This is a genomic window from Psychrobacter sp. FME6 (genome assembly GCF_014861365.1).
Lineage (GTDB): Bacteria > Pseudomonadota > Gammaproteobacteria > Pseudomonadales > Moraxellaceae > Psychrobacter.
Map to the genome: position 1 here is coordinate 1 of NZ_RRYW01000009.1, position 56,085 is coordinate 56,085.

Annotated in this window: 45 protein-coding genes and 1 tRNA gene; 28 read left to right on the top strand and 18 right to left on the bottom strand. The window is 42.8% G+C overall.

Translation table 11 applies throughout. The features are described 5' to 3' along the window. Positions 1-153: 153 nt before the first annotated feature. The 3 genes from EI162_RS02350 to EI162_RS02360 all read right to left on the bottom strand — a co-directional run bounded on the left by EI162_RS02350 (position 154) and on the right by EI162_RS02360 (position 2,874). Complete coding sequence (locus EI162_RS02350) at positions 154-1,059, bottom strand: rhomboid family intramembrane serine protease (protein WP_192522829.1); 906 nt, start codon at positions 1,057-1,059, stop codon at positions 154-156. Positions 1,060-1,231: 172 nt separating this feature from the next. Continuing rightward, the gene (locus EI162_RS02355; RefSeq protein ID WP_192522830.1) at positions 1,232-2,461 is read right to left on the bottom strand and encodes an alpha-hydroxy acid oxidase; all 1,230 of its coding nucleotides are present in this window, start codon (positions 2,459-2,461) and stop codon (positions 1,232-1,234) included. Positions 2,462-2,535: 74 nt separating this feature from the next. Continuing rightward, complete coding sequence (locus EI162_RS02360) at positions 2,536-2,874, bottom strand: glutaredoxin family protein (protein WP_192522831.1); 339 nt, start codon at positions 2,872-2,874, stop codon at positions 2,536-2,538. 294 nt (positions 2,875-3,168) lie between these two features. Here EI162_RS02360 and mtgA point away from each other — a divergent pair, with 294 nt between their 5' ends. The 6 genes from mtgA (at position 3,169) to EI162_RS02390 (ending at position 8,116) form a co-directional block, all read left to right on the top strand. Continuing rightward, positions 3,169-3,855: a monofunctional biosynthetic peptidoglycan transglycosylase gene (gene mtgA / locus EI162_RS02365; RefSeq protein WP_192522832.1), complete on the top strand. Its 687-nt coding sequence runs from the start codon at positions 3,169-3,171 to the stop codon at positions 3,853-3,855. Positions 3,856-4,079: 224 nt separating this feature from the next. Further along, complete coding sequence (gene ppk1, locus EI162_RS02370) at positions 4,080-6,272, top strand: polyphosphate kinase 1 (RefSeq protein WP_225736890.1); 2,193 nt, start codon at positions 4,080-4,082, stop codon at positions 6,270-6,272. 397 nt (positions 6,273-6,669) lie between these two features. Next, entirely contained in the window at positions 6,670-6,840 is a 171-nt protein-coding gene (locus EI162_RS02375) for a hypothetical protein (protein WP_192522834.1), read from the top strand. A gap of 57 nt (positions 6,841-6,897) precedes the next feature. Next, positions 6,898-7,146: a hypothetical protein gene (locus EI162_RS02380; protein WP_192522835.1), complete on the top strand. Its 249-nt coding sequence runs from the start codon at positions 6,898-6,900 to the stop codon at positions 7,144-7,146. Positions 7,147-7,285: 139 nt separating this feature from the next. Then, on the top strand, positions 7,286-7,837 hold the full coding sequence (locus tag EI162_RS02385) for a hypothetical protein (protein ID WP_225736889.1): 552 nt from the start codon (positions 7,286-7,288) through the stop codon (positions 7,835-7,837). Positions 7,838-7,927: 90 nt separating this feature from the next. Next, positions 7,928-8,116 carry a hypothetical protein gene (locus tag EI162_RS02390; protein ID WP_192522836.1) on the top strand — a complete coding sequence of 63 codons (189 nt, stop codon included), beginning with the start codon at positions 7,928-7,930 and terminating at the stop codon, positions 8,114-8,116. Positions 8,117-8,370: 254 nt separating this feature from the next. On the opposite strand, the gene EI162_RS02395 is transcribed toward EI162_RS02390, so the two are convergent. Then, positions 8,371-9,072 carry a tRNA-(ms[2]io[6]A)-hydroxylase gene (locus tag EI162_RS02395; RefSeq protein WP_192522837.1) on the bottom strand — a complete coding sequence of 234 codons (702 nt, stop codon included), beginning with the start codon at positions 9,070-9,072 and terminating at the stop codon, positions 8,371-8,373. Positions 9,073-9,690: 618 nt separating this feature from the next. Here EI162_RS02395 and EI162_RS02400 point away from each other — a divergent pair. The 11 genes from EI162_RS02400 to EI162_RS02450 all read left to right on the top strand — a co-directional run bounded on the left by EI162_RS02400 (position 9,691) and on the right by EI162_RS02450 (position 24,434). Continuing rightward, positions 9,691-11,889: a malate synthase G gene (locus tag EI162_RS02400; RefSeq protein WP_192522838.1), complete on the top strand. Its 2,199-nt coding sequence runs from the start codon at positions 9,691-9,693 to the stop codon at positions 11,887-11,889. A 557-nt stretch (positions 11,890-12,446) separates the two neighbouring features. After that, positions 12,447-13,475, top strand: coding sequence for a porin (locus EI162_RS02405; RefSeq protein WP_192522839.1), 1,029 nt, complete (start codon positions 12,447-12,449; stop codon positions 13,473-13,475). A 213-nt stretch (positions 13,476-13,688) separates the two neighbouring features. Continuing rightward, entirely contained in the window at positions 13,689-15,323 is a 1,635-nt protein-coding gene (locus EI162_RS02410) for a CTP synthase (protein WP_192522840.1), read from the top strand. Between the two features lie 543 nt (positions 15,324-15,866). Beyond that, positions 15,867-16,742, top strand: coding sequence for a 3-deoxy-8-phosphooctulonate synthase (kdsA, locus tag EI162_RS02415; RefSeq protein ID WP_192522841.1), 876 nt, complete (start codon positions 15,867-15,869; stop codon positions 16,740-16,742). Positions 16,743-16,769: 27 nt separating this feature from the next. Then, a complete protein-coding gene (locus EI162_RS02420) occupies positions 16,770-17,024 on the top strand; it encodes a cation transporter (RefSeq protein WP_192522842.1) in 255 nt (84 codons plus the stop codon). A gap of 344 nt (positions 17,025-17,368) precedes the next feature. Further along, positions 17,369-17,593, top strand: coding sequence for a heavy-metal-associated domain-containing protein (locus EI162_RS02425; protein ID WP_192522843.1), 225 nt, complete (start codon positions 17,369-17,371; stop codon positions 17,591-17,593). Between the two features lie 195 nt (positions 17,594-17,788). Next, positions 17,789-20,155 carry a heavy metal translocating P-type ATPase gene (locus EI162_RS02430; protein ID WP_192522844.1) on the top strand — a complete coding sequence of 789 codons (2,367 nt, stop codon included), beginning with the start codon at positions 17,789-17,791 and terminating at the stop codon, positions 20,153-20,155. A 496-nt stretch (positions 20,156-20,651) separates the two neighbouring features. Further along, entirely contained in the window at positions 20,652-21,968 is a 1,317-nt protein-coding gene (gene eno / locus EI162_RS02435; RefSeq protein WP_192522845.1) for a phosphopyruvate hydratase, read from the top strand. Between the two features lie 108 nt (positions 21,969-22,076). Beyond that, positions 22,077-22,385, top strand: a complete 309-nt coding sequence (locus EI162_RS02440; RefSeq protein ID WP_192522846.1) for an FtsB family cell division protein — start codon at positions 22,077-22,079, stop codon at positions 22,383-22,385. A 291-nt stretch (positions 22,386-22,676) separates the two neighbouring features. Next, complete coding sequence (gene ispD / locus EI162_RS02445) at positions 22,677-23,435, top strand: 2-C-methyl-D-erythritol 4-phosphate cytidylyltransferase (RefSeq protein ID WP_192522847.1); 759 nt, start codon at positions 22,677-22,679, stop codon at positions 23,433-23,435. Positions 23,436-23,810: 375 nt separating this feature from the next. Beyond that, a complete protein-coding gene (locus EI162_RS02450) occupies positions 23,811-24,434 on the top strand; it encodes a BLUF domain-containing protein (RefSeq protein ID WP_192522848.1) in 624 nt (207 codons plus the stop codon). Positions 24,435-24,626: 192 nt separating this feature from the next. Here EI162_RS02450 and EI162_RS02455 read toward each other — a convergent pair. The 3 genes from EI162_RS02455 to pyrC form a co-directional block, all read right to left on the bottom strand. Further along, positions 24,627-24,702, bottom strand: a tRNA-Glu gene (locus EI162_RS02455). 552 nt (positions 24,703-25,254) lie between these two features. Further along, positions 25,255-25,917, bottom strand: a complete 663-nt coding sequence (gene rnt, locus EI162_RS02460; RefSeq protein WP_413038366.1) for a ribonuclease T — start codon at positions 25,915-25,917, stop codon at positions 25,255-25,257. A 266-nt stretch (positions 25,918-26,183) separates the two neighbouring features. Further along, positions 26,184-27,254, bottom strand: a complete 1,071-nt coding sequence (gene pyrC, locus EI162_RS02465) for a dihydroorotase (RefSeq protein ID WP_192522850.1) — start codon at positions 27,252-27,254, stop codon at positions 26,184-26,186. 327 nt (positions 27,255-27,581) lie between these two features. Here pyrC and EI162_RS02470 point away from each other — a divergent pair, with 327 nt between their 5' ends. Beyond that, complete coding sequence (locus tag EI162_RS02470) at positions 27,582-28,820, top strand: argininosuccinate synthase (RefSeq protein ID WP_192522851.1); 1,239 nt, start codon at positions 27,582-27,584, stop codon at positions 28,818-28,820. A 192-nt stretch (positions 28,821-29,012) separates the two neighbouring features. Here the strand turns inward: EI162_RS02470 and EI162_RS02475 are convergent, their stop codons facing one another. Further along, positions 29,013-30,308, bottom strand: coding sequence for a hypothetical protein (locus tag EI162_RS02475; RefSeq protein ID WP_192522852.1), 1,296 nt, complete (start codon positions 30,306-30,308; stop codon positions 29,013-29,015). Between the two features lie 230 nt (positions 30,309-30,538). Here EI162_RS02475 and EI162_RS02480 point away from each other — a divergent pair, with 230 nt between their 5' ends. Continuing rightward, the gene (locus EI162_RS02480; protein WP_192522853.1) at positions 30,539-31,081 is read left to right on the top strand and encodes a L,D-transpeptidase; all 543 of its coding nucleotides are present in this window, start codon (positions 30,539-30,541) and stop codon (positions 31,079-31,081) included. A 276-nt stretch (positions 31,082-31,357) separates the two neighbouring features. Continuing rightward, entirely contained in the window at positions 31,358-31,978 is a 621-nt protein-coding gene (locus EI162_RS02485; RefSeq protein WP_192522854.1) for a nitroreductase family protein, read from the top strand. Positions 31,979-32,094: 116 nt separating this feature from the next. On the opposite strand, the gene EI162_RS02490 is transcribed toward EI162_RS02485, so the two are convergent. Then, positions 32,095-33,717 (bottom strand): CYTH and CHAD domain-containing protein, encoded by a 1,623-nt coding sequence (locus tag EI162_RS02490; RefSeq protein ID WP_192522855.1) that lies wholly within the window; start codon positions 33,715-33,717, stop codon positions 32,095-32,097. Positions 33,718-33,909: 192 nt separating this feature from the next. On the opposite strand from EI162_RS02490, the gene EI162_RS02495 reads away from it, so the two are divergent. Beyond that, positions 33,910-35,196: a DUF4349 domain-containing protein gene (locus tag EI162_RS02495; RefSeq protein WP_192522856.1), complete on the top strand. Its 1,287-nt coding sequence runs from the start codon at positions 33,910-33,912 to the stop codon at positions 35,194-35,196. Between the two features lie 267 nt (positions 35,197-35,463). Here the strand turns inward: EI162_RS02495 and EI162_RS02500 are convergent, their stop codons facing one another. Next, positions 35,464-37,047, bottom strand: coding sequence for an isocitrate lyase (locus EI162_RS02500; protein ID WP_192522857.1), 1,584 nt, complete (start codon positions 37,045-37,047; stop codon positions 35,464-35,466). A gap of 796 nt (positions 37,048-37,843) precedes the next feature. Between EI162_RS02500 and EI162_RS02505 the strand changes: the two genes are divergently transcribed. Then, positions 37,844-38,833 (top strand): LysR family transcriptional regulator, encoded by a 990-nt coding sequence (locus EI162_RS02505; protein WP_192522858.1) that lies wholly within the window; start codon positions 37,844-37,846, stop codon positions 38,831-38,833. A gap of 634 nt (positions 38,834-39,467) precedes the next feature. Further along, complete coding sequence (locus EI162_RS02510; RefSeq protein WP_192522859.1) at positions 39,468-40,856, top strand: NAD-dependent succinate-semialdehyde dehydrogenase; 1,389 nt, start codon at positions 39,468-39,470, stop codon at positions 40,854-40,856. A 189-nt stretch (positions 40,857-41,045) separates the two neighbouring features. Here the strand turns inward: EI162_RS02510 and purN are convergent, their stop codons facing one another. Next, a complete protein-coding gene (gene purN, locus EI162_RS02515) occupies positions 41,046-41,744 on the bottom strand; it encodes a phosphoribosylglycinamide formyltransferase (RefSeq protein ID WP_192522860.1) in 699 nt (232 codons plus the stop codon). Then, on the bottom strand, positions 41,744-42,793 hold the full coding sequence (gene purM / locus EI162_RS02520; protein WP_192522861.1) for a phosphoribosylformylglycinamidine cyclo-ligase: 1,050 nt from the start codon (positions 42,791-42,793) through the stop codon (positions 41,744-41,746). The genes purN and purM overlap by 1 nt, the downstream gene beginning before the upstream one ends. A 351-nt stretch (positions 42,794-43,144) precedes the next feature. Between purM and EI162_RS02525 the strand changes: the two genes are divergently transcribed. The 3 genes from EI162_RS02525 (at position 43,145) to EI162_RS02535 (ending at position 46,116) form a co-directional block, all read left to right on the top strand. After that, positions 43,145-44,251, top strand: coding sequence for an AI-2E family transporter (locus EI162_RS02525; RefSeq protein WP_192522862.1), 1,107 nt, complete (start codon positions 43,145-43,147; stop codon positions 44,249-44,251). A 291-nt stretch (positions 44,252-44,542) separates the two neighbouring features. Next, entirely contained in the window at positions 44,543-45,355 is an 813-nt protein-coding gene (gene hda, locus EI162_RS02530) for a DnaA regulatory inactivator Hda (protein ID WP_192522863.1), read from the top strand. Between the two features lie 56 nt (positions 45,356-45,411). Beyond that, positions 45,412-46,116 carry a DUF2057 family protein gene (locus EI162_RS02535; protein ID WP_192522864.1) on the top strand — a complete coding sequence of 235 codons (705 nt, stop codon included), beginning with the start codon at positions 45,412-45,414 and terminating at the stop codon, positions 46,114-46,116. A 246-nt stretch (positions 46,117-46,362) separates the two neighbouring features. On the opposite strand, the gene EI162_RS02540 is transcribed toward EI162_RS02535, so the two are convergent. Both EI162_RS02540 and EI162_RS02545 read right to left on the bottom strand, forming a co-directional pair. Continuing rightward, the gene (locus tag EI162_RS02540; RefSeq protein WP_192522865.1) at positions 46,363-46,848 is read right to left on the bottom strand and encodes a Dps family protein; all 486 of its coding nucleotides are present in this window, start codon (positions 46,846-46,848) and stop codon (positions 46,363-46,365) included. A gap of 381 nt (positions 46,849-47,229) precedes the next feature. Then, entirely contained in the window at positions 47,230-47,889 is a 660-nt protein-coding gene (locus EI162_RS02545; RefSeq protein ID WP_192522866.1) for a YcxB family protein, read from the bottom strand. Positions 47,890-48,416: 527 nt separating this feature from the next. On the opposite strand from EI162_RS02545, the gene serS reads away from it, so the two are divergent. Beyond that, positions 48,417-49,703 carry a serine--tRNA ligase gene (serS, locus tag EI162_RS02550; RefSeq protein WP_192522867.1) on the top strand — a complete coding sequence of 429 codons (1,287 nt, stop codon included), beginning with the start codon at positions 48,417-48,419 and terminating at the stop codon, positions 49,701-49,703. Between the two features lie 282 nt (positions 49,704-49,985). Continuing rightward, complete coding sequence (tkt, locus tag EI162_RS02555; protein ID WP_192522868.1) at positions 49,986-51,983, top strand: transketolase; 1,998 nt, start codon at positions 49,986-49,988, stop codon at positions 51,981-51,983. An 83-nt stretch (positions 51,984-52,066) separates the two neighbouring features. On the opposite strand, the gene EI162_RS02560 is transcribed toward tkt, so the two are convergent. The 4 genes from EI162_RS02560 to EI162_RS02575 form a co-directional block, all read right to left on the bottom strand. Then, positions 52,067-52,672, bottom strand: coding sequence for a YceI family protein (locus EI162_RS02560; RefSeq protein ID WP_192522869.1), 606 nt, complete (start codon positions 52,670-52,672; stop codon positions 52,067-52,069). 283 nt (positions 52,673-52,955) lie between these two features. Further along, entirely contained in the window at positions 52,956-54,599 is a 1,644-nt protein-coding gene (locus tag EI162_RS02565) for a GMC family oxidoreductase (protein ID WP_192522870.1), read from the bottom strand. Between the two features lie 367 nt (positions 54,600-54,966). Next, complete coding sequence (locus EI162_RS02570) at positions 54,967-55,293, bottom strand: DUF779 domain-containing protein (RefSeq protein WP_192522871.1); 327 nt, start codon at positions 55,291-55,293, stop codon at positions 54,967-54,969. Between the two features lie 50 nt (positions 55,294-55,343). Continuing rightward, on the bottom strand, positions 55,344-56,045 hold the full coding sequence (locus EI162_RS02575; protein WP_192522872.1) for an IS1 family transposase: 702 nt from the start codon (positions 56,043-56,045) through the stop codon (positions 55,344-55,346). Positions 56,046-56,085: the final 40 nt, after the last annotated feature.

Here is a 56,085-nt window from a genome sequence, read left to right on the forward strand (position 1 = left end):
TGTTCTTTTACATCAATTATGGCTACGTCTGATGCCAGCATACTTTTTAGAACACTACCAAAAAACGAATGAGCTGTTTTTGTGCGCTATTAATATAGTGCGACAGTCATAAATAACAGCTTTTTATTTATAAAGCAGCTTTACTCAGATGCTTTATTCAATGGCATTTAGCACCTCTAATATTTGTTGGTGAATGATTTGCCACCACCAAATAAAGCCAACGCCAATAAGTAGTATGATAACCCATGGCAGCAGTTGCCAAATAAGCGCAGGTTTTGATGGGGCTTTTTGTTCGCTAAGAACAGAATGACTAGAGTTTATATAGGTGGTTTGGTATTTAGGTTGATGTTGATCAATGGATTGATTGATGTACTGATTTTGGTTTTGAGACAAATAACCACTCTGATGCATCGCTGTATTTTGCATAACAGCGGCCATACGTTGACGGTAGGCAATAGCAAAAGCCAGGGCAATGATGAGACCTGTCATCGCCCCGCCAATATGACCCGCGTTATCGATACCAGGTACAGCAAAGCCATACACAAGGTTGATGCCCATAATAAATACAAGGCTTTTAAGATTGAGCACCATGCCATTGACCGATATCTTAAACAGTGCGGCTATTAATAACGCCGCGCCGATACCCATTATACCACCAGATGCCCCCGCTGATATACCGGGTTGCCCTGTACCATCCAAAATACCTTGCCACGTGACATAATTGTTGAGTAAGTTGCCACCGATTGCTGCCAGTAAAAACAACGCCAAAAACCTTACTGAGCCAAACATCGGCTCGGCGATTTGCCCAAAGAAGTACATGGCAAAACCATTAAATAACAGATGCATTAAGCCAATATGTAAAAAGGCGCTACTTACTAAGCGCCACGGCTCGTTATCCATGGTATAAGGCAAGGCATTGGCACCCCATTTTAGCAGGGCTTGAGTTGATGGGTTATTGGCATCAACGCCTGTCAGCACTTGCAAGATAAACAGTCCAATAAAGCTGGCTAGTAGCAAAGTGGTAACGGGCGCGGTCTTTAATAACTGTTGAATGGGCATAAAAGCGAGCTATCAATGAAAAAGTATCGGTAGAGTATAAAGGCTATGGTCAGGGTGTGTCATCTATAGTTGAGCCACTTTCAAATTAATTCCAGTAGCACGCTATAATATTTGAATGTTTAACAGACCCTAACTATATAAGTCTGTTATGATTATTTATAGCGATGCAGGCTTAAAGGTGGTTAATTTTAAGGTTTTCATAAGTACCTTTTACTAAGATGTCATTAGTGACTTGATTGATGTCGGTATGACCACAAAATGCCATGCTGATATCACACTCGTTATAAATCAGCTCTAGCGCGCGGCGAACACCATCTTCACCATACGCCCCTAGACCGTAAAGAAAAGCGCGACCGATCATCGTGCCCTTTGCGCCCAGCGAGATGGCCTTTAGTACATCTTGACCTGAGCGAATACCACTGTCTAACCACACCTCAATATTGCTGTTTTCAGCGTGTACCGCTTGTACAATATCAGCGAGGGCAGAGATAGAAGAGAGCGCACCGTCCAACTGCCGCCCGCCATGATTTGAAACCACCAGCGCATCGGCACCGCTACGCGCAGCTAAGATAGCATCTTCAGGCTCCATAATGCCTTTGATGATAAGTTTGCCACCCCACATATCTTTGATACGGGCGACATCGTCCCAGCTCAGCGCGGGATCGAACTGTTCGGCCGTCCATGCTGATAGTGACGAGATATCCTCGACGTTTTTGGCATGACCGACGATATTACCAAAGGTGCGTCTTTTAGTACCCAGCATATTTAGGCACCATTCAGGCTTGGTCATGAGATTCAATATATTGGTAAGAGTTGGTTTCGGTGGTGCAGACAGACCATTCTTGATGTCTTTGTGGCGTTGACCCAATACTTGCAAATCAGCGGTCAATATCAGTGCTGAGCAATTGGCAGCTTTGGCACGGCGGATCAGATTGGCCATAAACTCTTGGTCGCGCATGACATATAACTGAAACCAAAAGGGCGCATTAGTATTTTCTGCCACATCTTCGATAGAGCAGATACTCATGGTCGATAATGAAAAAGGCACGCCAAATTTTTCGGCGGCCCGCGCGGCATGAATCTCGCCATCCGCCCACATCATGCCAGTAAAACCAGTGGGGGCGATGGCGACAGGCATCTTGACTGGCTCACCAATCATATGCGTTGCCAGACGACGGTTGTCCATATTGACCAATACCCGCTGGCGCAATTTAATACGGTCAAAGTCGGTCTCATTGCTGCGATAAGTGGTCTCAGTCCATGAGCCTGAGTCGACATAATCATAAAACATACGCGGCACTTTACGTTCAGCGACACGGCGCAAGTCTTCGATTTCAGTGACTTTTTTTAAAGTGGTTTTCTTTAAAGTGGTTTTCTTTAAAACAGGTTTTAACTCTTTCATAAAGTTCTCGCTACTAAAGTTTTACGATTGGCATGCCAGAAGCGATTATTGGTTTTATCAGGCATTTAATATTGTTATGAAGCCATTAATAATTGCTGCAAATCCATCACGGAAAACGGATAATTTAAGCGTTGGGTTGGCGTCAAAATAACGGGGATAGTGGTGGCAAACTCCATCATAAGCGGCTCATCGAAATCGGCGATATCGACAATCTTATAAGTGATAGGCTGTACCGCTTGAAACTGTATGATTAGCTGCTCAGCGATATCACATAAATGACAGCCAGAGGTTCCAAGTAGCCACCATTTATCAATATCATCAACGCTATTTTCAGCACCGTTTTTAGCACTAGCAAGGCTGGGGTTTGCGTCAATCATACGCGCTCGCAATGCTTTTATGTCATTATCGTCCATAGTTATTCTCTCGCCTTAATATTGGCCGCATCGTACTTGCTTTTAGCTTTTTATCCAAAACGTGAGTATTGCTTCGTCTTGTTATGAAGTTTTTTGTCGAAACGCTGTGACATGATAAAGAAGTGGGGTAAATAATGACAGCGATTGTGAGATTAGGTAAGATGACTTGCTGTTTATCGTTACCGATTTATGAGGATTGGCGTAGCGTTTTCACTGACGGCTTGTTACTTAAACGCTTCTACTCAGAATGTTCTACTTTATTTTATTACTTTTTCAATCATTTGGATATCGCGCATGGCAAGTTTTGGCAAGTTTTTCAAACGGCTATTATTGGCAATAATGTTGTTGGTTGTGGCATTCCATGTGTTGGTCGCTGGACTACTGTTAATTTGGAAAACCCAGCCCATTAATAACAGTATGTTTATGCTGACCCATCGTTTAACAGGCGGTACAGTCACCCAGACGTGGGCAGAGTATGATGCCATTGCCAAGTCGGCCAAACAAGCGGCAATAGCCAGTGAGGATTCGACGTTTAGTGAGCATAATGGTTTTGATATGAAAGGTATCGAGGCGGCGCGTAAGAAAAACGAAGAAACGGGTAAAATGTCTGCTGGTGGCTCAACGATTAGCCAGCAATTGGCAAAGAACTTGTTTTTGACCTCGCATCGCTCGTATGTGCGTAAGGGTGAGGAAGCCATTATTACCGTAATGATTGAAACACTTTGGGACAAACAGCGTATCTTGACGGCTTATCTAAACGTAGCAGAGTTTGGCAATGGTATTTATGGTGTCGAAGCCGCGGCTCAGCATTACTTTGATAAATCGGCGGCCAATCTAAACCGTGATGAGTCAGCGCTACTGATCGCCATGCTGACCAACCCCAAATACTACCAAGACAATCAGAGCGATAGACGCTTACGTAATAAACAGCGTATCATCAAAAAACGGATGAAAAATGCGGCATTGCCACAATCAGCTTAATTAATAAGCAGCGTAACTGCTCGCCTCAATTGTTATAAAGTTAAACGGGCAGCGATGTTAAATGGTGGCCGTATTTCATAAGCATGATGATAATAAAAAATGCTAACAAAGCGGTTGTCGGAAATGTTGTTTTTAAAAAGATGACGGCGTATCGATAATAAAAAAGGAGCGATGACATGGTAGGTGTGAATGATAAGCAGGACAAGGGTAATCACATCAATGACATGATTGATGTTAATGAGCTTAATAGCATTAATAGCGTTAGTAATCAGGCCAATGTAAAAGATAACAATGAGAACCTAACCCAGATTGCATGGCAGCGTTCAGAAGACGGCAGCTATTCACCCAGCAGTTATATCAATCGTGACCTGTCCTTATTACAGTTTCATCTGCGTGTCTTAGCACAGGCCGCCAGTCCTTACCATCCGCTCCTTGAGCGCCTGTTCTTTTTAATTATCTTTTCGTCAAATATCGATGAGTTTTTTGAGATTCGTGTCGCTGGCATCATGCAAAAACTTAATATTGCAGATATTTCGACCAGCGCCCACGGTATGCGCCCCAGTGAAGTGCTGAACGAAATATCGACGATAACGCATGATGCAATTGCTGAGCAATATCGCATTCTTAACGAAGATGTCCTACCAGCGCTCGCTAAGGAAGACATCCGTTATCTCAAGCGCGATGAGCTCAATGCCGAGCAATCCGCTTGGATGAAGCGTTATTTTACTGAACAAGTATCGCCAGTCTTGACACCCATCAGTATTGATCCTGCGCATCCATTTCCACGTTTGGTCAATAAGAGCCTAAACTTCATCGCTACATTAGAGGGCAAAGATGCCTTTGGTCGCGATATCAATCTAGCGATTGTACCTGCACCGCGCAGTTTGCCGCGGGTGATTCGTCTACCCGATGAGCTAACGGGCGGCAAAGAGCACCACGTGATGCTATCGGCCATCATTCATGAGCACATTGGTGAGCTGTTTCCTGGGATGAATGTCACTGGCTGCCATCAATTTAGGCTGACGCGCAATGCCGATTTGGATTTGGCAGATGATGTCGAGGATATTGCCAAAGCATTAGAAGGCGAGCTAGAAAACCGCCGCTTTGGTGATAAAGTGCGTTTGGAGGTGACTACTGACTGTCCGGTACCTATTAGTGATTACTTGCTCAATGAGTTTGATCTGCATGATAATCAGCTATACCGGGTCAATGGTCCTGTCAACTTAACGCGTTTGTTGTTTGATTTTAATATTCCAGCACTGCGTTACGAGCCTTTTACTCATATCGTGCCAAAAGTGTTCCGCCGTGAGATGGATAAGCTGGATAAATCGACCAGTATGTTTGCAGCTATGCGCAAAAGAGATGTGCTGGTACACCATCCTTTCAATGCGTTTTCGCCCATTATCAATCTATTGTGGCAAGCCGCCAGCGATCCAAAAGTGTTGGCAATTAAGCAGACGCTGTATCGCTCAGGCACCAATTCAGAAATCGTTAAAGCACTGGCCGCCGCTGCCCGTAATGGCAAAGAAGTTACTGCCGTCATCGAGTTGCGCGCCCGTTTTGATGAAGCCTCTAATATCGCGGTTGCCAACTACTTACAAGAAGCAGGGGCAGTTGTGGTGTATGGCATCGTCGGTTACAAAACCCATGCCAAGCTCATGCTTATTGTACGCCGTGAGGACGACAGAATCCGCCGCTATGTGCATTTAGGGACGGGCAACTATCACGCCGCCAATGCCAAAGTTTATACTGATTATGGTTTGTTTAGCGCAGATGCTGACATCTCAGAAGACGTGCATAAGATATTCCAAGAGCTGACTGGTATGGGCAAACCTGCCAGCCTCAAAAAGCTCCTGCACGCGCCCTTTACGCTGCATGAAAAACTAATGAGTTTTATCGATGATGAAATCGCTCATGCCAAGGCTGGCAAGCGCGCTCATATCATCGTCAAAGTCAACGCCCTAACCGAACGGCGTTTGATTGGCAAGCTATATGATGCCTCGCAAGCAGGGGTCAAAATTGAGCTGATTTTGCGCTCTATGTGTTGTCTACGCCCACAAGTAAAAGGGCTGTCCGAAAACATCACTGTGCGCTCTGTCATTGGTCGTTTTTTAGAGCACACGCGCATTTATTACTTTTATAATAACGGAGACGAGCGCTTATATTGCGGTAGTGCCGACTGGATGGATCGCAATTTATTCCATCGAGTCGAAGTGGCGTTTCCGATTGAAGATAAAAAGCTGTTTAAGCAGGTCTATGAAGATGGCTTGCTGAATTACCTAAAAGATAATACCCAAGCTTGGACGCTTGATGGTGATGGTGTATGGCAGCAGCTTCAGCCAGCAGCGGATGAGGTACCGCATAGCGCCCAAGAGTATTTATTAAAAGTTGTTAGCGGGGTGGGAGAGACAGTCTAGCCAGCCTTGCAAAATTCATCCCAGTAGCATTGTATTTATTTTATAGGGGGCTGACTCTAGTCATCGCTGCATTTAAAAAGCCAATGATGGATCATCATCCATCATTGGCTTTTTGTTTTTCTAGGCAATACGAGTTACAAACTGTCTTGTAACCTCACATTTATTCACATATTGATACGGCAGTACACTGGTGCATTACTCAGTATTCTTCTTATACTTAATATAGTCAGTGAGAAGTAATATCGCTACATCACATCACGTACTGCGGGTACCGTTTTTTCTTGCTTGCTGTGCCTACGCAGACAGAGGCTGCAAAAAAACTATACCCGCAGTATCGTAGCGCTTTTAAAGTATTTTAACTATATCAGTTAACCAATTATAAAAATATGGAGACATTATGAGTAATACGACGAACGATACGTCAGATATCAAAAAAGCAGCAGAACAAGCTGACGGTCAGAAAATTGAGAAAAACCTAAAAGACAATAAACAAGCGGACACACCTGAACAGCTGAGTGAGAAAGAGCAAACTTCTTTTATTGAAGAGGATTTGCGCACGGATAAGTAGTGACTGCTCTAGACGTTCGGATTAAAAAAATTAATATACCAACGCGAGGGATACGCTATGACAGCTAATAGACATACCAATGAAGAAAAAGTATTGGTCGATGACCCATCTCTACTACATCCAAAAAATAGCCAAGATAGCTATGAAGGACGTAAGCATGAACCCGATATTGATGGTCCACAACAAGAGTCGCAAGAAACCGATGAGATATATTCTGATCCGCGCAAGGAAGAGGATTTACCAGCAGGCGGCAAAAACGTTGCAGATTTAGATGCTCATGATTTGAGTCAAGAAAGCGAGAAGTAAGTTCTCATAATATAAGTGACTATTTTATCTTATATCAATGAGCCTTTATAAAAATGAGCTTCTATAGATAAGCGTCGTCAGACATCTAGTGGCCAATAAAATAATAACAAAGCTGAGTTAAAAATATAAGGATATCACTATGCAAAATAAAGATATGCAAACCAAAGACCCCGCGTTGACTAAAACGCCTATCGATGACCAGGTCGACAATCATGAGATTCATAATGATAGGACACATGATGGTATTGCCGAGGCTATCTTAGCACCTGATGCTACTACCTTAGGTCATGATAACGAGGATAAAAGTACCCAGACATTCCAAGAAACAGTCATTGGTACAAGATACGCCAGTGATGATGTCGAGCATGGTGACCATATGCACGAAGATATCCACCATGATAGTTATAATGTGATGTCTACCGACGATAGTATTGTAGATAATACGAATATCAATAAAGGAACGGAAACGTTTGAAACAGGGGTCTTTGACTCAAAACACGTGAACGATAATGACAATCCTGCACGTCAGCCTGATCGCCGTGACCAAGAAGGCAATGCTTTTGATGAAGGCGTCAATGAACATACGACTGTTGATGATGCTTCTAAAAGCACAGAAATAAACGATAGGAATCGCTATGCAAGCGTTGATAACGCCCAGACACGTGTACTAAACCCTGACGACAAGGATTGATAGTCCTTTTGCAGTACTCTAGAAATCGCAGGTTATATAGAAGGAGTTTTGCGATAAAAACATTGCGATAAATTGCTATAAGGAGTCATTATGAATAATACATTCAATAACAATCATGAGTTAAAAGATGCAGACGATAACAATGGTATCGTTCCTGATGATGCCTTGCAAAAGGTCAATCCAGCTGCGGCAGAAAGAGTCACTGACGACCATGACCCGCATAATGTTGCCAAAAACACCAAACAGTATGATAGCTCGTTAATGGAAGACGACAAATAACCATTTATTGTAATAAGCGAAATTAAATAGAAGTAAAAAAGTGAAGTAACTGATCGAGTTCAATACTCTAATCCGTTACTTCACTTTTTTTGACAAAGCGATAGCTAACGCTATATATAGTGATGAACACTAAAACTAGTACGGCTGTATTAGTGTGCTATTGGTATAAATTTTTCTGGCGTGCTGCATACGCAGAGGCTGCGCAAAATTCATCCCAGTAGCACTGTAGTAATTCTCAGATATTTTGACTGCCTTTAAGCAGGGGAGCCGCTATGAAAACGTAGCTCAGTGTCTGGACTTGATATTAGCTCTGCTTCTATTGCTTTAAAAAATGCCACACGCTCATCAATATTCTCCTCAGATAGTGATTGTGCCAGTGCCAAATAATCCTCAAAATGACGGCTTTCTGACTTTAATAGATAACGATAGTATTTAGCCAAACGCTCATCATCGATAACCTCAGCAAGTGCCGCAAAGCGCTCGCAAGAGCGCGCCTCAATAAATGCCCCAATAATCAACACATCTACCATCGCTGCTGGCTCGTAAGTACGTTTATGCTTTAGCATACCTTTGGCATAGCGGCCTGCACTCAGATATTCCCAGACCTGACCGCGCTCATTCATGATGCCGAGCACTTGCTCGTAATGTAGCATCTCCTCACGTATCAGCTGTGCCAATTTACGCTGTAGTTCATAAGAAAACTCATAGCGAAATATCAAGTTCATCGCGGTACCAGCGGCTTTTTTTTCGCAATTGGCATGATCCTGAATGATTAACGGCAAGTTCGCGAGAGCCGCCTCAACCCAAGATTGTGTGGTTCTAGCGCCCAAAAATTTATAGATAGGTGACAAGTCTACTTTTATGGGTGTGCGTAACTGGGTGATATCGACGCTATCTTCTTTAATATCTTCTATTGATGTCTGTGGTATTAAGGGGTTGTTCTGATTTATAGTCATAGTTTAAATGGGCTCTATTTACGGGTGATGGACACAATAAATGACCTATTCAACATCATTTATTGTGTCCGATATATTCTAACGGATATTCATTAATAGATAACGGTTAAGCATAAATAGGTATTGAAATGATTACTTACAGTTTATAATTGGCGTATAAAACAGTGACTCTCAAGTATTGCTAATGATGTATAAGGCTTACGCTTTATGGCTTATCATATATTATATAGTTTCATTATTTACTTGGTGAATACCATTTTCCTGTTTATTTTATTACTTGATAGTAGGATGGTATTTTGCTTTTCGGGCATTTTGTCTTACTATTGATTGTCACTTAGTGGTCAGTGGCATGCAGTATAACAATTGCCAATCCTGTAGCAAAACATCATATTTGTAGACAGGTCTGGCTAAAGGCAGTCGAAAATCACCACTAGTCTATGGAATAGACACTATATTATTGGATAATTGGCTGCTCAATAACAGCTGATACTTTGCGTTGTCATGTTTGCTATTTATCTCAGCCAAATTTGAGATAAGCACTTTAGATTTAGCATTTTCAAACCGTTACGGTCACAACTCAGCACTAACTCACCTCACGAACAGATTAAGGATAACAACATGAGCCAGTCTTCTAACGTCAATCGTATTCAAAAAGGTATTCTTGCCATTGATCAGCAATTGTATGACTTTATTGAAAACGAAGTGCTACCGAAAGTCGGTGTTGATTCAGACGGTTATTGGTCGGGTTTTGAAAAGGTTATTAAAGAATTTACCCCACGTAACAAGGCGCTACTAGAGACTCGTGAAAAAATTCAAGCGCAGATTGACCAGTGGCATCTAGACAATCCTGCCCAAAATGGTGAAATTGATTACCCCGCTTACAAGGCATTCTTGCAAGAAATCGGCTATCTGTTGCCAGAAGGCGATGACTTCAAAGTCAGCACCGAAAATGTCGATGACGAGATTGCAAAGATTGCTGGACCGCAGCTGGTTGTTCCAGTACGTAATGCTCGCTATGCACTGAACGCGACCAACGCCCGTTGGGGTAGTTTGTACGACGCTCTATATGGTACGGATGTCATCAGTGATGACAATGGTCAAGAAGCAAAGGGTGGCTATAACCCAACTCGCGGCGCAGCTGTTGTGGCCTACGCCAAAAAATTCTTAGATGAAAGCTTTGCGCTAGCATCGGGCTCTTATACTGATGCGACTGGCTTTAAAGTGGTTGAGGGCAAGCTTGAAGTTGCTCAAGGTGATAGTAGCACGCAACTAAAAGATGCCGCACAGTTTTCAGGTTATGTTGGTGATGCAGATAGCCCAACGGCTATCCTATTAAAGAACAATAACTTGCATGCTGAAATTCAAATCGATGGCAGTCATCCCGTTGGTAAAGATGACCCAGCACATATTAAAGACGTATTATTAGAATCAGCAATTACCGCTATTCAGGATTGTGAAGACTCAATCGCTGCTGTCGATGCTGAAGAAAAAGTCGAAGCCTATCATAACTGGCTGGGATTGATGAATGGTGATTTGCAAGAGACCTTTGAAAAAGGTGGCAAAACCCGTACGCGCAAACAAAACCCAGACCGTGAATATACCGCGCCAGATGGTAGCTCGTTCACCTTACCGGGTCGCTCGCTATTGTTGCTCCGTAACGTCGGTCACTTGATGCAAAACCCTGCTATCTTAGTTGACTTGGGTAACGGTCAAGAACAGATATTCGAAGGTTTGATGGATGCACTGATTACCCCGCTATTGTCTTTGAATGATTTAAAAGGTAAAACTGAGCTATCAAACTCACGTGAAGGCTCGATGTATATCGTTAAGCCAAAAATGCACAGCCCTGATGAAGTAAAAATGGCCAATGATTTGTTTGATGCTTCAGAGGATTTATTAGGCTTAGAACGTAATACCATAAAAATCGGTGTGATGGATGAAGAACGCCGCATGACGGTCAACCTAAAAGAGGCCATTCGCCAAGCAAAAGAGCGCATTATCTTTATTAACACGGGTTTCTTGGATCGTACTGGTGACGAGATGCATACCAGCATGAACGCCGGACCGTTTGTGCGTAAAGGTGATATGAAGTCGCAAGCATGGCAACCAGCGTATGAGCAGTGGAACGTTGATGTCGGACTTGAAACAGGTCTACAAGGTCATGCTCAGATCGGTAAAGGCATGTGGGCGAAGCCTGATGAGATGAAAGAGATGATGGACACCAAAGCTGCGCATCCAAAAGCAGGCGCTAGTACTGCATGGGTACCGTCACCAACAGGGGCGACCTTGCACAGCATGCACTATCATCAGGTGAATGTCGCTGATGTTCAGGACAGTCTAAAATCACGCGAGCGTGCCAGCTTAGACGATATCTTGACCATTCCATTGGCAAAAGACACCAATTGGACAGAGGAAGAGAAGCAACAAGAACTAGAAAACAACGCTCAGGGCATTTTAGGCTATGTCGTACGTTGGGTAAACCAAGGCGTTGGTTGCTCTAAAGTGCCGGATATCAATGATGTTGGTTTGATGGAAGACCGTGCAACATTGCGTATCTCCAGCCAGCACATTGCCAACTGGTTACATCACGGTATTGTCAGTGAGCAGCAAGTGATGGAGGCGATGAAACGTATGGCAAAAGTCGTCGACGAGCAAAATTCTGGTGATGCTGACTATCGACCAATGGCGAATGATTTTGATAACTCTTATGCCTTCAAAGCCGCTTGTGATTTGGTCTTTAAAGGTCGCGAGCAGCCAAGTGGTTATACTGAGCCACTGTTGCATCAAGCACGACTTGACCTAAAAGCCAGCATCTAAATCGGTATGTTGGGCACATAATCTATTAAAAAACTTGTGATTTTTATGAGCGCTACTTATTTATACATAAGTAGCGCTTTATTTTGATGCTTAAAATTTGATGCTTAAAAAACAGGCATTACGATAGCCAAAAATAGTTAGTAATGCTGTTAAACGATAAGCACTGTCTCTATTTAGGTATATAAGAGATTTCTTATATCAATGTTTATGAACTATAGCTAACACGATATAAGTTAATTAATACACTGCGAAATGCAAAAAATGTGTTGCAAATTATGTCAAAGTTGTTATGCTTGTATTCGAAGTATGAGTTTGGTAACGGATGTTACGCAATGGAGCAATAAAAACCTAAGTTTACATAGCAGTTACGGTTTTTATCCTAGCTATGTAAGTTCTGGTTTTTTTATCTTACGGTAATAGAACTTCGCCACACTTGTTTCTGACTAATCTCGGTAGCCAGTTACACATTATATCTTTGAGGATTTGTGACGATACCATTATGAGTACCAGCTAATAATAGCTCGCTCATTACTAAAATTGTAAAGTGGAGATACCCCATGAAAAAACTACTTTTAGCTACAGCAGTTGCTGCTCTATCTGTATCTGCAGCCAACGCAGCACCACAAATCTATGGTAAAGCATTCGTTACTGCTGACTACGTTAATGCTGATGACGTTATTGGTGATGATGATTCAAACTCGTTACAAATTAACTCAAACGCATCACGTTTAGGTTTTAAAGGCTCTGAAGCTATGACTGCCAACACTGATGTTGTGTATCAGTTAGAGTATGGCGTTGATATCGACGGTGAAGGTTCTCAAACTTTTAAAAGCCGTGATACTTTCTTGGGTTTAGCCAACAAAACTACTGGTGAGTTCCGCTTTGGTCGTAACACCTCTGTACTAGATTACGTAAACAACGTGACTGTTACTGAAGGCTTTTGGGATAACTTAGGCAGCAACACGCTTGCTGACGGTGGTGTTGTTGAAGCGCTAAATATGCAAAGCGATGAGCGTCAAGACAACTCAATCGTTTGGATTGCGCCAAAATATGCTGGCCTACCATTAGAGCTAGCACTACAGTACTCTGCTGACGAAAGCTTCGTTGAAGACAACGATGATCGTAACAACGGTTACGGTGCGTCATTGATGTTTGACCAAGGTACTGGCTACACTGCTGGTGTTGCTTATACTAAAGATATGGATGCTGGTGCCGGTGATGTTATCCGTGGTACTGCTACTGTCGATTTAGGTAAGTTCATCGCGGCACCAGTGATGCTAGGTGCTCTATATCAGCAAACTGATTATGACTTTGATGGCTCTGATAAAGAAAAAGGTCTAGTAGTAAGTGCTGAGATGGGTCTGGCTAACTTTGCTCGTCCAGCTTCTGTATACCTACAGTACAACAAAACTGATAACCTAGCTGGCTTGGAAGATTATGATTCTGACCAAATCGTCCTAGGTGGCAAGTACATGTATAAAGACAACATGATTGCTCATGCTTATATTGGTCAAAACTCAGCTGATTGGGAAGATAATGATGCTGATGTATTTGCAGTTGGTGGCGGTCTAGAATACTTATTCTAATCTAAGCATTAGAATTGTATTATAAAAAACTCATCCTTCGGGGTGGGTTTTTTTTGTTACGGCCTTTTTAATTGGGTAGTGGGCTATAATAGCGATGCGCTTATAACCGCTGTACGCTAAAAACGGAATGTTTCAAAGAGTTTGTGCTTTTGCCCTATATTTTGTGCCGTATTTTTAGTAAAATCCTTCTTTACCAATTACCGACAGAGTACTATGACCAAGTTTATATTTGTGACCGGTGGGGTAGTGTCCTCACTAGGAAAAGGTATCACCGCCGCTTCTCTTGCTGCCGTCTTAGAAGCGCGTGGCGTAAACGTGACGATGACCAAAATGGATCCGTATATCAACGTCGATCCAGGGACGATGAGCCCGTTTCAACATGGCGAAGTATTCGTCACTGAAGATGGCGCAGAGACTGATTTAGATTTGGGCTACTATGAGCGTTTTTTACGCCATTCAAAGATGAGTAAGAGCAATAACTTTACCAGTGGCCGTATTTATCAGAACGTCCTGAATAAAGAGCGTCGCGGCGAATATCTTGGTGGTACGGTGCAGGTGATTCCGCATATCACTGACGAAATCAAAAGCAAAATCATTGCTAGTGGCGAAGGCTACGATGTTGCCATCATCGAGATTGGTGGGACAGTGGGTGATATCGAGTCATTGCCGTTTATGGAAGCGGTGCGCCAAATGCAAGTAGAGCTAGGCCGTAATCGCGCCATGCTGATGCATTTAACACTGGTGCCTTATATTGCCAGCGCGGGTGAAACTAAGACCAAGCCTACCCAGCATTCGGTAAAAGAGCTACGTTCTATTGGTTTACAGCCAGATATTTTAATTTGCCGCTCTGATCATCACATCTCTCAAGACAACCGCCGTAAGATTGCGCTATTCACCAATGTCGAAGAGCGTGCGGTCATCATGTGTGAAGATGCGCAAAGTATCTATCAAATACCGCGTACCTTACATGAGCAAGATTTAGATGACTTAATCTGTGAGCGTTTTGGTCTTGATTTGCCAGAAGCGGATTTAAGCGATTGGGATAAAGTAGTCGAAGCGCAGCTAAACCCTGAAGCGACGGTGACAGTGGCGATGGTTGGCAAATACGTCGAGCTACCTGATGCCTATAAGTCTATCAACGAAGCATTGCTACACGCAGGTATCACTCATAAAGCGGATGTAAAAATTGATTATATCGATGCCGAGCTATTAGAGAGCGACGATAAGTTATTTGCCCGCCTGAGCGACGCCGATGCTATTTTGGTACCCGGTGGTTTCGGTGAACGTGGCACGATGGGCAAAATGAAAGCCATTACCTATGCACGCGAAAACAAGGTGCCGTATCTAGGTATTTGCTTAGGTATGCAGTTGGCAGTCATTGAATACGCGCGTAACGTGCTGCATATCGATGCTAATTCTTCTGAGTTCCATCGTACGGCGGCTGAACCTATCATTGGCTTGATTACCGAATGGTTGGATGAGCGCGGCGAATTGCAGATTCGTAGTGACGATTCAGACCTTGGTGGCACCATGCGTTTAGGGGCCCAGCAAGCTGAATTGGTCGCTGGTAGTAAGCTTGCCCAAATCTATGGCGCAACCAATATTACTGAGCGTCATCGTCATCGTTATGAGATGAACAGTCGATATATCGAGCCATTAGAGCAAGCTGGTATGATGGTTTCAGGGTATTCTGCCAAGCAGCATTTGGTAGAGTCGGTTGAGATTGCCGATCATCCTTGGTTCATCGCCGTACAGTTCCATCCAGAATTTACCAGCTCACCACGCGGTGGTCATCCACTGTTTAATAGCTTGGTAAAAGCCGCAAGAACTTATAGCGATAATAAATAAGCGTTAAGCTTAATGACGAACAAAACTTCAAAAAAGACTAATCTGCGGATTGGTCTTTTTTTTGGCTTTTTTATGATGACGTTTTGATTGTTGTGCAGTTAATATTATCGATATAGTCGATCTACTATAAAAAATACAGTGCTACTGGGATAAGTTTTGCGCCGCCTTTGTCTGCGTAGGCACAGCAAGCAAGGAAAACTTATCCTAGGGCATGTCCTCAATCTGAACAAAATCAACTAAATGGGCTAAATCTTGCCAAACTGCGTCAAATAGCTGGCTAATATCTTGATATTATCTGTGCTATTTTCCTTGTTTGACAGCAATTTATCTCATTTTTATCACCATTTCAAAATGAGGATACGCCCTAGTAGCTCGCTATAATATTTGTACTTATTTTATTGAGGACTGACTATAGGGGCTAATTACGCCCAATTACGCTTGGACACTTTTTTTCATCGGGCTATCGGTTACAATATGGGATAGACGTATTTATAACAACTATTCATACCAATTATTTATAACAATAACGAGGGCCAGCACTTCATGGAAAATTTATTAACGGCACAATCACATATTGAGCTTAATACCCCTAATAACAACACCATCAACATCGGCAACGATCAGCCGTTTGTGTTATTCGGTGGTATGAACGTCTTAGAGTCAAAAGAGATGGCGTTTGAAATTGCTGAGCAATATGTCGATATTTGCCAAAGGTTGGGTATTGACTATGTGTTTAAAGCCAGTTTTGATAAGGCCAATCGCTCAAGCCTGCATTCGTATCGCGGCCCTGGATTAGAACAGGGTATCGATTGGCTTGGACAAATTAAAGAAAAGTTTAATGTGCCGATTATTACCGATGTGCATGAGCCGCATCAAGCGGCGCCAGTTGCTGAGGTTGCCGATATTATCCAGCTGCCTGCTTTTTTATCGCGTCAGACGGATTTAGTCCATGCGATGGCCAAGACAGATGCCATTATTAATATTAAAAAGGCGCAGTTTTTAGCGCCACATGAGATGCGCCATATCGTTAATAAATGCCTTGAAGCAGGTAACGACAAGCTTATTCTTTGTGAGCGCGGCAGTGCCTTTGGTTATAATAACTTAGTCGTCGATATGCTGGGTTTTGATACCATGAAGCAGATGGATATTCCGGTGTTTTTTGATGTGACCCATAGTTTGCAGCAACCGGGTGCACGTAGCGACAGTGCTGGTGGACGCCGTGAGCAAATCACCACTCTGGCACGCGCAGGTATGGCGACTGGATTGGCAGGGCTGTTTTTAGAGGCACACCCAAACCCAGAAACTGCTAAATGTGATGGGCCCTGTGCGCTGCGTATGAGCCAGTTAGAGCCATTTTTACGCCAACTGAAGCAGATAGATGATTTGGTCAAAGGTTTTGAGGTATTGGATACGCAGTAATAACGTCAATGATGAGAGGATAAGACCATGGCAATTAAAATTGCGCAAGTAAGTATCGAAAATATCGATGATACCGAGGGGTTAGAAAGCGTGATGACAGCGCTAAAGAATATCACAGGCGTCACTGAAATTGAGCTAGATACTGATAATAGTATTGCGTTCATACGTTATGATGATACGCAAACGACCATCCATGCTTTTGTGGCGGCCATTAGTACGGTCGATTATGTCACCCAACCGTTTCCTATCGATGCCCCGCAAAATCCACGGTATGATGATTAATGGCAATACTTTAACAAACCGTAATTTTATAAAAAACACTTAAATAAAAACTGCTTTAATAAAGTTACAACCAAACGGACTTGTTGTTGACCTTGATTCGGCTTATGCTAGTTTCATACTGTATTTATAAGTATAGTTAATTTACTTTAAAACCGATACGAGTGCTACTGGAGTAAATTTTTCGCAGCCTCTGTCACGCTTGCGAACAGCAAGCAAGAAAAATTGATAACAGTAGCACGTGGTTGCTAACCTGCCAACGTATCAATTTTATTTAGAACTGCCTATATGTGTATAAAGACAATTATAAAAGCAGTGTATTCACCAATAAAAATAAGGAGCCTACCATGGCAAACCAAACCCGTATTATTAAAATCGATGGCATGACTTGTGGTGGCTGTGTGGCAAGTGTCCATACTGCTACTAGCGAAATCGATGGGGTAGAGACTATCTCTGTTGATCTGGCTGATAATTTAGCGACAGTAACCTTCGATGACAGCAAAACCAGTATAGAGGCAATTGCTGCTGCTATCGATGAGGCAGGCTTTGATGCCACCGTTGCAAACGCTTAATTGCTAATTGGGGTAAACGAAAAACCAGCTGCTATAGCTGGTTTTTTAGTGGCTGCGCTAAAGTAATGCTAAACTATGCGCATTTAACATTCATTATCATTATGTTTTTTAGTATAATAATTAAACCCTCTGTTATTTTTATGCGTGCTTTTTATATTTTATCCTATTTTACAAACGCCATATCGAGTTCTATCTATGAATGATTCTCTCCGTACCGATGCTCATAATCAGCAGCAAAACGCCTACGATGTTGAGACTGATATCCAGTCCAATACGTCGCTTGCACCCAAGCGTGCGCATTTGCAACTGGCGATTGAGGGGATGACATGTCAGGCCTGTGCATCACGAATCGAAAAGGTATTGAATAAAAAGCCTGCGATCTATGAAGTCAGTGTGAACTTCGCTGGTGAGACTGCCAACGTGGATTATGATCCGACGCAGACCACGCCTGAACAAGTGACAGAGTGGGTAAATAAAACAGGCTTTATTGCCAATTTGCAAGCGGCTGATAGTTTGTTTGCACAGACGGATGAAGATACGGCCACTCAGTACCCATGGCGCTTGATTGGTTTGTGGGTCTGTTTAGTGCCGTTCTTGGTTGGTATGGCAGGCATGCTGGTTGGTCAGGGTATGGCGTGGATGCCACCGGTTTGGATACAGTTTGTCCTAGCGACGATTGTACAGTTTGGGCTGGCATTGCCGTTTTATAAAAGCGCTTGGGCGTCTATCAAAGGCGGTCTTGCCAATATGGATGTATTGGTGGTCATTGGTACGGTGACCATTTGGGCGTATTCAACATATCTATGGCTGACACATGGCGACGGCACTTTGAATAGTCTATTGCAAAGTGGTCATGCTGGTGGTCACGGTATAGATGGCAGTCCTGCGGTATATTTTGAAGCAGGGGTGATGGTCATCGCTTTTGTGCGAACGGGTAAGTATCTTGAAGAGCGCACCAAAAAACACAGTCTCAACAGTATCGATTTATTATTGTCACTGACGCCTGATGAAGTCGAACAACAGCAGCCAAATGGTGACTTCCATAATGTCGCTTTACAAGAGGTACAAGTCGGCGATATCTTGCGTGCTAAGCAAGGCAGCCGCGTGGCAACCGATGGGATAGTTATCGATGGCAGCGGCTGGTGTGTAGAAAGCCATTTAACCGGCGAGTCGGTACCGCTTAAAAAAGAGCAGGGTGATGGGATATTGGCAGGGGCGTTGGTAGAAAACGGTAGCTTGCTCTACCGCGTACGCGCCAAAGGCAGTGATACCAAGCTGGGTGATATGGTACAAGCACTTAGCGATGCCCAAGGCTCAAAAGCCAATCTGGCGCGTCTGGCAGATAGGGTCACCGCTATTTTTGTGCCAGTAGTGGTGACGATTGCCTTGGTCACTTTTGGGCTGACGTGGTGGTTGACCGGTATGGTTGATACAGCATTAATGCACGCAGTATCGGTACTGGTGATTGCCTGTCCGTGTGCGCTTGGCTTGGCCACACCAGCCGCTATCATGGCAGGTATGGGGGTTGCTGCGCGTCATGGTGTCTGGTTTAAAGACGCGCAAAGCCTTGAAGCTGCTGGTAGTATTGATACGGTCGTACTCGATAAAACTGGCACATTGACCATTGGTAAGCCGACCATCGTCGATCAGGTGATGGTCGATAAATCACTTGCTGTTGACGATGTATTACAAATTGCCGCCAGTGTCGAAGCGCATGCCAGCCATCCGCTCGCCACTGCGCTTATTAATGCTGCCACCGAGCGTCATTTGCCATTAATGAATGTGACTGATATCAGCGTTATCAAAGGCGCAGGTATTCAAGCAAACATCGAAGGGCTTGGACTGGTAAAAGTCGGCACCGCAGAGTTTGCTAATTTGACGCTGCCTAAGCTAATGCCCAAAGTATGGCAAATTGCCAGTACCGTTGCTATTAGCATTAATGACGAAGCTTTGGGTGCTTTCGCTTTAGCAGACGACTTAAAGGCAGATACCCCGCAAGCGATTACTGCGCTACAAGATGCTGGTATTAATGTCATTTTGATGAGTGGTGACAAACAATCAGTCGTTGACCATGTAGCAGGGCAGCTGGGTATCGCGCAAGCGTACGGTAAAATGAGCCCGCGTAATAAAGCCAGCCAAGTGGCTTTATTGCAAACGGCTGGTCATAAAGTGGCGATGGCAGGCGATGGTGTCAATGATGCGCCAGCGATGGCAACTGCAGATGCTAGCTTTGCGATGTTTGAAGGTACCGATGTCGCCCAGCACAGTGCGTCTGCACGCTTGATGGGTGAGTCATTGATGCATATTGATGCGGCGCAGAAAATCGCTAATGCGACGGTGCGTAATATTAAGCAAAACTTATTTTTTGCCTTTATCTATAATTGTTTAGGTATTCCGCTGGCAGCTTTTGGTTTCTTGAATCCTATGATTGCTGCCGCTGCTATGGCGCTTAGTTCTATTTCGGTATTAATGAATGCGTTACGCTTAACCCGATTTAAAACAAAGGTAGAGCTTGATAATACAGTATCGAACTCTAGGGCGTGTCCTCAAACTAAACAATAATACCTAAATGGGCTAAAAATGGCTAAATTTTGCCAAACATCGTCAAATAGTTGGCTAATATCCCGATATTATCTGCACTATTTTCCTTGTTTAACGGCAATTTAACTCATTTTTATCACCATTTTTAAAATGAGGACACGCCCTAGTAATAAAAGGCAACCACTCACAAAATCATAGGATTACTATCACTTTTGATATCATAGGCAATGAGACAGATAAATAATTATCAATATTGCTAACAGTGCATGGTTTTATGGCGGTAAGTTGCTGTAAGGTAAGGGCAGTTTGGCAAAATTTATGCTATGATGCCAAGCACTGTAGCCAACAGTTAAGGTACTAAAAAAACCTTTAATAATGCTTAAAAATAGCCGATTATATAAATAAATAAGGCTGTTTTTGGCGCATTGCTATACGATATTTTGTTTTATCTTTTTATATTCTAGTTGCCGTTATTTATCCCATAAACTTGGCATGACCAAAGGAATTAACAGACATTATGTACGCTGAAGAAACCAACAACGTCACCGCAATTAAAGACATTCGCGCTCGTGAGATTTTAGACTCGCGCGGTAACCCAACGATTGAAGCCGATGTTATCTTAGCTGATGGCACTATCGGACGCGCTGCAGTACCCAGTGGCGCATCAACCGGTTCACGCGAAGCCGTTGAGATACGTGATGGTGACCAAGATCGCTATATGGGCAAAGGCGTCAGAAAAGCAGTTGCCAATGTCAATAGCCAAATCCGTAGCGCTTTAATGGATAAAGATGTTAGTGAGCAGCAGAACATCGATGACACTATGATTGCGCTCGATGGTACGGACAACAAAGATAACCTTGGTGCTAATGCCATACTTGCGGTCTCACTTGCTGCCGCAAAAGCTGCTGCACAATCACAAAGCTTACCACTGCATCAATATATTGCTAATCTGCGTAACCAGACATCATTGACCATGCCTGTACCGATGATGAACATCTTAAACGGTGGCGAGCATGCAGATAACACCGTTGATATCCAAGAGTTTATGATTGAGCCGGTTGGTTTTACCAGCTTCTCAGAAGCGTTGCGTGCTGGTACTGAGATTTTTCATAGCTTAAAGTCAGTATTAAAATCTCAAGGTTTAAGCACCTCAGTCGGTGACGAAGGTGGTTTTGCACCAAACTTGCGTAGCAACGAAGAAGCTATCACCGTTATCATGCAAGCGATTGAGCAAGTCGGTTATAAAGCAGGCGAAGACATTCATCTCGCCTTAGATTGCGCTGCTACCGAGTTTTACAAAGATGGTAAATATATCTTGGCAGGTGAAGGTAATAAAGCCTTTGATAGCCAAGGATTCTCAGACTATCTAGTCGGATTGGCACGCCAATATCCTATTATCTCTATCGAAGACGGTCTTGATGAATCAGATTGGGATGGCTGGAAATATTTAACTGAGCAAATCGGTGATAAAGTCCAATTGGTTGGTGATGATTTGTTTGTAACCAATCCTGCTATCTTGCAAGAAGGTATTGATAAGCATATTGCCAATGCTATTTTGATTAAGTTTAATCAAATCGGCACATTGTCTGAAACGCTAGATGCGATTTATCTGGCGAAGAAAAATGGCTATGCAACCATTATCTCGCATCGCTCAGGCGAAACCGAAGACAGCACCATTGCTGATTTAGCCGTGGGTACAGCGGCTGGTCAAATCAAAACTGGCTCGCTATGCCGTTCAGACCGTGTCGCAAAATACAATCAGCTACTACGTATCGAGCAGCAAGTACGTGCCAGCTATCGTGGCCGTGAAGAGTTTATCGGTCTACGTGGTTAATAATCTGGGCTGATAACCAATGCTAGGCGATAGGTGGTTTTAAGTATCGTCTAGCAATATTTATTGGTTTTATTCCATTCTTTCTATATCGTTTGGCGCTATCCTTTTATGAAATACTTTAGCCAATTTATACTTCTTGCTTTAGCCGTTGCGGTACTTTTAGGACTGCAATACCAGTATTGGCTGGGTGAAAATGGTCGGTTTGAACATAGTAAACTGATGACTGAGGTCGAAGAGCAACAGCGCTTAAATGACAATCAAGTCTCGGCAAATAAATTATTACGTACGGACGTAAATGATTTAAAAACGGGTCTTGAGGCCGTAGAAGAACATGCGCGTTTAGATTTAGGTCTAATTAAGCCAAATGAGACTTTTGTACAAGTATCAACGGCACCGACGACACATAGTCGCTATTAATTTTTATTAGCATCAGCGTTTATGATTAATCGTTTTGTCTGTCTTTTGAATGTCATATTTCTATCAAAATTTACTTCCTTCTTATCTTATCAGCATACAGTGGATCCATAATATAGTGGAGTCGCTTTAAAAACGATACCGTGCTACAGCTATAATTTTTCTTGCTTGCTGTTCGCAGGCGTGACAGATTCTGCGAAAAATTTATAGCCGTAGCACGTCATTACCATCGTATCGCTTTTATTTCAAACTGACTATACTATCCTACGAACACTGCCTTAAGAGCATTATTCTATGCACAGCACCCCTAATATATATGGCATGATTGTCGCTGCTGGCCGCGGTAGTCGCTTTGGCGCGTCTATTGCCAAGCAATACACCAAGATTGGAGAGCAGACATTGCTACAGCACAGCGTGGCGCGGCTCGCTGCTAGTGCTTATATTGATAAATGTCTATTGGTGGTAGCAGCAGATGACAGTACTGCACAGACATTGAATTTTGCGCTGCCTATCTATTATGCTATGGGCGGTGCTGAACGCTGGCAGTCTGTACAGGCAGGGGTAGAGGCGATTAGCAATGTAGATGCTGATGATGCAGATTTAGTCTTGATACATGACGCCGCCCGTCCTGCTGTGCCTAGCCATGATATTGATGCAGTCATTCAAGCCGCCATGTTAGAGCCTTACGGCGCTATATTAGCGACCCCAGTTGCTGATACTCTAAAGCAGTCTTATAAACACTCTAAAGCGCCATACGAGCGTCTGAATGACTCTTTAAGCGTCGATGAGGACATTTCCAACGCTTATATCGAACAAACGATTGAGCGCAATAATATATGGCAAGCTCAAACGCCGCAAGTATTTCGACTTGGTCAATTGAGGCAAGTGTTAGAGTATGTCGCTGCGCATAATCTTGCTATTACTGATGAAGCCAGTGCTTTTGAACACTTAGAGTTGCCCGTTCGTCTAGTGACTGGCAGTCGCCAAAACATTAAGCTCACCTATCCTGATGATGCCATACTGCTCACCGCCATTCTTGCTGCACAATCGTAATCTTACTGACTATAGCGAATAACCTCCCACCAGATTGATGCTTATCCAAATTCTCATAAGTTTGTATTCTTTCATTGCGATCTCCGGTCAGCGATTTATTGTGTAATTCGCATCTGAACATATTTTGAATTTTAGAGTTCAATGTTTCTAATATTATCGTTCAGCATTCGTAAGTCATTATTTAATATAAACATATATTGCTTTGATGACCAAACTAGCCTATGATGTAACCAACTTAATACAATTAATATAAAAATTTACAAAATCAATAATATAACAAGCCGCTATGTTGTTTTTAAACGTCTTGTTTCTATGTTTTTCTAAAATGAGTATGGTTGTCTTAGCAATATTTACCTAATAATAGGGAGAAGCTGATTGTCCATAATTAATGATTCGACGAGTCCAGTAACGACGGGTCTTTGCCAGCTTGTATACATAAGTCGGATTACTTCGGCGGGCCTTGCAAGCCCTAGTACGCTCAATGATATCTCAGAGGTTGCTATCGAGCATAACCAAGCGGATAACATTACTGGTATTCTGTGCTATGGCAATGGTTATTTTTTACAATGTGTAGAGGGCTCAGAGCAGGCTCTAACCAATCTAAAAAATCGCTTATTATTAGATGATCGACATAAAGAGTTAGACATTCTAGATTTTTCGGAAATTACTGCACGTCGTTTTACAAGTTGGTCACTGCGTTCTATTGCGCTTGAGCGTTGGATGATTAAAGAGCCTGGTCTGAAAAAACTCATGCCATTTAAACCTTACAACTGGGCTTCTAATGACTGGCGACAATTTTTGGATATTATCCAAGAGTATTATGAAGAACAAGCAAGAACAGGCAGTATTGACACGCCACCTATCAAATATAATACCTTGGGTTTGACGTTAGGAAAAGTAGTGGGGCAGCACCAAGCTTTTTTCTTAATTCAGACTGTACTAGGTGGGTTAATTGTCCTAGCCTTAATTTGGCTGATGCTTGCAGATAAAATTTGGTAGAAGCTCTATTGAAGTAAAGACCAAACGAAAAAGGCCAGCATTTATTGCTGGCTTTTTTGTTAGCTGTTAAAGGGATAGTTATAGACATAAAAAAGCCCCATCACAATATATTGTGATGGGGCTTTTGGTGGTGCGCTTATTAGTCTTATCGAGTGCTTTGCAGCAATCTTGCTAATAAGAGACGCCAAGTAGTGGCGTCCCCAGGGGGGTTCGAACCCCCGTTACCGCCGTGAAAGGGCGGTGTCCTAGGCCTCTAGACGATGGGGACTAGTAACAACACTTCAACTGCTTTCACCATTTATGTCGAAGTGGTGCGTATTCTAATAGCGTCTGCGTTTTCTGTCAAGCCTTTTTCTTCGTCTTTTTACAATTAAGTATCTTTTTTTGAGTGCGCGTCGCGGATGCAGGTCTTTACGCTTTAGATGATGTCGAATCCATAAGGTGGTACAGCCGCTAATAGTTAACGCTAACAACATATAACCGATGATGGCTCCCCATAACTTAAGCTGTGGATCCATAATAAAGTCCCTCCTATTAAGCTTGATAATGATTGCTATCAAGTCAGTGTGAGCAACTTAGACCATCTATGGGATATAACCGTATCGTTTGAGCGTCGAATGTTATAAGCACTTTATTGGCTTATTTTATACAAAAATATGACATAGAAAACTATGTGAAATAGTGAAGCTAAGGTCTATTTTTTTATCATGATATCAATCATATCCCTATTGACTGTAAATCAAGATGTTAAAGTCATCAAGTATTACAAATAGCACTATTGTTCACGCTTATCAATATAGGATATGTGATAAAGAGATTATTACTTATCGTTGGTAGCAGACTCAGGCTCTGCAGTTTCCGGCTCGCTATGCATCGCATTAGCCAACATAGGGTAATTATTTAAGATATGACAAAATAGCTCAGCGGTCTTTTGGGTGTCATATAGCGCTGAGTGAGCATTATTGCCATCGAAATCCAGCCCTGCAGCCTTACAAGCACGTGCAAGCACCGTTTGACCAAAAGCAAGTGCCGATAAAGTCACGGTATCAAAAACTGAAAAATTATGAAAAGGGTTGTGGTTTTTGCTGTTGCTACGTAGCACTGCGGCATTTAAAAATGCTAGATCAAAGTGGGCGTTGTGTCCGATTAAGACGCATTGACGGCAGTCTTCAGCGCGGCGTACTTCTTTTAAACCTTTAAAGATACGGCGTAGCGCGGTTTTTTCATCTTCGGCAATGGCTTTACGCATTGGGTTGTTAGGATCAATACCAGTAAAGGCGAGGGCGCTTGGTTCAAGGTTGGCGCCTTCAAAAGGCTCGATATGAGCATTTAATGCTTCACCTGGATAAAACACGCCATGCTCATCAAGTAACACAGGAATACAAGCGATTTCTAATAACGCATCGGTTTGGGCGTTAAAGCCTGCGGTTTCGACATCAACGACGACAGGCAAAAACTTACGGAAACGGTCCTTTAACTTCATCGGGGTTTGTTCGTCTGTTCCAGCGTCTGTAATATTGTTTGGAGCACTATCGAGGGTGTTATCTACATTATTAGCTAGAGTATCTTTAGGCAAGGCGGCATCGTTTTGAGTGGTCATATCAGGTTAAATCGCTTTTATCAGTCGTGCTAGGATATTAAATTTGAAAAGAAGCAGCCTATGATAACCGTCATACCTAATACCGCTTGGCATAAAGATGTAAAATTATCATAGGGTAAATATAGAGAGCTTTATTCTGGCAGTCAGGGTTACGCTTTAATTGACCAAGGTAATGTCTCACCAGCCATCAATGGGGTCAGGGTGCTACCATCAAAGTAAGGGTAAGATGCTGGCACTTGCATCGGGTTGTTGATGAGAGTCACTGTGTTGTCATTCACAGGTAGGCCATAGAATTGGGCACCAAATCGGCTGGTGAAGCCTTCTAATTTGTCGATTTTACCCACACTATCAAAAGCAGTGGCATATAGCGGCAGGGCAGTGGCGGAACTATAACAGCCTGCACAGCCACAAGCGGCTTCTTTTTTATCGGTTGCATGAGGCGCAGAGTCTGTCCCTAAAAAGAATTTTGGATTGCCGCTGGTGGCGACATCCAGTAATACTTTTTGATGGCTTTCACGCTTTAAAATAGGTAAGCAATAAAAATGCGGCTTTATACCACCGAGTAGCAGGTGATTGCGGTTAAACATCAAATGCTGCGGGGTAATAGTGGCGGCAACGTGATTGCCTTGCGACAATACAAAGTCTGCGGCATCACTGGTGGTGATATGCTCTACGACAATCTTTAGCGTCGGGAATTTGATGATAATCTGTGCCAACACTTCATCCAAAAAACGCTTTTCACGGTCAAAAATATCTACATGATCTTGAGTAACTTCGCCATGTATCAGTAGTGGCAAGCTGTACTTTTCTAATGCTTCAAAGACATCGACGCAAGCATTGATATCGGTGACACCATCAGCAGAGTTAGTGGTAGCTCCCGCAGGGTACAGCTTAACCGCTTGTACAATACCTGACTTTGCCGCCATTTCGATATCTTGCGCAGTGGTGTTATCCGTGAGGTATAAGGTCATACGCGGATCAAATGCTGATTTGCGCTCAGCAGTCAAATCACTGGACTGTAGATGTTCCATGATACGGGCACGGTAGGCGTGGGCATCATCGACATTTTTGACAGGTGGCACCAAGTTTGGCATACAGATGACACGGTTAAAGCTGTGAGCGGCATGGGGCACAGTGGTTGCTAACGCTTTATCGTCACGCAAATGAATATGCCAATCATCTGGCTGAAGGATGGTCAACTCTCTAATCGAAACAGTCATAATATCGTCGCGCTCTATATGGTCATATATGGGGATAAGGGGAAAGGGTGTTGTGTCGTTATCATAACAGATTTGCCTACTTGACTAAATATGCGGCTAACTATCTATACATAATTCATTGATTGTTTTTGAATAAAAGGTAAATAAGAAGTATCTGAACGTGGATAATTCAAAACTAGCAGCTACCAATGTAAAGCAAAAGCTCATGCCTGAGGGCAGTTGCACTTTTGCCTATGATAAATATGATGTACACTGAGTAGGTAATTTATCTTTTGATTTAATCTTAGCGCTTTTACCAACATCAAATTCTCATAATAGGAGTTATTCATGGCTCAACTTGATCCAAAAAATATTAATAAAATCGTACTGGCATATTCAGGTGGCCTTGATACCTCAATTATCGCTAGATGGCTTAAAGAGACTTATGATGCAGAAGTGATTACCTTTACTGCTGATATCGGTCAGGGCGAGGAAGTTGAGCCAGCACGTGCTAAAGCAGAAGCGATGGGTATCAAAAATATCTATATCGAAGACTTACGCGAAGAGTTTGCCCGAGACTATGTATTCCCAATGTTCCGTGCCAATGCCATCTATGAAGGTGAGTATTTGCTCGGTACGTCTATCGCCCGTCCTCTAATTGCCAAGCGTTTGGTTGAGATTGCCAAAGAACACAACGCTGATGCGATTAGCCATGGTGCAACGGGTAAAGGTAATGACCAAGTACGCTTTGAGCTTGGTGCGGTTGCGTTATCTCCTGATGTGGTTACGATTGCGCCTTGGCGTGAGTGGGACTTATCTAGCCGCGAGAGCTTGATGCAATATGCTGAAGAGCACGACATTGCCATTGATTATGCGGGTAATAAGAAAAAGTCTCCTTATTCTATGGATGCCAACTTACTGCATATCTCTTATGAAGGCGGCATCCTAGAAGATCCGTATGCTGAAGCAGAAGAAGATATGTGGCGCTGGTCAGTTAGCCCAGAAGAAGCACCAGATAAAGCCCAATACTTAGAATTAGAGTATGAAAAAGGGGATATCGTTGCTATCGATGGCGAGAAGCTCAAGCCTTATGAAATTATGATTAAGCTTAATAAAATCGGTGGCGATCATGGTATCGGTCGTTTGGATATCGTCGAAAACCGTTACGTCGGTATGAAGTCACGCGGTTGCTACGAGACGCCAGCCGGTACGATTATGCTAAAAGCGCATCGTGGTATCGAATCATTGACGCTAGATCGTGAAGCGGCACATCTAAAAGATGAGCTAATGCCGCGCTACGCTAAGATTATCTATAACGGCTATTGGTTCAGCCCTGAGCGCCTTATGCTACAGGAGTTAATCGACAAATCACAAGAATACGTCAACGGTACGGTTCGTGTGAAGCTGTATAAAGGTAGCGTAAGTGTGGTCGGACGCAAGTCAGATGACTCATTATTTGATGAAAAAATCGCCACCTTTGAAGACGATGCGGGTGCTTATGATCAAAAAGATGCAGAAGGTTTCATCCGTTTAAATGGTTTACGTTTGGCGATTGAAGCCAGCCGTGGTCGCGATTTATCAAAGTAATACCAAACCCAAAAAGTAAGATTAGCTGTGTCAAACTCGTTTAGTGTAAAAGTGCGTAGTACTTTCACTTATTTTCCTTGGCACTCTAATTTTTGTGAATGGTATAAATTGTTTGGTTTTAAAATGATTCGTTAATGATTAATAAAAAGAGGCGCTATATAATAGCGCCTCTTTTTTTATGGCTGCTTTTGTCTACTCGGTGGTTACTGTCTCCGCATCATCAGGTTCATCTTCGTCCATCATGACAATCGCTACATCTTGTTGCTGGCGTTCCTTGCGGCGATCTTGTTCTAATACTTCTTCGGTGGCAAGGATGACGCCATCAGATTTTTGCGCCTGATATTTTAGGGTCGCTAGGCCCCCAAGCACACCGATAACGACAATAATAATTAAGATAACGGGGTTTTTCCACAGTGGCGCTGACTTCTCATACTCAATCGGCTTTTCGCTGACTGTGGTTGGGGTAGTGTCGCTATTACCACCGACCAGTCCCAAGCTTACCAAAGGAGGTTTTGGCGGGGTGGTAGGTTCAGAGGTGACGCGTAAACGATTTCGACTGAGGTAGATGTCAGATATTTTTGCCAGCTGCAATAACCAGCGTTGATGTGGTAAGGCGATAGCGTGCATGTCTGTGAACACCAACATGTCATTGTGGCGGCCCTGTTGCAAGTTATCTGGTGAGCGACCAATGGCTTTTAAGTAATTGCCTGTGGCCAGTTGCATATCTTGTACGGGCTCATGTTTTTCAGGTTTGAATGTCGTCAGCTCGTACCAGTAAGGGTCGAAAGGCGGTGGATTGTCTGATAGCGGCTCAGGATTTGATATATGGTTTTGCGTACTATCTTCTGACTTTTCTGCTAACGGATTCTCTGCTGGCGCATTTTCTGATGATGCATTGATTGCTACAATAGAATTTTTATCATCGTTAGTCTTTTCCAGTTCGACAGAGGCTGCTTTTGGCTCATGTGCTGCAAAGCGAGCTGGAGATAAAAATTGTGGCTGTAAGGCAAACCATTTGTTAATCTCATCATTATCCAGTTGACTATATTCTGTCAGGATAGCCAGCTCACGTAGAGCAATCACGCATAAAGACGTGAGTAAAATTTGGACTTGTTGCGACGTTGCGTCAATTTGTGCAGCAATATGCTCGCTCGCTTTAACCACCCGCGCATTGTCATTGAATATAGCGTCCGCAGTATCATGACGATGATAGAATGTGGCATTGAGCGTCACAAAATTCATCGAGTTATACTGTCGTAGCTCCTTAACTGCACTACGTCCAAACAGTTTTTTGCTCACTACCTGTCCTTGATGGCGCTGCTGATAACTAAGAAGGGCACTAACGATGGCCTGTAAACTGGCATCCATGGCCAAACGCGCTTGTGGTATTGAAAGTTTTGCAGCATCTGCCAATAGTGACACCATAGGTTTGGTATCTTGATATAGAAAATCATACATCGACACACGTGTCGGTGAAATAGTCGTCATAATCTGCTAGCATCAAAAAGTGTGCCCCTATATTACGGTGCCTAATGTCTTGATACAATCCTTTAATAATAGAAAATCTCACTAATTTTACTCATGACACTGTCAATAATGGCATAAATGAGTGAGTCGATTCAGTTTAAAACGAGACAGTTAAGAAAAGCTTATAGCAATAGCACATAGCTATAAACTTCTCTTTTTTATTTAGACCTGACTATAGTAGGAATATGTCCATGACAAATGATAAACAGTGTACTAAGCAATTGGTGGTCAATATTGCTCAGCAAACCTTGACGGTATACCAACGAAATAAAGAAGTTACTCAATACAAGGTATCGACCGCTAAAAATGGTATTGGTAGTCAGCAAGACAGTGGCTGTACACCTCTTGGTCAGCATGTTATTGCAGAAAAAATAGGCGGTAACGCAGCTATAAATGCGGTATTTATAGGAAGAGTGCTAACAGGCGAGTTATATGATGCTGAGCTTGGTAGATTGCACCCTGAGCGCGACTGGATATTGAGCCGTATTTTATGGTTGAGTGGACTTGAAGCAGGGGTGAATAAAGGCCGTAATAGCCAAGGTGGCTGCGATACTCATCAGCGTTATATCTATATTCATGGGACGCCAGACACCGAACCGATGGGTGTGCCTCTTTCGCACGGCTGTGTGCGTATGCGCAATAAAGACATCGTTGACTTGTTTGAGGAAGTTGATGAAGGCACGCCCGTATCTGTTATAAGTGGTGTTAATGGTATCACTGATACTATCGAATAGTAGCCAGCTGTGAAAAAGGAGGTGTCTAAAGGTTGATTGCTATTTTTGATATTATCAAAACTAAATTTACAAGACATACTTACAAGGTTATTTATAAAATAAAATTAACGATAACCAATGATCATTCAGTTCATTGCTACAATGGTCATTGAGATTAAGCGACCTCAAAAGACAGTTATAACTCTCAAAGCTATCAACCAAAGTTATAAACAAGATTATAAAAAATCTATAACGCTTTTTTTAAATATATTCATAATAATGATGAGGATAATAATAATGACTGAAGCCAGTCTAGTAAGCCTACAACAAGCTTTTGATGAACGCCGTACTATCTATGCCTTAGGTAATGATTTACCAGTAGACCCACGGGCGATTGTTAATATTGCTGAGCGTGTATTGCTACATACGCCGTCTGCTTTTAACTCGCAGTCTTCGCGGTTGATCGTGTTATTTGGTGAGCAGCATAAGCAGGTGTGGGATATTGCCGAAGATAAACTACGTATTGAGGTTGGCGATGGGGACTTTTCGGGTTCTAAGAAGAAAATGGACAGCTTTCGCGCGGCGGCAGGCACGGTGCTATTTTATGAAGATAAGGAAGTCACCAAGTCGTTGCAAGATAAGTTTGCGCTATATGCTGAAAAATTCCCTCTGTGGGCGCATCAGACCTCAGCGATGCACCAGTATGCCATGTGGACAGAATTGCGTACTTTAAACGTTGGTGCTAGCCTTCAGCACTACAACCCACTGATTGATGACGATGCCGCAGCGGCATTTTCGGTCCCTGAAAACTGGGAGTTAATCGCTCAGATGCCATTTGGTAATATCGTTGAACCTGCTGGTGAGAAAACGTATCAGCCACTTAATGAGCGTATGCAAGTATTTGGTTTAGAGGATTAATAGCAAAAAGACAGTCCTAATAAAGACAGTCCTAATAAAGACAGCCCTAATAAAGTGAGCTGTCTTTTTTAAGCTTTTATTAGAGGCTGTTTAACGGCTCCTATTTAGGCAGGTATTTATTTATCAAAAAACGAACTGTCCTGCACTTTAGCCAAGTATTTTTTGGTGCGCTTATCCTCTTTTTTTCGCATGGCAGCGAACCAACCAGCCCCGTATAGCGCATTGCTATCTACTGCTGATTTCAGCTGATAACATTGCTGATACTGCATATGATCACGATATTGTCCCAGTGTTTTATCTGCTTTTTTCAAATCTTTTAGCCAGCGCTCACCCTTCTTTTTTGCCTCTTTTTTATTCAACAACGGTGTGACAAACTCACTGATATAGCGTAAGTCTTTGAGTTGACGACGCAATTTGTGCTGTGCTTGAAATTTATCATTAGCGATTAAGTCATCATTATTTTCCTCAATGCTTTCTGAGTCAATATTTTTTGAATCAGTGCTATCGAGTTCAGCGCTAGTCATCTCATCATATTCTCTATCAGCTTTTAAGAATTTCTTATATTGCTTGGCCAGTATTTTTGAGAGTTTATCGCTGGCAAGTGTGTCGGCTTGAGGCTCAAGCTTTGGGTCGCTCATGGTAAAGGCAATCAGCTCTAGTAAGGTTAGCTGAAAATCATTGGCACTAACTGCATCGATAGGCTTAACTTTTAAAGTTTCTATGTCTGCTGTCCAATCGACGTTTGGCGCGCCATTTTTCCGTAATTTCGGCTCAATATGATTGATTAGATAGGTGAGCTCACGGTAGTCACCAAGTAAGTTGGCGGTTTGCTTCAGTATAGGCTGCCAATCAGGATTGAGCTCATCAGAGAAGCTTGCAAATGCTTTTATTGCAGCGCGTAAGCGGTTAATACCGATACGCAATTGCAAAGTGTGCTCATTGTCTGTGCTACCAGCGACGATGGCACTACTGTTCGGTAGGATTTGTAATAGACAGTTATGTACGGCGGCGCGGGCAAAGGCTGGCATGCTGGATTTTTTATGGATATTTAGCTGCTCAAGGTCAGCACTTACTGCAGGGCTATAATGTTGTGCGTTGATTAATAAACCGCCACGTTCGGCTTTGGTCACGGTGGATAAGCATAGTTTATAGCGCTTACACCAAGTTTTGGCTGTTGCAAACAAGAAGTCTAAATCTCCTGATAGTAATTCAAATTCAATCTCTTGAATGGTGTCTCGCTGGGTATCATCGTTGCCATGGATGATATCGCCATAATCGTATGCCATCTCGATACGGTTATCTGTTTTTTCATTATCCTCATCTACCAGTACTCGCGTGGTGCGCTCGACATCAGTGACATAGAGACGGTTGAGTTTTTTGGCCAGTTTTTTGAGCTTAAAACCCTCGAGAGCAGGGGCAACAGAGGTGTCTTTATAAATCGTCAAATCAGGCATCAACTCGTTATGGTCGAGCATGGCTTGCACCAGCTCACTGTCCAATATGGCATTGTGCTCTAAACGTGCCGCAATCCCATCGCCACCCGCTTTGATGGTCTGTACCCAAGTATCTCCTTCTTTACGGATACGCAGGCCAATACCAGCCTGTGCAAGCTGCTGATCCGGTGTGTCGTAATAATGGGCTGCCAGTTGTGTTACTTGTGAAGATTTGACTTTTGCTTGACGCATGAGACCTTGTAACCGTGATTCTGGCACCAAAAACTTCAGCTCTATCTCTTGCATGATGGTTCCTTATTATTTTAATAAGTGTAACTGCTTAAATAACTACCATCGTATGAGAGCGAACCATTAATGACAAGCGAAAGTTTTTTATGAATAAGTTGAGCTGATATTAGAGATGTACTTTCAATGAGGAATCATTATAATCAAAGCTAATAATTAAACAAAAGTAGGTCAAGGAATAATGGTTTTATAATGAAAACAAAAATATTTTTATCTAATACCTCTACCATATCTCATAAAACTCCGGATTATAAAATAATGGCGCAAGGCAATCAAAACAAGTCTGACACTCCTAAGACTTATTCAAGATTAACCACTAAAAGTGTATTATCAAAAGCTTTTTCACAAGACTTGTTTCTACCCGCTGCCTTTTTGCCAGTAATGCTAGGATCTGTGTTACTGATAAGTGGCTGTGATAAGGCTCCGGAATATGCAGAGAGTCGTGCTGATATGACAGAAGTGGTCACTGAAGAAGTTGCAGCAGCGACAGAAGGTGAAATGGTCGGCATGGTGTCCGATGTGGCAACTGATGATTTAGAGGTGCAAAACCTATCGAACGGTAGTGAGCAAACGCTAGGTAGTCAGACAGCAGATATTCAAATCGCTGGTAAAAAGCTCTTGATAACTGCCAGTGCCAACTTCAAAGTCAAAGATGTGGTCAAGAGTAGCAATGCCATTGAGAGCTTGACGCGGCAACAAGGTGGCTATGTCGCGCTCAGCCATATTAATAATTATCCGGATGATAGACGCACCTTTGTGCAAGGTGATAAAAACATTACCATCACCACTTATACTCGCCAAGCGGACATGACGGTTCGCATACCTCGTGTCAATGTCAATAAGTTCTTAGACCAAGTACAGCAGCAAGTGGCATTTTTAAATGAGCAGCAGTTTAGTGCGCAAGACGTGACTCTCGATATTTACCGTGAACAGCTGGCCAGTCAGCTGAGTAGTGATATGGCAAGCGAGCTTAGCGCGGAGCGTTTAAACAGTAAGAATGACAAAGAGCAGACCAGCAATGTCGATGCTATCAGTGCCACGTATGCTGCGCGTCGTCAGCAAGAGCTGGCTAAGCTTGAACAACTGGCCATCGCTGATAAAGTTAAATACAGCAGTATTAGCCTCACTTTTAAGCAGCCAGATGTTAGCTATAAAGAAATCACAAAAAATCTAGACGTGCTGCTAGCGGCTGAGCGTCCAAGTTTTGGCGCTCAAGTGAATAATGCATTTCGAGAAGGTTGGGGGATACTGAGATCATTCACACTCGGCCTGATACAACTGTGGTGGTTAGCGGTGCTTGGTGGGTTTTTTTATCTGATTTATAGGCTGATAAAAATGCTTTATCGTAAACGACTTAAAAATGAGCCGCGTCTAAAAAATATGAAGGGTGAGCGGATGGATAAAAAGCAAACACATCAATATTCAACAGATATAGAGGACAGTCGGGCAGAGGTTAGTAATACCAAACCCAAAAAGTAAGATTAGCTGTGTCAAACTCGTTTAGTCTACAAGGCGTAGTACTTTCACTCATTTTCCTTGCCACTCTAATTTTTGATAATGGTATAAGACTACTAATAACACCGACAGCGCCAATATTGACAGCACTGATAATAAACGCCCTGATTAGAATTAATAAACTGGTCTTACTAGTGCCAAAATACAAGCCCATAAAAAAGCCGCCCTACATGATGTAGAGCGGCTTTTTTTAGCTTATTCTTATAAAGTGTACTTATAAGTGGTCGGTTATTAGAACTGGTTCATTGTGTTCTTGCCGCCGCCCGCTTTCAGTGCGTTGTCACCAGAGAAGATTTCTTTGTGATCATCGCCAAGGTCAGAACCAGCCATTGCTTGGTGCTTAACACAGTCGATGCCTTCACGGATTTCTTTACGTTGGACACCAGCAGCATAAGCAAGCATACCGTCTTCACCGAAGTAGCCTTTAGCAAGCTCATGCACGCTAAGCGCTGTAGTGTGGTAAGTCGGTAGGGTGATTAAGTGATGGAATACACCTGCTTCACGTGATGCGTCTTTTTGGAAGTTCTTAGCCGCTTCGTCAGCTGCTGTATCAAGCTCAGTACCGTCGTAATCAGCACTCATCAAGTCATCTTTATTGTATTTAGAGATGTCTTTACCTGCTTCTTCCCACTCAGCGATAATTTGCTTACGGAAGTTTAGCGTCCAGTTGAATGATGGGCTGTTGTTATAAACAAGCTTGGCTTTTGGCTGTTGCTCTTTAATGCGATCAACCATCATTTTGATGTGTTCAACGTTTGGCGTAGGTGTTTCGATCCATAGTAGATCTGCACCATTTTCTAGCGCTGTTACACAGTCAAGTACCACACGGTCGACGTTAGTGTCTTCACGGAAGCTGTACAAGCCGTTTGGCATACGAACTGGACGTACCAGTTTGCCGTCATGCTTGAGTAGGCTATCGTTTTCGTTAGCATCTTCTAGAGAGACTTCTTCCATTTCAATAAAGTCGATGTACTTAGAAGCTAAGTCACCTGGCTCATTTGATACTGGGATTTTTTGCGTTAGTGATGCGCCTTCAGAGTCAGTACGGGCAACGATAACGCCGTCTTCAACACCTAGCTCTAAGAATGCATAACGCAGTGCGTTAATTTTTGCGATGTAGTCTTCATGTGGTACGGTAACTTTACCAGCTTGGTGACCACACTGCTTAGCATCAGATACTTGGTTTTCGATTTGTAGGGCACAAGCACCCGCTTCGATAAGCTGCTTAGCCAATAGATACGTCGCTTCTTCGTTACCAAAACCAGCATCGATATCAGCAATGATTGGCACAACATGTGAATCAAAGTTTTCGATTTTTTCTAGGATAGCTTTCGTATCTTGACCCGCTTCTTCAGCTGCATTTAGCTCACGGAAGTAGTCGTTTAATACTTTGGCATCCGCTTGACGTAAGAAGGTGTAGATTTCTTCGATTAGCTTAGCAACTGAGGTTTTTTCGTGCATAGATTGGTCAGGTAAAGGACCAAACTCAGAACGTAGCGCTGCTACCATCCAACCAGATAGGTAGATGTAAGTTTTAGAGGTAGTGCCAAAGTATTTTTTCTTAGCATACATGGTTTGCTGAGCGATAAAACCGTGCCAGGCACCTAAGGACTGGGTGTACTGAGAGGTATCGTTATCATAATCTTCCATGTCTTGACGCATGATTTTTGCAGTATACTTAGCGATATCTAAACCTGTTTTAAAACGGTTTTGTAACATCATACGTGCCGCATCGGTTTCACTGATATTTTCCCAGTTACCGTGTTTTTGCTTTAGTTCACGTACTAAATCGATCGCTGATTTATAAGTTGACATCTAAACTTCTCCATTGGTGATGAATAAATTAGTAAATTAAAGTAATTTAAATAATTTCCGTATATATAAAGATGCTGGCAGAGGTGAAAATTTGAGATAAAAGCCTCTTGCGTGAGCAATCCTTACTAAACTATAAGAAAATCGTCATAAAAGCAATAAAAACCTGTCGATTTGGTCAGCTTTTATCATTTGATCTGTTGTTTTGGGGGTAATTGGTTCTTTTTTAGGATTTGTTGGCCTATTAAAGCGCTTATTACCCTAAACAATGCTAGTGATTAATTCAAGCTCAAAGATAAATAAGAGCCCTAAGTTAAATTTACACAAAGTTCAGTAATAGGGTTTATATCTCTATTTCAGCATAAAAATGCGATAAAATAGATACAATGGCAAGCCAATCAAACTAATGATAATAGTCTGATATTAAGCAACGACTGACGAGCGCTTGCCAGTCACTATAGCTAGGTTACCTTAATTTATCTAATTTATGATAGTTATCTTTGGTATTTCTATTAATTATAGTATAGTGGTAGCAAGGGTTTGAGGTGGGTTGCAGAGGTTATAAATAAAGGTTAATTAATATTTAATCCTTATTAAATGTAACAAATCCATTTATATGATTTAATCAATAACTATTGTATGGAAACGTTCTAAAAGCTAAAAACTGACTGTAAAGTAAGGTCCGTTGGTCAGTCTAGTGTTTTTGCTTTATTCGGTCGCGTACTTAAGAGTCGCCTGAAATTATAAATTTGCCTGAAATTAGAGAGTATTCTAAAAAGAGGCTTAAAGAGATGTTGATATGAATTTGCAACGTGTAGATCTAAACCTACTAGTACATTTAGATGTGTTATTAAGAGAGAAAAACGTAACACGTGCAGCTGAGCAGCTTGGAATCACTCAGCCTGCTATGAGTAATATTTTGCGCCGTTTGCGTAAGTTGTTTAATGATCCGTTGTTGGTACGTTCATCTGAGGGTATGACGCCGACAGAACGTGCTTTAGAGTTGCAGCCACGAATCCGCGAAATATTGGCGGATTTGACCCAAGTATTAGAGCCGCGCACTGAATTTCGTCCTTATAGCACTTCGCGCGTTTTTCGTATCATGACCTCAGATTATGCTGAAGCGACCTTAGTACCAAAGCTGGTAAAAGCGCTAAGATCAGAGGCGCCGAACGTTATTTTAGATTTCTTGACGCCATCTGACGTTTCCTATCGCGATATGGAACAGGGGCGAGTAGATTTGGCGATTAACCGTTTTAATGAAATCCCGCAAAGCTTCCATCAGGTGTTGGTATGGCGCGATACGTTTAGTTGCCTATTGTCTTCTGAAAGCCCTTATGCCAATCGTTTTAATCTAAAAAACTATCTAAAAGCGCAGCACGTTTGGGTCTCTAAGACAGGTATGGGCGTGGGTTTCGGCGTTAATCCAGAAAAATCTGGCGGCTTAGGTTCTATCGATCAAGCCCTGCAGCGCTTAGGTCAAAAGCGTCAAATTAGTGTTTTTACCCGTCATTATCAAATGCCTGCGATGCTCGCTGCTAATAAAGATTTGGTTGCAACATTGCCGACCCGTGTGGCAAAAATGCAAGCCAATAACGACAGCATTATTATGGAAGAGCCACCTTTCTTTATCCCTGAGTTTGAGTTGACGATGGCGTGGTCGCCTTTATTACAGCATCATCCAGCCCATCGTTGGTTGCGTCAACTTATCATGCATGTGGCCCGTCAAATCGTTGATGAAGAAGAGAATCCACCGCAAGAGATTCCGATTATTAATCACTTGTTTTAACTGTTTTAATGTATTTTTTATTTAATACCCACTAAACCAGCCGCTGCGCTGGTTTTTTATTTGCTTTATTTTGAAATGAATTTCATCTTTATGCCAAACCCAGAAAGTACGATTAGCGACTTCAAACTCGTTTATAGTCAGTGAAACGTAAAATCGATACATCACATACTGCAGGTACCGTTTTTTCTTGCTTGCTGTGCCTACGCAGACAGAGGCTACAAAAAAACCATACCCGCAGTATCGTAGTGTTTTTGAAGTATTTTAACTATAGTCTACAAGGCGTAGTACTTACACTCGTTTTCCCTACTATTCTAATTTTTGTGAATGGTTTATTTATAAGGGTGTCACATTCTTAACATCTTAAGCACACTTCTTTATAACTTGTAAAAACTATCGGCTGGGCATTTTGTTATGATAATTGAACGTTAAGAAAAAAAACAACTGAAATAAGCATTGTTAAGTTATACGTCACTATTATTATTTTCAATACTTTTAAATTATTCGTATAAATCTCAATATAGCTGTCCATTAATAATTAGCTGTCCATTAATAATCAGCGGCTCTCTAGATAGCTATTACCTTAACAGCAATTTTCATTCAATAAATCAATAATAAATAAACAAGGATAATTATCATGGCAGATATTACCACTGTAAACCCAGCGACGGGTAAAGACATTAAAGACTATCGCTATATGAGCAATGATGAAGTCAATAAAATCATTGATGCGTCTCACAAGGCATTTTCAGAATGGCGTTTAGTAAGCCCTGAAGAGCGTGCTAAAGTGATTACTTCTATTGGCGAAACACTGATGAAGTATAAAGATGAATTGGCAAAACTGATGACCGAAGAGCGTGGTAAAACGTTAGCGGCCAGCTTAGGTGAAGTTGATTTATGTAAAGGTATTTGCGATTTCACTGCCAGTGAAGGCGTTGCTGCTCTGGCGAGTGATGAACGCGATATCGAGGGTATTAAGCAAGGTCTTATCAGTTACGATCCTATCGGTATTATCTATGGTATCCAACCATGGAACTTCCCCGCTTACCAGGTATTTCGCTATACCATTGCCAATCTAATGGCAGGTAACAGTATTTTGCTTAAGCACGCCTCTAACGTGACAGGTTCAGGCTTATTGATTGAAAAAATCATGCATGAGTCTGACCTTCCAAATGATTTGTTCCGCGCATTAATCATCAGTCATGACCAATCTGAGAAAGTGATTGAACATGAAAAAGTACGCGGCGTCACACTAACCGGTAGTGATGTAGCGGGTCGCGTTGTAGCTCAACAGGCGGCTAAAGCGTTGAAAAAGACCGTCATGGAACTTGGTTCTAACGATGCGTTTATCGTATTAGAAGACGCCGACTTAGACTTGGCAGCGGCAACCTGTGCCCATGCACGCTTATACAATAATGGTGAAACTTGTATCGCCGCCAAACGGTTTGTCGTCGTCGATAGCGTTTATGACAAATTCCGCGACCTCGTTATTGAAAAATTCAATAACTACAAAGTAGGCGACCCAATGGACGACTCTACTGACGTCGGCCCCATGTCAAGTATCAAGCAGCGTGATGATTTGAATAAACAAGTTCAAGAAAGTGTAGATAAAGGCGCAACGATTACTTTAGGCGGGAAAGTTTCAGATAAGCCTGGTGCTTTTTATCCACCGACTATTTTGGAGAATATCACTCCAGAACAGCCTGCTTATAAAGACGAGCTATTCGGTCCAGTTGCCTCGCTTATTCGCGCCAAAGACCAAGATGATGCGTTCAGAATTGCCAACGACAGCCGTTATGGGCTAGGTGGTGCTATCTTCTCAAAAAATGAAGAGAAGGCTATTAAACTGGCTCAGCAGCACTTCGATACCGGTATGGTTTATATCAATGGCTATGATTTGGTCAATCCAGGTCTACCGTTTGGCGGTGTTAAAGACTCAGGTTACGGCCGTGAACATGGTGGCTTCGGTATAAAAGAGTTTGTAAATATCAAAGCAGTCCATGTGGTTGGCAAAAAACCTGCTTAGTTTTAAATTATTTTAACAGCTTAATTTTAAATATCCCGTTACTCAGTAGCGGGATATTTTTTTTGCTATGAATCATCAGTGCTATAAATTATCAATCACGTTATTTGAGCGCATAAAAAAGCAGAACCAGTTATGGTTCTGCTTTTTTATCAAACGGAAAGTTATGGGTGAAATAGTTATGTTTAAAACTTAATCATTTAGCCATAGCTTTAAAGGTAAGGCTGGTAAATGGCTGGATTTATTATTAATGTCATCGTTCAAACTGATAACACCTTTAGCAATCAGTAATATCGTCCAAGGTAGCAGTTGGTGTTCGAGCTTTTGTACGCGTGATTGTAAGCCATCCGCTGTATCTTTAACGCCAACCGTTAATACAGCTTGGGTTAAAACTGCGCCAGCATCGAGCTCAGCGGTGACCACATGAATACTACAACCATGATGACGCTCGCCCGCTTGTATGGCACGCTGGTGCGTATTAAGCCCTTTATAAGCAGGTAGCAGCGACGGATGCAGATTGATCATCGGTGCTGGTGCATTATTGATAAATGATCCGCTCAATACCCGCATAAATCCGGCCAAGGCAATCAAGTCAGGTTGCCATGATTTTAACTGCTCATTAGCGTGGCTCTCAAAAGTTTTAATCCCCATACGTTTGCCGCTATCGGTATGTGAGAGCAGGGCAACAGGGATATTTGCTTGCTCAGCGCGGTTAATCGCATAGGCATCTTCACGGTTACTAATGATACCGACAATCTCAACCGGTAGCGCGCCTGCTTGCATTGCATCGATCAATACTTGCAGGTTGCTACCACTACCAGATACCAAGACAGCAATGCGCAATGGCTTAGCTGGTTTTTTCGAAATGCTTGTTAGGTTGTCATCTGACATTAACGGTACACCACGGCGTCCGCTTCGCGGCTGACCATTTCACCCATTTGCCACGCATTTTCGCCTGCATCATTTAAGATTTTTATAGCCGTTTCGGCTTTATCCTTAGGAACCACGATGACAAAACCAACGCCGCAGTTAAAGGTACGGTACATCTCGCTTTGCTCAATATTACCTTGGGTTTGTAACCACGTGAACAGCTCTGAGAACTGCCAGCTATTGGCATCGATACTCGCCGCTAGATTATCTGGTAATACACGCGGTAAGTTATCCGTTAAGCCGCCACCAGTGATATGTGACATCGCATGTAGAGCTGAGCTACCGAGGGCGTCTTGTAGTGCTTTGATGGCTTTAACATAGATACGTGTCGGTGCCATTAGGGCATCTTGAATAGGTTGACCGTCTAATTGCTCATTGCTGGTAGTGACATCAATGCCGCTGACTTCAATGACTTTACGAACCAATGAATAACCGTTAGAATGCGCACCACTGGAAGCTAGGGCAATCAATACATCGCCTTCTGCGACATTTTCACCAGTGATTACCTCGCTCTCTTCAACGACGCCTACGCAGAACCCAGCCAAGTCATAATCGTCATCTTGATACATACCAGGCATCTCAGCTGTTTCGCCACCGATCAGTGCGCAATTTGATAGCTTACAGCCTTCGCCAATACCAGTAACGACCGTGGCCGCCACATCAACATCAAGCTTGCCTGTTGCATAGTAATCTAAGAAAAATAAAGGTTCTGCACCGCAGACCAATAAATCGTTGACGCACATGGCAACCAAATCGATACCGATGGTGTCATGGCGATTCAGTTGCAAGGCCAGTTTAAGCTTGGTGCCTACGCCGTCAGTACCCGAAACCAATAAGGGTGAGGTGTAACCAGTCGGAATACGACAAAGCGCCCCAAAACCGCCAAGTCCGCCCACAACTTCAGAGCGTGAAGTGGCTTTTGCCACGGATTTGATACGTTGAACCAACGCATCGCCAGCATCAATATCAACGCCTGCATCTTTGTAGCTTAAAGAAGGCTTATTACTCATGGTCATCTCACAAATTTTATAGGAATGAAGGTCAGTCAGTAGAAAAGCGAATCGGTCGTGTGAATTTCGTAGATTGTGCGCGCATTATACCCAAAAATGCCCCACACTCGCAAAGCAACTTGCTGTTATTTGCTCGATAATTGGCTGATATTTAATGTAGGCTGATGATAAAGGGTCAATAAAAAATTAAGAAACAAAAAATGACGGCTTTTTTATTTTACTCTGCAATAATAGAACGCTAAATTTATTGTCAATAACTGTTCGCTGTTATAAGCTTACTGCTTAACGCATGTTACAACATGGACTAAGCGCACCACTATTTTAAATCAGCCTAACCAAGGATTACTTGTCATGATGAAACAACCAATAGATCCTTTTTTTCGGCGTTTATTTATTGTCGTTACTATCATTGTGGCGGTGTTCTTGTTGTATTTAATGATGCCGGTCATTGTGCCGTTTGTCTTTGCTTTTGTGCTGGCGTATTTATTTAATCCACTGGTAAAGCGTCTGTCTAAATATATCAAACGCTGGATGGCGATTATTATCGTCTACTCGACGATTACTTTGGGGATGGTGCTGCTACTTTGGTGGCTAGTACCGACGCTGTGGCATCAGCTGCAAGCTGCATGGGATTATTTGCCCAAGGTTTTAAATTGGTATAATCAAGTCGTGCGAGAATGGTTCACCAACAACAGTCGCATTCGTCTACCTGAACTAAAAGCCAAAGGGTTTTCTGAGAGCTTAGTCGACTATATGCAGGCGAATTATAAGTTTGCCGATGCCAGCACGATGATGAGTCAAATACTTGTCTCGAGTATGAATTTCATCAACAATGCTGGACTCATTGTATTGGTTCCTATTTTGACCTTTTATTTCTTGTTTAACTGGGATCAACGCCTACAAACATGGAAGGTAGCGATACCAGAGCCTTATTGTGAAAAAGTAGTGGCCATCGCTCAAGAATGCGATCGTGCATTGATGGCATTTATTAAAGGTCAGCTATTAGTGATGGTATTATTGGGTGCCATTTATGCCGTGCAGCTCCAGCTTATCGGGCTTGAGCTTGGGCTTATCATTGGCATGGTGGCTGGTATTGCCAGCTTCGTCCCATATTTGGGCTTCGGTATCGGCTTTATTGCGGCGATTACTGCTTGCCTATTCCAATTTGGCTTAGACTGGACACATTTATCATTGATTGTTGGCGCGTTTTTGGTTGGTCAAGCCGCAGAAGGCTATATCCTACAACCTTTACTATTAGGTGATAAGATTGGACTGTCGCCGTTATGGGTCATCTTTGCGGTGTTGGCAGGGGCAAGTTTGCTAGGTTTCGTCGGTATGCTTATTGCGCTGCCTGTGTCTGCTGTCATCAACGTTTTATTCCGTCACCTGTATGCTTATTATCAATCCACGGATTTTTATAAAGGCCGGAAACAGTTTGCTTTATTTGATAAACAATAATGAGGTTATATTACCCAAGGATAGAAATGTATTAGGTGGGAAGGCTGTTTTACGGTGCAAGGCACTTTTGATAAATGATAATTGATTGGGCTTAATGGGTAAAAGACTTGTCAGTCATTTTGCAAATATGTTATATATAGGCGCAGTAATAACGGTATTTGCCGTTACTAGGTTGGCTTTGATAAAAGCGAGTTTTGCCAAAGCCGGTTTAAAAATATTAGTCGTTTATCCTTTTTTATGGCACTTTTTATTACCCTACTTATTACCCCATGCAAAACGAGTTGATGATTCATGGCAGAAGCACAGCTAAGTCTCAATCTGGATATTAAGCACGATGCAAGTCTCAGTGACTTTGCCGGTCCAGGTTGGATGTCTATTATTGATGCAGTGCGGCAGCTACATGTCGGCCTGATTGGTCAGCTGTACCTATTTGGCAGTCCTGCTACAGGCAAGTCGCACTTATTATCCGCTATTTGTGAGTCGTTTATCGAGATGGACAAGTCGGCGATTTGTTTGTCACTGAATGAGCTGATTCATACCGATGTCAATGTGCTTTCTTCTTTAGAGAATTTCTCATTGATTGCTATTGATGACTTAGAAGTGATCGAGCAAAACAGCCAATGGCAAGAAGCGTTATTTCATCTGATCAATCGCAGCCGTGAAGGCCAGCGCCAGCTATTATTTGCTGCCAATAAGCCTGCATCCGAACTGCCGTTTCAGTTGAGAGACTTGCTGACACGTTTGGCACAAGCGCCTTCGTTTAAAGTGCCTACAGGTCACGATTTGGCAGATCGTCAAGCCTTATTGCAGTCCATATTACGCAGACGTGGTTGGCAGTTTGATGAACGTATTATCAGTTATTTACTCACTGAAGGGCCGCATCGTATCGGTGCGATGATGGAAGTGCTCAATTATATTCAACCGATGTTTTCAAACCTTGGCCGTAGTAATATATCTAAAGCAGTGATAAGCGATGCTTTGCGTACCATTGATGAGCAGACACTCGCCGCAGAGCTGGCTGATATTGCCCAAGAGACGCAAGTAGACAACGATGCTGCTGATCAAGATCAGCATACCCATCATACAATGCCGCTTGATTTTTAGCATTAAGCACACGAATATCTCTATCCGAAACGTTTTTACTATTAATGGAACTACTTATGAAATTGAATGCTTCTTTGCTAAAAAAACTGTCTATCAGCGCTTTGCTCATTGGTGCGGGCGCCGTTTCTACGTTGTCACAAGCAGCGGTGACTTTATTGGTTGATGACCATATCAAAGTCACCGCAATCAATGGTCAAGAGCTTACGCAAAGCCTCTTTCAGCCTTTAACCAAAAGTTTCACATTACAGCCTGGCAAACATGTGATTACAGCTAAGTATGATCGTCTATATAAATTGCGCCGCGATGAACACGACTATTTGCGCTCAGGGAATATCAGCGTCGCCGCTGAAATGGTAGACAATCAAACCTATCGCTTAACCATGCCAAACCAACCAGAAGAGTACGCAGCAGCCAAAGAATATGCTGAGCGTCCAACACTCGCGGTACAACAGAACAATACCGTTATTGCCAGCCAAGAAAGTGTTGGGGGTAGCGATGGCGGTTTATTCTCAGGGCTAGGCAAAGCACTAGGTGGGGCATTTGGTGGCGGTGATGCTGAGCTACAAAACCAGCGTGCTATTGCGGCACTAGATAAGCCAGAAGCAAGCACTCAAAGTAACGTTGATACCGGTACAGTCACTGCGGTTAAGCAAACGACAAGCGTTGCTTCATCTACCAATACCTTAGATCAATTTATGCAACTTTGGCTACAAGCAACACCTGCTGAGCGTGAGAAAATGCGTCAGTGGATTCAAAAATAAATAGTCATTAGTAAAGTATTAGAAAATAAGAACAATAAAAAAGCACCTAATTTAGGTGCTTTTTTATTACTCAAAATTTATTTTTTCTATAGTCAGTGAGAAGTAATATCGCTACATCACGTACTGCAGGTACCGTTTTTTCTTGCTTGCTGTGCCTACGCAGACAGAGGCTGCAAAAAAACTATACCCGCAGTATCGTAGCGTTTTTAAAGTATTTTAACTATATATTGTTTTAAACAGAAATTGTTAGCCTAAAAAAGCGTTGTACATCCAAACCAGCTTTTCTTGCTCTTGCACGTAAGCATCAACGAGATCCGCTGAACCTTGGTCATCGGCATCGCTTGCTAGTGCCGACACTTGGCGCTGTTCTTCGATAAGTACCTGTAGGCCAGTTACCACACCTTTGACGCAAGTGGTGCCATCTTTAACGTTTTTATCTTCTTCAATGCTTGTATGCTGAGCAAAGTCGCTATAGGCGTGTAGTGGTGTGCCGCCTAAGGTTAAAATACGTTCAGCGATTTCATCAATTTGTATTTGTAGGGCAGTATATAGCTCTTCAAACTGTGGATGCAAAGTAAAGAAGTGCTCGCCTTTAACGTTCCAATGATAGCCACGAACGTTGATATAAAACATATGGTAGCTTGATAACAGGCTATTTAACTTCTCAATTACTTCGCTCATGTCTGCTTTTTCTAGACCGATTTGGTTGGTCACATTGTTAGTATTACTCATAATATTATCCTTATAGTGTGAGTGTTCATTGACTCTATCATATATAGTCAATCCACGATAAAAGAGTACAGTGTCAACCTCGATTGAAGTATGACATATACCTCTGCACTCGGCTGCCTTGACCCTCTTTTAAATTGAATCAACAATACTAAAAAAGGTTGAATCTAAATATGCTTTGTTCTTATTTCAGTAGATGAATCTCATATTTAGAGCTTAATATTTTTTAGTATTCAATATTTTGTCTGTTGATGCTTATTATAATAGCAAAGTAGCAGTGATAAGTTAAATTCAATAAATATAATTTTATGATTGATTTATTGAAACTACTAATTCATCGATGCTACTCATTTATTGATACTATCCATATCTACGTTATAAGGTTTATGCGGGAGGTTGTAAGTTTTCAGGGTTCAGACCTTTTACCGCAATGACTTCTTCTAGATGTTGGCGTACCGTATCGATAGGGAATTTTTGCGCTTTTAAGCGTTTAGGGATGATTTGACTGCCTTGTTGACCCTTCATTTCAAACATCATAAAAATATAATCGTCCGTCTCATCCCAACTTTTGACCGCGCTCCAAGGAATCACCGCTTGCTGGGTTTGACCCGCGCGCATTTGCATACCGCGCATCTGATTGCTATTAAACATATCTGGCTGATTGACCGGCATGGCCATGACCAAACCATGCTTTTGCACCCCAAGCTTCATTTGACGCATCTCATCGGGCATTTCTTGTTCAGCGACTTGTTTTTCAAACTCTCTTTTGACATACCATTTAAAGCCAAGGGTACGAACCAGTAGATAAACCACCACTGCTACCAGCATCAACCAAAAAATAATGGTCGAGTAGCCGGTGACAAAGACCAGCCCTGCAATTGCCAGTATCACAACCACCGCCATAATAATCCATTCTTTGGTCTTGAAGCTGGATAGACCAAATGATGGGCTGGCACTGGCAAACAGTTCATACTGTGCTTGGTGAAATTCAGCCTCGGTCAGGTTTAAGGCGACAGGTTGTAGGGTGTAGGGGTACAGGGCCATAAAGGTTTCTCAAATACTTGTATTAAAAGCGTTGGGTTTAATCGTTAAAGCAAAGCAGCAAAGCTTTACTCAGCTAGAAGTGAAATAAAGGTATGCGCTTATCTTACCGAAAAGCGCTCTTAAATGAAACATATAAGCCACTCTGTTCTCTGATAGAGTTCATATTATTACGATTAAGGGAGATAGAAAAGCATTACAAGTACTCGTGACACACCAGAGCAGATCGTTAAGCTAAAAATAGCGTGTCACCAATCATGGATATTATGGCGCAGTGAGTGATGTCTTCATCAAAAAATGAGCGAAAATTAATTAAAAAATGAGTGAAACCTACCCAAAGTCTGGCCAAAACATGGTCAAATCTGCTGGGTCTTGGTATTATAGCGTCCACAACATATTCTCATGACCAACACAGCGTCATAGCTGAGCTTTATCACATGACATTTATCACGACGTCATAAAGCTCAGCTAACCAATTGACGATTTTATTTTTGAACCTTTTATCCACTTTAGCGTTACAGGCAACTATTATGATTGATCCAAAACTCTTACGCGGCGATTTAAGTGATTTACAACAGCAGTTGGCCACTCGTGGTTATGCGCTTGATCTGGCATTCTGGCAAACGGTTGAGTCCGAGCGTAAATCCTTACAAGTCAAAACCGAAGAGTTGCAATCGCGCCGTAATGCAGGGGCTAAGCAAGTAGGTGCGCTAAAAAAATCAGGCGAAGATGCCAGCGAGCTATTGGCTGAAATGCAAAATGTCAGTGGAGAAATTAAGGTGGCTGAAGACGAGCTGCGTACTCTGCAAGAACGTATCACTCAAGCGGCATTACAGATTCCAAATATTCCAGCAGCAGACGTACCCGTTGGTACCTCAGAAGACGACAATGTGGAAGTACGCAAATGGGGTACGCCGCGCGAGTTTGACTTTGAGGTTCAAGACCATACGCATATCGGTGAAACGCTGGGTATGCTCGACTTTGAAGCCGCCGCCAAGCTTACGGGCAGTCGCTTTAACGTGTTAAAAGGGCAACTTGCGCAAATGCACCGCGCCTTAATTCAGTTTATGCTAAATACTCATACCATTAAGTACGGCTATACTGAAACCTATGTCCCTTATATCGTTAATAGTGAGAGCTTAAAAGGGACGGGTCAGCTGCCGAAGTTTGAAGATGATTTGTTTAAATTAACCAATCATACCAATAATGAAGGCACTGATTTTTATCTGATTCCAACCGCCGAAGTACCGATGACCAATTTGGTGCGCGGTGAGCGTTTAGATATTAAAGAGTTACCGTTAAAATTTACCGCGCATACACCCTGTTTCCGTAGTGAGGCGGGTTCGCACGGCCGTGATACCCGCGGTCTAATTCGTCAGCATCAGTTTGAAAAAGTTGAGATGGTCAATATTGCTACTGCTGAGCAATCTGATGATTTGCTTGAGGCGATGACTGGACAAGCAGAATATGTCTTGCAGCAGCTAAATCTGCCGTATCGTACGGTAAAATTATGCACTGGCGATATGGGCTTTGCTGCGCAAAAGACTTACGATATCGAAGTGTGGTTGCCAAGCCAAGATACCTATCGTGAAATCTCAAGCTGCTCAAACTGTGGCGATTTCCAAGCACGCCGTATGGGCACACGCGTCAAAGACGGCAAGCAAACCAGTCTAGCGCATACGCTAAATGGTTCAGGTCTAGCCGTTGGTCGTACTTTATTGGCTGTGATGGAAAACCATCAAAATGCGGATGGCAGTATTACGATTCCAGAAGTGCTGCGTCCGTTTATGGGCGGTGTTGAGGCAATTACTGTTTAATAGAAATTTAGCCGTATGAACAGCGAGTCGCTAGGTTGACTCGCAGTTTATTTATAGCCCCCTATGATTGTTTATCATTTAACAAAACTGATATGAATGATTGTTAAATACAAACGCTTCTGTCAGCGCATTTTTGGCTTGCTTCATAGCAAATATGTTAATATTACATTTTGATTTTATAGCCTATCTATTGAAGATGCCTAGCGCGTTTTTGATGGATGACCCTCTGAGTAAACTCTCCTCTTATGCTCCATACCTCTCTTTCGAATATTAGGACACTCTATGCCAGCTCCAATTAGCGAACGTAAATTAGCCAATGCCATCCGTGTACTGTCGTTTGATGCGGTTCAAAAGGCCAACTCCGGACATCCAGGCGCACCGATGGGTATGGCGGATATTGCCGAAGTGTTGTGGCGCAAGTTTTTAAAGCACAATCCTGCTGACCCGCAGTGGCATAACCGCGACCGCTTTGTACTATCAAACGGTCATGGCTCGATGTTGATTTATTCATTACTTCATTTATCAGGCTATGATGTCAGCGTCGATGACCTAAAAGGCTTTCGTCAATTACATTCGAAAACCCCTGGTCATCCTGAGCTTGGCTATACCCCTGGTATTGAAACCACCACTGGTCCACTAGGACAAGGTATTGCCAACGCCGTTGGTTTTGCAATTGCAGAAAAAACGCTGGCAGCGCAGTTTAACCGTGACGGTCATAACGTCGTTGATCATCATACTTATGCGTTCTTGGGTGATGGCTGCTTGATGGAAGGTATCAGCCATGAGGTTTGCTCGCTAGCAGGTACGCTAGGTCTTGGCAAACTAGTGTTCTTTTATGATGACAATGGTATCTCAATCGATGGCGACGTCGACGGCTGGTTTACTGATGATACGCAAGCGCGTTTTGAAGCGTACGGCTGGCAGGTCATCAAAGTCGATGGTCATGATGCCGGTGCTATTACGCAGGCCACTGAACAAGCGATTCAAGAAACCACTAAGCCAAGTCTTATTATTTGTAAAACGACGATTGGCGCTGGTAGCCCGAACAAGCAAGGTCTAGCAGCCAGTCATGGTGCGCCACTTGGTGATGATGAAATTGCCTTAACTCGTGAAGCGTTGTCTTGGAAGCATGCACCGTTTGAGTTAGATGAAGAAATCTACGAAGCGTGGAGTGCTAAAGCCAAAGGCGACGTCCAACAGAAGAACTGGGATGCAGATTTTGACGCTTATAAAAAGGCGTATCCAGAACTGGCAAGCGAGCTATTACGTCGTTTAAATGGTGAGTTACCCGCGGACTTTGACAAGCAAGCCCAAGACTATATTCAGCAAACTCAAGATCAAGGCGGCGATGTCGCTAGCCGTAAAGCCAGTCAAAATGCGATTAATACCTTGCAACCATTATTGCCTGAATTGATGGGTGGTTCAGCGGATCTTGCTGGCTCAAACCTCACGCTATTTAAAGGTGCTAAAGGCATCGAAAAAGATGCTGACGGCAACTACATTTACTATGGCGTGCGTGAGTTCGGTATGACTGCGATTGCTAATGGTATCGCACTGCATGGCGGTTTTATCCCTTACGTGGCAACGTTCCTGATGTTTATGGAGTATGCGCGTAACGCCGTCCGTATGGGCGCACTCATGAAGCAGCGTATCATTCACGTTTATACCCATGACTCTATCGGTCTGGGTGAAGACGGCCCAACGCATCAGCCAGTTGAGCAATTGACTAGCCTGCGTACTACGCCGAATCTACGTACATGGCGTCCTTGTGATGCGACTGAATCTGCCAGTGCTTGGGTTGAAGCGATTAAGTCTGAACACAATCCATCAGCGTTAATCTTTAGCCGTCAAAGCTTGCCACATCAAGCACGTGATAGCGAGCAAGTCGCGAACATCACCAAAGGCGGTTATGTACTTGCAAAAGAAAAAGGCGAGCTACAAGCAATCATCATCGCCACTGGTTCAGAAGTTGGACTAGCCATGCAAGCGTATCAAACGCTTAGCCAAAATGGCGTTGGCGTGCGTGTGGTTTCTATGCCATGTGCTGAAATCTTTGTAGAGCAAGATGCTAGCTACCGCGAAGCGGTATTGCCAGCCAATATCCGCGCCCGCGTAGCTGTAGAAGCGGCGCATGTAGATTACTGGTTTAAGTTCGTCGGTCTTGATGGCAAAGTCATCGGTATGAGCACTTATGGTGAATCAGCGCCAGCAGATGAGCTGTATAAAGAGTTTGGTATCACTACTGAAGCAGTGGTTGATGCGGTGAATAGCTTGGTTTAATTAAACCAGCTGTTTAGATAATAAAAAAGAGTTGCTAGATTCCTAGCAACTCTTTTTTATTGGGTTTTTTAAGCTATTCAAAACTAATTAGCAGCAATCAGCTTCCCTGATATCTCAAGAGGTATGATATTGTTGATGATTTTTGGAAAAGCAGTAACTCCGTAATTATATCTATCAACCATGCCGGTAGCGCGGAACTTCAAAACAGGTTTAGAGGTGACAGGATCCTTTTCGACATCCGATAGCTTTACTCTAACGGTTAAGGGTTTGGTTTGACCTAAGATGGTAAAGTCACCGGTTACATTCGCTTCTTTGGGATTAATCATGCTGACTTTTTTGGAAACAAAAGTCATCGTCGGATATTGCTGAGTATTCAGCAGCGCCTTCCGACGCAAAAAGGTGTCTCGTAGACTGCGATCTGTATCAATACTATCGGTATAAACGGTAAAGTTAATGGTCGTACTTGCTGGCTTTTTTACATCATAATGGATAGTGCCATTTACTTTATTAAACCTACCATCGGTAGTGGCTTTACCTAGATAATTGACTTCAAAATTCACGTTGGTTTTTGGTACGTCCAACTTCCATTTTTGTGGCGTTGTACTAGCGGCCAGACTCATTACTGGTAGTGATAATAATAGGTAGGTGCTTAGCGTTATTTTGAGCCAAGAAGTGGTGCGTGTATTCATAGGTACAATCCAGATGGTAATAATCACTTTATCGTTATTTGAAGTGGGTTATGAGAATTTGTCGTTTTTTAAGCAATAAATAATAAGTAGATAGCTTACTACAACTATCTTATTTCAATGTATTATTAAAGTCGTGATTAAATGACATGCCCTAAATAAAATAAATATGTTGTGACGCGAGACAGGTATGAATTTTTCTGGCTTGTTGTGCCTATGCCGATAGGGGCTGCACAACTTATGTTTTAAACGCAAGCATCCCAGTCCCGCTGTATCTCTCTTGTATTTAAGCGACCACTGACTCTTTGTGGCTATGCTTGGCCTTGATAAGGTCGGCAATTTTTTCGGCAATCATAATCGTTGGTGCATTGGTATTGGCACTAATCAATGTCGGCATTACTGACGCATCAATGACTCGTAGCCCATTTACCCCACGTACTTTTAATTCTAAATCGACCACTGAATCGCTATCTGAACCCATGCGGCAAGTGCCAATTGGATGGTAGATAGTATCTGACTTATTGCGAATATAGCCAAGCATGCCGTCTTTTTCGATATAAGGAGCAGGGTAGTCCTCGGTAATATATTTGGCCATTGGTGATTCTTGCATGATTGCTCGCGCCCGCTCCGCGCCTGCTACCATATACTCTACATCTTTGGGGTCAGAGAGGTAGTTTGGATCTATCAATACTGTATCTGAGGGGTTGGCAGAATCGAGCCTGACCGTACCGCGACTTTCAGGACGTAAATAGCAGCTGTGACATGAGACAGCAAAGCCGCGCCTGAGATCACGACCGTGTTCGATCACGCGAGATATTACAAAATGCAATTGAGTGTTTGGCCATTCTTTTGGAGCGTCACCAACGCTATAGAATGCGCCTGCTTCAGCATAGTTAGAAGACAAGAGGCCTGTACCGTCCTTTCTCCACTGTCGAATACCCTTGGTCAGCGTTGAAATGGTCGCCATGCCAATACCAATAACATCAGTAGTATTAACCTCGTAATCAAATACTACATCCAAATGGTCTTGTAGATTACCGCCAACTTCGGGCGCATCTACCAATACATCGATGCCGTGTGACTGTAAATGCTCAGCAGGGCCGATACCTGATAGCATCAGAACTTTGGGTGAACCAAACGTGCCACCTGATAATATCACTTCATGACGTGCCATGACTGTATGTTCGACACCGTCTTTTTCATACGCTACGCCCGTTGCCTGCTTGTCTTCAAAGATGACGCGGTTGGCTTGCGCATGGGTAACGACCGTCAGATTTGATCGACTTTGCACAGGATGTAGGTAAGCGGCAGCGGCAGAGCAGCGCTGGCCTTGTTTTTCGCCATGAAAGTGGGTGACTTGATACAGTCCTGCACCGTCTTGCTTGGCGCCATTAAAGTCTTCATTGTGGTCAAGACCATTGGCAATGGCCGCTTCGACAAATGCTTTTGAGATGTCGCGTGGGCTGAGTAATTCACTGACATGCGAAGGTCCGCTATCGCCATGTAGTTCATCGCTACCATGGACATTGTTCTCGGCTTTGATAAAGTAGGGAAGCACATCGTCAAAACCCCAGCCTTCGCAGCCTTGCTCCACCCAGCGCTCATAATCTAACGCACTACCACGGGTGTAAATCATGGCATTGATGGCAGAGGAGCCACCTAAACATTGCCCTCGTGGTTGAAAGCCACGACGATTGTTTAAGTGCGTTTGTGGAGTAGTATGAAAGCACCAATTATTTAATTTCAGTGGTTTACCTGGAACCATAAGAATCAGTCCAGCAGGTACGCGAACCGCAAGGTCTTTACCTTCGCCGCCGTATTCTAATAAACAAACACTGATATCTGGGTTTTCTGTTAGACGGCTGGCAAGCACACATCCTGCTGAACCACCACCAACGATGACGTAATCAAAATTTCCATCAAATTCCATTTTATATTCCCTGTTGCATCCATGCTGATTAAAATATTTATGTTAAAACAGACTTATCAAAATAAGTGACGTCTTACAGTATCTATTATTTCACTGAAATAATATAGTCCGTTCAATATAAAGCAGATGTACCGGGAATGGAAATTATGGGGCTAATTTTTTCAGCCTCGTTATGTAGGCAGTTCTAAATAAGAGCGATACGATTGTAATAAAGTAAATAGCCACGTACTACTGTTATAAATTTTTCTTGCTTGCTGTTCGCAAGCGTGACAGAGGCTGCGTAAAATTTACTCCAATAGTACTAATATAGGTTTTAAAGTGAATCAACTGTAGTATGTACAATTGGAAGAATTCAGCTTAGTCCCGTCTATACCGAGCAAACATCTGAGCGTACGATAAAGCGTTTGCCTTCGGGTATCTCTAGCGAAAAACTGGCACCGCGTCCATTGACCACATCAATGGTCAAATCAGTATGTTGCCAGAGTTTATGTTGCGCTTTGCCCATATAAAACGGACAGCCGACTAGCTCGCCGACAAGGACATCTTGACCGCCAACTTTAAATTCGCCTAACGGATAACACATCGGAGAGCTACCATCACAGCAGCCGCCTGATTGGTGAAACATCAGCTCGCCATGTTTAGATTTTAAAAGCTCAATAAGGTCTTTACAGGATTCTGTCGCGGTAATTTTCATCATTTATTCCTTTTAAAATTATTGGTGGTGTTCTAAAAAGTATGCTGGCATCAGACATAGCCATAATTGACATAGAAGAATACCAAATCAAACACCTTAAAGTGGTTATTAAACTTCTTTGAGAAGCAACAGGTCTTTCGAACGGCTCGTCGCAATCGGTGTCTAAGGCGACAGTTATTACCTTCTATGCCTACCGTATGCTGCTTGCCGATTTGTTTCTTGTCAGGCTTGAATGCGGTTATAAAGCTATCCCAGTTATCCATGCTAATAGAACCATAGCTGACTTTCAGTTGTTTAAGACGGGCTCTTAGCTTCTTAGCTGTTTTCAAGTCACGTTTGCCCCAGACATAAGCGACAATCTCATTGGTAGCACGGTCATAAGCGTAGATGAGCCAGACTTTACGCTTCTTGCGATACACGTAAGTCCAAAACTCATCAACCTCTAAGCGTTCATAATAGCGCTTCTTAGGCGCAATCTTATAAACAGATGAGCCTATGGTGCTAAGCACTTTACCAATGCTAACTGAGGCTATAATAGCAATGTCTCTGACGCCACAGCCTCTCACTGTCATTAGCCGTATTTTATCTTCTATTCTAGAGTGACAGCCGTTATAAGTTAGGGCATGATCGCCAATAAATTGACGTTTGCAGTCCTTGCACTGGTAGTTCTGCTTGCCATAGCTTTTTTTGCCGTGTATCGAAAAACTGGGACTGTGACAGTCGGGGCAATTGATCTGTATTTGTGTCTTCATAACCTCAAATATATCATCTTGCTTTGGCTGTCACCCTCCT

Coding starts and splice junctions, on each gene's coding strand:
- EI162_RS02350 (WP_192522829.1), bottom strand. CDS start 1,059: ATGCCCATTCAACAGTTATTAAAGACCGCGCCCGTTACCACTTTGCTA.
- EI162_RS02355 (WP_192522830.1), bottom strand. CDS start 2,461: ATGAAAGAGTTAAAACCTGTTTTAAAGAAAACCACTTTAAAGAAAACC.
- EI162_RS02360 (WP_192522831.1), bottom strand. CDS start 2,874: ATGGACGATAATGACATAAAAGCATTGCGAGCGCGTATGATTGACGCA.
- mtgA (WP_192522832.1), top strand. CDS start 3,169: ATGGCAAGTTTTGGCAAGTTTTTCAAACGGCTATTATTGGCAATAATG.
- ppk1 (WP_225736890.1), top strand. CDS start 4,080: ATGATTGATGTTAATGAGCTTAATAGCATTAATAGCGTTAGTAATCAG.
- EI162_RS02375 (WP_192522834.1), top strand. CDS start 6,670: ATGAGTAATACGACGAACGATACGTCAGATATCAAAAAAGCAGCAGAA.
- EI162_RS02380 (WP_192522835.1), top strand. CDS start 6,898: ATGACAGCTAATAGACATACCAATGAAGAAAAAGTATTGGTCGATGAC.
- EI162_RS02385 (WP_225736889.1), top strand. CDS start 7,286: ATGCAAAATAAAGATATGCAAACCAAAGACCCCGCGTTGACTAAAACG.
- EI162_RS02390 (WP_192522836.1), top strand. CDS start 7,928: ATGAATAATACATTCAATAACAATCATGAGTTAAAAGATGCAGACGAT.
- EI162_RS02395 (WP_192522837.1), bottom strand. CDS start 9,072: ATGACTATAAATCAGAACAACCCCTTAATACCACAGACATCAATAGAA.
- EI162_RS02400 (WP_192522838.1), top strand. CDS start 9,691: ATGAGCCAGTCTTCTAACGTCAATCGTATTCAAAAAGGTATTCTTGCC.
- EI162_RS02405 (WP_192522839.1), top strand. CDS start 12,447: ATGAAAAAACTACTTTTAGCTACAGCAGTTGCTGCTCTATCTGTATCT.
- EI162_RS02410 (WP_192522840.1), top strand. CDS start 13,689: ATGACCAAGTTTATATTTGTGACCGGTGGGGTAGTGTCCTCACTAGGA.
- kdsA (WP_192522841.1), top strand. CDS start 15,867: ATGGAAAATTTATTAACGGCACAATCACATATTGAGCTTAATACCCCT.
- EI162_RS02420 (WP_192522842.1), top strand. CDS start 16,770: ATGGCAATTAAAATTGCGCAAGTAAGTATCGAAAATATCGATGATACC.
- EI162_RS02425 (WP_192522843.1), top strand. CDS start 17,369: ATGGCAAACCAAACCCGTATTATTAAAATCGATGGCATGACTTGTGGT.
- EI162_RS02430 (WP_192522844.1), top strand. CDS start 17,789: ATGAATGATTCTCTCCGTACCGATGCTCATAATCAGCAGCAAAACGCC.
- eno (WP_192522845.1), top strand. CDS start 20,652: ATGTACGCTGAAGAAACCAACAACGTCACCGCAATTAAAGACATTCGC.
- EI162_RS02440 (WP_192522846.1), top strand. CDS start 22,077: ATGAAATACTTTAGCCAATTTATACTTCTTGCTTTAGCCGTTGCGGTA.
- ispD (WP_192522847.1), top strand. CDS start 22,677: ATGCACAGCACCCCTAATATATATGGCATGATTGTCGCTGCTGGCCGC.
- rnt (WP_413038366.1), bottom strand. CDS start 25,917: ATGAAGTTAAAGGACCGTTTCCGTAAGTTTTTGCCTGTCGTCGTTGAT.
- pyrC (WP_192522850.1), bottom strand. CDS start 27,254: ATGACTGTTTCGATTAGAGAGTTGACCATCCTTCAGCCAGATGATTGG.
- EI162_RS02470 (WP_192522851.1), top strand. CDS start 27,582: ATGGCTCAACTTGATCCAAAAAATATTAATAAAATCGTACTGGCATAT.
- EI162_RS02475 (WP_192522852.1), bottom strand. CDS start 30,308: ATGACGACTATTTCACCGACACGTGTGTCGATGTATGATTTTCTATAT.
- EI162_RS02480 (WP_192522853.1), top strand. CDS start 30,539: ATGACAAATGATAAACAGTGTACTAAGCAATTGGTGGTCAATATTGCT.
- EI162_RS02485 (WP_192522854.1), top strand. CDS start 31,358: ATGACTGAAGCCAGTCTAGTAAGCCTACAACAAGCTTTTGATGAACGC.
- EI162_RS02490 (WP_192522855.1), bottom strand. CDS start 33,717: ATGCAAGAGATAGAGCTGAAGTTTTTGGTGCCAGAATCACGGTTACAA.
- EI162_RS02495 (WP_192522856.1), top strand. CDS start 33,910: ATGAAAACAAAAATATTTTTATCTAATACCTCTACCATATCTCATAAA.
- EI162_RS02500 (WP_192522857.1), bottom strand. CDS start 37,047: ATGTCAACTTATAAATCAGCGATCGATTTAGTACGTGAACTAAAGCAA.
- EI162_RS02505 (WP_192522858.1), top strand. CDS start 37,844: ATGAATTTGCAACGTGTAGATCTAAACCTACTAGTACATTTAGATGTG.
- EI162_RS02510 (WP_192522859.1), top strand. CDS start 39,468: ATGGCAGATATTACCACTGTAAACCCAGCGACGGGTAAAGACATTAAA.
- purN (WP_192522860.1), bottom strand. CDS start 41,744: ATGTCAGATGACAACCTAACAAGCATTTCGAAAAAACCAGCTAAGCCA.
- purM (WP_192522861.1), bottom strand. CDS start 42,793: ATGAGTAATAAGCCTTCTTTAAGCTACAAAGATGCAGGCGTTGATATT.
- EI162_RS02525 (WP_192522862.1), top strand. CDS start 43,145: ATGATGAAACAACCAATAGATCCTTTTTTTCGGCGTTTATTTATTGTC.
- hda (WP_192522863.1), top strand. CDS start 44,543: ATGGCAGAAGCACAGCTAAGTCTCAATCTGGATATTAAGCACGATGCA.
- EI162_RS02535 (WP_192522864.1), top strand. CDS start 45,412: ATGAAATTGAATGCTTCTTTGCTAAAAAAACTGTCTATCAGCGCTTTG.
- EI162_RS02540 (WP_192522865.1), bottom strand. CDS start 46,848: ATGAGTAATACTAACAATGTGACCAACCAAATCGGTCTAGAAAAAGCA.
- EI162_RS02545 (WP_192522866.1), bottom strand. CDS start 47,889: ATGGCCCTGTACCCCTACACCCTACAACCTGTCGCCTTAAACCTGACC.
- serS (WP_192522867.1), top strand. CDS start 48,417: ATGATTGATCCAAAACTCTTACGCGGCGATTTAAGTGATTTACAACAG.
- tkt (WP_192522868.1), top strand. CDS start 49,986: ATGCCAGCTCCAATTAGCGAACGTAAATTAGCCAATGCCATCCGTGTA.
- EI162_RS02560 (WP_192522869.1), bottom strand. CDS start 52,672: ATGAATACACGCACCACTTCTTGGCTCAAAATAACGCTAAGCACCTAC.
- EI162_RS02565 (WP_192522870.1), bottom strand. CDS start 54,599: ATGGAATTTGATGGAAATTTTGATTACGTCATCGTTGGTGGTGGTTCA.
- EI162_RS02570 (WP_192522871.1), bottom strand. CDS start 55,293: ATGAAAATTACCGCGACAGAATCCTGTAAAGACCTTATTGAGCTTTTA.
- EI162_RS02575 (WP_192522872.1), bottom strand. CDS start 56,045: ATGAAGACACAAATACAGATCAATTGCCCCGACTGTCACAGTCCCAGT.